Genomic DNA, 53,275 nt, shown 5'->3' with positions numbered 1-53,275 from the left:
GGATGAGCGGACCACCACTCTCGCATGCGGGGGTGGTGGTCCGCTCATCCTGTAAGTCGTGCGGCAGGAGGGCTTCGATAGGCGTCGACGTCGTCGGCGCTGCTCAACCGACGGGAAACCGGCCGAATCGGGCGATCGCCCTGCTCAAGTAGACTTTCCCGCTGTGAACAACCGCACCCTCGTCAAGAACCTCGCCGCCCTGCCCGACGGCCCCGTCACCGTGTCCGGATGGGTCGAGACGGTTCGCGATCAGAAGAAGGTGCAGTTCGTCATCCTGCGCGACGAGACGGGCGCCGTGCAGCTGGTCAACCCCGCCACGCGCGAGCTCGACGAGAGCCAGCAGGGCGACGCCGAGGCATCCGCCCGCCTGGCGACGACCGAGGCGATCTCGGCCCTCGCGCACGGCTCGTTCATCACCGTGACCGGCGAGCTCAAGCACGACGAGCGCGTCAAGCTCGGCGGCATCGAGGTGAAGCTCGCCACGCTCGACGTCGTCGCGGCCGCGAACCCCGAGACGCCCATCGCAGCCGACTCGAGCCTCGACAAGCGCATGGACTGGCGCTTCCTCGACCTGCGCCACCCGAAGCAGAACCTCATCTTCCGCATCCAGACGACGTTCCTGCACGCGCTGCGCGGCGTCTGGGTCGAGAAGGGCCTCATCGAGATCCAGACCCCGAAGCTCATGGCATCGGCCTCCGAGTCGCGCGCCGAGTTGTTCGAGGTCGAGTACTTCGAGGGCAAGGCGTACCTCGCGCAGAGCCCGCAGTTCTTCAAGCAGATGGCGCAGGCCGCCGGCTTCGGCGGCGTGTTCGAGGTCGGCCCCGCGTTCCGTGCCGACCCCTCGTTCACGAGCCGCCACGCGACCGAGTTCACCTCGATCGACACCGAGATCAGCTGGATCGATTCGCACGAAGATGTCATGAACCTCCATGAGGAGCTCATGGTCGCGGGCTTCCAGGCCGTCGTCGACAAGCACGGTGCCGAGATCGAGGAGCTCTTCGACCTCGAGATCCAGGTGCCGTCGCGGCCGTTCCCGCGCATCCCCCTCGCCGAGGCGAAGCAGATCGTCGCCGACCGCGGCTACGTCATCCCCCGCGCCGACGCCGACATGGACCCCGAGGGCGAGCGCCAGATCTCGGCGTACGTCAAGGAGACGTACGGCCACGACTTCGTCTTCCTGACCGACTACGCGGCGAGCATCCGGCCGTTCTACCACATGCGGCACGCGGATGACTCGGAGCTGACGAACTCGTACGACCTCATCTACAACGGCGTCGAGATCTCGACGGGCGCGCAGCGCGAGCACCGCATCGACGTGCTCGTCGAGCAGGCGCGCGACAAGGGCATGGACCCGGAGGAGCTCGAGTTCTACCTCGACTTCTTCCGCTACGGCGTGCCGCCGCACGGCGGCTTCGGCATGGGCCTCGCCCGCGTGTTGATGCTCATGCTCGACGAGCACTCGATCCGCGAGACGACGTACCTGTTCCGCGGTCCGACGCGCCTGCTGCCGTAGTCCCGCGGCGGGCCATCGGCCGGCCGGCGCCGAGGTCGCGCATCCCCGCGAGCCCGTAGGCTCGAGTCATGGTCGACCTCACCCCGCTCATCCGCATCGAGGGCGGCACGTTCCGCATGGGCTCGAACGAGTTCTACGCCGACGAGACGCCCGTGCACGAACGGGAGGTCGACGCGTTCGAGCTCGAGCAGCACCCCGTGACGACCGAGCAGTTCGCGGCCTTCGTCGAGGCGACCGGCTACGTGACCGTCGCCGAGCGACCGCTCGACCCCGCCGACTTCCCGGGTGCCGACCCCGCCGACCTCGTGCCGGGCGGCCTCGTGTTCACGCCCACCTCGGGCCGGGTCGACCTGCGCGACTGGCGCCAGTGGTGGCGGTGGGGCGCGGGCGCGAGCTGGCGGCATCCCTTCGGCGCCGACGGCCCCGACGCGCTCGCCGAACACCCGACGCACCCCGTCGTGCAGGTCAGCTTCGAGGATGCCTCGGCCTACGCCGAGTGGGCCGGCCGACGCCTGCCCACCGAGGCCGAGCTCGAGTACGCCCACCGGGGTGGCCTCGACGGCGCGCGCTTCGCATGGGGCGACGACGAGACACCCGACGGCGAGGTCATGGTGAACCGCTGGCAGGGGCACTTCCCCTACGAGACGAGCGTGGGCTGGGCCGGCACCTCGCCCGTGAAGACGTTCGCGCCGAACGGCTACGGCCTCTTCGACGTGGCCGGCAACGTGTGGGAGTGGACGACCGACTACTACACCCCCCGCCACATCGTGCCGGGCACCGAGGCCGACGCGGTGGACGCTGGGGCCCGGCCGAACCTGCTCGCCGCGGCGTCGGCCGAGCCCGGTTCGCGCATCCCGCGGCGCGTGCTGAAGGGCGGCTCGCACCTCTGCTCGCCCGAGTACTGCCTGCGCTACCGCCCCGCCGCCCGCTCGCCGCAGGCCGACGACACGGCCACGACGCACATCGGCTTCCGCTGCGCCCGCACCGCCGGCTGATTCGATCGACCGCGCCCGGCGGGCGTCGTCAGTTGCCCGAACCCTCCGACGACCTCGCCGAGACCGCTTCGTCGAGCGTCGGGTAGACGCGGCCCGCCGCCTCGAGCCCGGCGAACCAGCGCCCGCGGCGTGCCGCGGCGGCGCCGTCCTCGGGCACGTCCGCGACGCGCAGCTCGACGCCGTCGCCGGCGAGTTCGCGGTCGAGCTCGGCGAGCCCGTCGAGCACGGTCACCGACACGACGTCGAGCCGGGTGAGCTCGAGGGCGACCGCGGTGACGCCGGCGCGCGCCCGCACCGCGTCGAGCACGGCGTTCTCGTAGGCGAGCACGTTCGCGGTGTACATCGGCCCGAGCAGGCGCACCGGCAGCACGCCGTCGCGCGCCTCCCCCACGCGCACCCGCACCCGGTTGAGCTCGCGCAGGATGACGACCATCGTCGCGATGATGCCGACGGCGACCGCGAGCAGCAGGCCCGCGGTGAGGCCGACGACGGCCGTCGACACCGCGATCCAGAAGTCGTTGTGGCTGATCCGCCAGAACCTGGCCAGCGAGCCGAAATCGATCAGGCCGACCACCGCGACGAACACGAGCGAGGCGAGCGTCGCCTGCGGCAGCAGGCTCAGCACCGGGCCGAGGAAGAGCGCGACGAGCACCGCGAGCACGACCGTCACGAGCGTCGACAGCTGGGTTCGCGCGCCCGCCCCCTGGTTCACGGCGCTCTGCGAGAACCCGCCGGCGGACGGCAGCACCTGGAAGAACGATCCCACGGTGTTCGCCGCCGCCGTCGCGAACAGCTCTTGGTTGCTGTCGATCTGCGGCTCGCCCTGTCGGCGGATGCCGCGCGCCACCGCCGCCGACTCGAGGAACGCCATGATCGCGATCGCGCAGGCGCCCGGCAGCATCGGCAGCACGTTCGCGAACGTCGGCAGCTCGAAGGGCGGGAAGCCCTGCGGCACGGGGGCGATGAGCTCCACGCCCTGCTGTTCGATGCCGGTGAACGCGACGAGCAGGATGCCGGCGGCCACCACGATGAGCGGCGCCGGCACCCTCGGCAGGAACGCCTTCATGAGGAACATCGCCGTGATCGAGGCGACCGAGAGCAGCACGGTCGTCACGTGCGCCGAAGGCAGCGCCTCGAGGGCGGCGAGGAACGAACTGAAGAATCCCTCGCCCGACACGTCGGAGGTCTCGCCGAGCAGCTTCGGCAGCTGCCCGACCGCGACCGTCGCCCCGACGCCGATCTGGATGCCGACGATCGTCGCCTGCGAGATGTTCTCGACGAGCGAGCCGAGCTTCGCCGCACGGGCGATCAGCAGGATCAGCCCGACCATCAGCGTCAGCGCGATGAGGTCGGGCACCGGGTCGTCCGAGCCGGCGGCGACCCCCGCCGACACGAGCGTCGTCGCCGTGAGCGTCGCGATCGTCGACGTCGTCGACACGCTCATCGCCCGCGATCCGCCGAGCATCGCGTACACGAACATCGGCACCATGCAGGTGTAGAGGCCGAGCTGCACCGGCAGGTTCGCGATCGTGGCGTAGGCCATCGCCTGCGGCACGACGACGGCGCCCGCCGAGAGCCCGGCGATGAGGTCGGCGCCGAGCCAGCGGCGCTGATACCCGGCGAGCGTCGGGAAGAGCCGGAACCGTCGGGTCGCGTGGGCGGTCGTGCTCACGTGTTCAGCCCTGGGGGAAGATGCGGGTCCAGTCGCGCTTCACGCTGACGACCGCGTACCCGTTGGCGGATGCCTCGGCGAGCACCTTCTCGGCGCCCTTGTCGTACGGGATGTCGCCGCGATCGGTGTCGTCGTCGTGGTGCACGACGAGGGCGAACCCGCCGCCCTTGCGGGTGAAGTCGAGCATCGCCTGGTCGCCGTTCGAGTTGCCTCCGGCGAAGAGCGGGCGGCGGCCGATGCGGCTCCAGATGCGCACCGGCTTCTCGGGGCCGTCGTCGAAGACGTCGAGACCGGCGGCGTAGCGGACCTCGTGCGTCTCGGGGTCGTACGAGAGCCCGAACGCCGAGCCGACGACCCGCTCGGGCGGGATGCCGTAGTTCTGCTGCGTCATCGGGCGCATGAAGTCGCGCTCGCCGCCCGAGACGATGTACACCGAGAACCCGTGCGCCTCGAGGTAGCGCAGCAGCTCGACCATCGGCGCATAGACGGCGTCGGCGTACGGGGTGCCGAGGGTGAGGTGCTTCGCCGTCGCGTAGAACTCGGTGACCGAGGTCGCGTAGTCGTCGACGCTCATGCCGGCGGTCACGCCGACGAGCGCGCCGATGAGGACCTTCAGGTCGCGGTCGTCGCCCGCGTAGTGCTTGTCGATCGCGCCGCCGAGCCACGCGAAGTCACCGGTCACCGCCGCCTTGTACGGCTGCTCGTCGGCGAGCGACGGGTCGGCCGCGGCCTGGGTGCGCCACTGCTCGACGATGTAGTGCAGCTGCGTCGGCATGGGCTTCTCGCTCCACAGCGTGCCGTCGTTGTCGAAGACGGCGACGCGCTCCGACTCGGGCACCGCGTCGGGGCCGGTGGTGACGCGTTCGACGAAGTCCACGATCGCCGCACGGGTCGGAGTGTCGGCCCACGAGGGCAGTTCGTTCGGCATGGGAATCCTCTCGAAACGCGGAACGGGTGCGCGAGGCATCCGCACCCCCGTTCCGCCATTCTGGCAGCGGGCCGCTCAGTCGCTCGCGAGCTTCGCCGCGAATTCCTTCTCGACATCGATGTAGTGATCGTCGGCCACGTCGTACACGACCTCGTGGATCGTGCCGCCCGTGAATTCGAACCGGTTCGGGTACGACGCGGTGACGGTGTCGCCCGAGTCGTAGCCGACGCTCAGGCCCTCGCCGGTCAGTGCGTACCGACCGAGCTGGGTGCGGATCTGTCGTGAGCCGACGGCCTGGTCGTCGACGTAGAGCGTCAGCTCCCCGAGCGCCTCGCCGTGCTCGCCGTTGCCCTGCTTCTCGAACCCGACGCCGACGAGGTGCCGGCCTGCCGCGGGCAGATCGGTCGAGAGGCGCTGCTCGGGCGGAATCCCGAGGAAGTTGTACACGAACGACAGCTTGCCGTCCTGCGCGTAGAGGCTGTACCCGCCGAACCGCGACCCCTGCGCGACGATCACGCCTTCGGTCTCGCCGGTGAGATCGACGTCGGCGATGATCTTGAACGACACCTGCTGGGTGCGGGCGGCGAGCTGCTCCTGCACCTCGGTGGTGCCCGGGTAGTAGGTGTACCGGCCGTCGACCGGCACCGGGCGGTGGTACTCGTGCTCGATCAAGTCGGCGACACCGAGGTCGTTCAGCGGCAGCACGTCGTACTTCTTCGCCTCCGACAGCCAGAGCGCCTTCAGCTCCTCGAGCTTCTCGGGGTACTGCTCGGCGAGGTCGTGCGCCTCGGCACGATCCTCGTCGACGTGGAACAGCTGCCAGCGGTCCTCGTCGAAGTGCCCGAGGCCGATCGGGATGGGACCGTGCTCGGCGACCGCCTTCCACCCCTTGTGCCAGATCCCGCGGGTGCCGAGCATCTCGTAGTACTGCGTCTCCTTCGCGGTCGGCGTGTCGGGGGCATCGAAGGAGTAGTTCATCGCGACGCCGGGCATCGGCGTCTGCTCGACCCCGTCGACGACCGCGGGGGCCTCGACGCCGCATGCCTCGAGGATCGTCGGAACGATGTCGATGCAGTGGTGGTACTGGCTGCGCACCTCGCCTTTGGCGGCGATGCGTGCGGGCCAGCTGATGACCAGGGGGTCGGCGGAGCCGCCCGCGTACGAGTAGCGCTTGAACATGCGGAACGGGGTGGAGAACGCGGCCGCCCAACCGGTCGGATAGTGGTTGTAGGCCTCGGGTCCGCCGAGCTTGTCGATCATGGAGAGGTTCTGCTCGATGTCCTCGGGGTAGCCGTTGAAGAACAGGTTCTCGTTGATCGATCCGTTCGGGCTTCCCTCACCGGAGGCGCCGTTGTCGGCGGCGTAGATGATGAGCGTGTTCTCGAGCTGGCCCGACTGCTCGAGGTGGTCGATGACCCGGCCGATCTGGGCGTCGGTGTACTCGGAGAACCCGGCGTACACCTCGGCAGTGCGCGAGAAGAGCGCCTTCTCGGCGTCGCTGAGCTCGCTCCACGGACGCACGGAATCACCGGGCGAGAAGGTGCCCTCGGTCATCGGGTTGAGCTCGGTGAGCTCGGTGCCCTCGGGCAGGATGCCGCGCTCGACCATGCGCGGCAGCACCCACTCGCGGTACGCCTCGTACCCGTCGTCGAACTTGCCCTTGTACTTGTCGATGTACTCCTGGGGCGCGTGGTGCGGCGCGTGGTTCGCGCCGGGGCAGAACCAAAGGTACCACGGCTTGTCGGGGTCGGACTGCTTCGTGTCGCGGAGCATCCGGATCGCCTGGTCGGCGAGGTCCTTCGAGAGGTGGTAGCCCTCTTCGGGCGGATAGGGCTGGTCGATGTAGTGGTTGTCGACCGCGAGGTCGGGGTACCACTGGTTCGTCTCGCCACCGATGAAGCCGTAGAACCGGTCGAAGCCATGGCCGAGCGGCCACTCGCTGCGGTTCGAGCCGCTCGAGATCGCGTTGACCGGCACGTTGTGGTTCTTGCCGACCCAGAACGTCGACCATCCGGCGTCGCGGAGGATGCGCGCGATCGACGCGTTCGACTTCGGGATGTGGCCGTTGTAGCCGGGGAACCCGACCGCTGATTCGGAGATGGTCGCGAAGGCATTCTGGTGATGGGTCCGCCCGGTGAGGAAGCTCGACCTCGTGGGCGAGCACAGTGCGGTCGTGTGCCACTGCGAGTAGGTCAGCCCGTTCGCCGCCAGCCGGTCGAGCGTCGGCATCTCGATGCGACCGCCGTACGGCGACCACGCCGCGAGGCCGGTGTCGTCGAACAGGATGACGAGGACGTTCGGGGCACCGTCTGGCGCCTTCTGCTCCTCGTACGCCTCCCAGTCGGGTGTCGAGTCCCGGATGTCGAGTTCGATCCTGCCCCTGAATTCTCGTGCCACGACGTGCTCCCCTCCGAACGGTGGGGAGCAGACCCGTGCCCCCCCGCTCGTCACCCTAGCCACGGGCACCACGGTGCGCCACAGAATCGCGGCGGACTCGGAGTGATGAGGCACGCTCAACACGGCGCCCCGCGATCTGGGTGCGCTCAGGCCTTCGCGCAGATCGCCGTCTTCAACCGCACGGGGTCGACGCGCCAGTAGTCGTGCACCTCGCCGTCGATGAGCAGCACCGGGATCTCCTCCGCGTACCGGTTGCGCAGCGCCTCGTCGTCGAGGATCGACTGCTCGTCGAGGGCCACGTTGCGCGAGGCATCCTTCTCGAACTCGGCCATGACCGCCTGCACGACCTCGCGCGCGTCGTCGCAGAGGTGGCAGCCGGGCTTGCCGATGAGGGTGAGCTGGATGTCTCGGGCCATGGCTCGATCGTACGTCGCCGAAGACAGCGAAAAGCGCCGAACCCCGAAGGGCTCGACGCTCAGCTGCAGTCGCGAGCGACTACTTCTTGTTGCGACGCTGGTGGCGCGTCTTGCGAAGAAGCTTGCGGTGCTTCTTCTTCGCCATGCGCTTGCGACGCTTCTTGATGACGGAACCCATCAGAACCTCACAGAGAAAGATCGTGCCGGCCGCGCGTGCCGCAGCCGAAGGCAGAAAGCCTCGGAGTAGTCTAGCCGATTCCCGAAGCGTTCTCGTTCACGCGCTACCGTCGAGTGATGCACAGCCCCGACTTCGTGATCCGTTCGACGACCGCCGACGACTGGCAGGCGGTGCGCGCACTGCGCCTCGAGATGCTGCGCGACTTCCCGATCGCGTACGGCGAGACGCTCGAGCACGCGCTCGACGTCGACGAGGCGGGGTGGCGGCTGCGCGCGGCACGCGGCGAGCACACCGACCAGGCGGTGCGGGTCGCGATCGACGGAGCCAGGTGGGTGGGCACGATGGCCGGCTACATTCCGGATGCCGCGACCGGGCCCATGCTCGTCGGCGTCTACGTCGCTCCCGGGTACCGCGGCGACGCCGCGGGCGTCTCGCGGGCGCTGCTCGAATCGGTCGAGCGGTGGGCGCTCGGCTTCGCCGACACCCTGCGGCTCGAGGTGCACGAGACGAACGCGCGGGCCATCCGCTTCTACGAGAAGCTCGGCTTCACGTTCACCGGCCGCGACCGCCCGTACGAGCTCGCCCCCGGCGGCCTCGAGCTCGAGATGATCAAGCCGCTCCGCTGACGCCGAGCGCGCCCATCCTCAGCCGGCGAGTCGCCGAAAAGTGCTCCTCAGCGCTCGCCGAAGAGCGTCTTTTGGCGACTCGATCGTGTGGGGGGCGTGGGCGGGGCCGGGACGGACCTAGGGGGCGACGAGGGGGACGACGAGGGGAACGACGAGGCCCGCGCACGCGGCGGCGGAGGCGAGCCAGCGCACGTGGTTCCAGGCGAGCCACGCCGCGCGAAACTCGTGCCAGGCCGCGGCGAGAGCTGCGGCATCCGCCCCGGGAACGGCGGCCAGGCGGTTGTTTCGCGGAACGTTCGCGCCCGCGGTGACGCCGACCGCACCGACGACATAGACGATTGCAGCCGCGATCACCCACCACGTCGCGTCGGCGAGCTGGCCGACGAACCCGAGCACGACGAGCACCACGAGCACGAGCCCCGTGCCGAAGAGCGCGAGCATGAGCGGCGGGCGCGGCGCCGTCACGTTGATCTCGCGCATCGCCCGGGCGGCGTCGGCGGGCGGCAGTCGATCGAGCCCCTGCACGACGAATCCCGAGAATGCGAAGAAGACGCCCGAGACGGTTCCGGTGCCGACGATGCCGACGACGATGAGGACGGTGGCGACGATGCTCATCGGGACAGTCTGGCGGAAGTTGCCCGAATCCCGGGCCTTGCGACGCGCGCCGGCGCACGTTGCACGACCGCCGGGGTCGGGAGGCTACTTGCGCTTGACGACGGCGGTGACCTGGTGCGCGGTCTCGGCGAACGCCTTGCCGATCTTCGAGGCGAAGGCGAGCTGATCGTCGTTCAGCGCCACCTCGTGCGAGTCGGCGCCGGCCAGGGTCGCGGCATCGGCCGCGGCATCGGATGCCGTGAACGGAATGAGCCAGTCTTCGATCGTCTCGAGCGGCGCGCGGTCGAGGCGGTAGTACCGGTGCTGGCCCTCTTCGCGCACCGCGACGAGGCCCGACTCGCGCAGCACCTTGAGGTGCTTCGAGACCGTGGGCTGGCTCGTGCCGAGCGCGGCGACGATCTCGGAGACGCTGATCTCCCCGCCGGACTGCGGCACCGTCGTCTCGCGCTCGAGCAGCACGGCGAGGATGTCTCGCCTGGTCGCGTCCGCCACGACGTCGAAGATGTCAGCCATGCCCCAAGGGTAGTCATTCGGGGCGGGGAGTACCATGACACTCGCGCCGGGTAGGGCTGACGAGGGGGGTCGATGCGCGCACAGCGGGTGAGCCGCCTCGGTCGAGTCGACCGGCGTTCGTGGCTCGGGCGTCTTCGCGACGGCGTCGACGCGTTCATGAAGAGCTCGCCGTCGCGCTTCGCGATCGTCGTGTTCGCGGCGCTCATCCTGCTGTTCACGGTGCTCTTCTCACTGCCGATCGCGCGTGCCGGCGAGGCATCCTCGGCGCCGCTCTACGACGCGCTCTTCACGGCCGTCTCGGTCATCTGCGTGACCGGCCTCGCGACGGTCGACATGGCGACCTACTGGTCGCCGTTCGGCCACGCGCTCGTCTACATCGGTGTCAACATCGGCGGTGTCGGCGTGCTGACGCTCGCGACGACGCTCGGCTTCGTGATCTCGCGCCGGCTCGGGCTGCGGGCGAAGCTGATGGCCGCGAGCGACACCAACCCGTCGCGCATCCACGTCGGCCCCGTCGCCGAGCGGCAGGCGGTGCGACTCGGCGAGGTCGGCGGACTGCTCTTCACCGTCGCGGTCAGCGCGTTGGTCATCGAGGGCGTCATCGCCGTCGCGCTGCTGCCGAGCATGCTCGCGGCGGGCTACGACGGCTGGCATTCGATCTGGTACAGCCTCTACTACTCGGCGATGGCGTTCACGAACACGGGCTTCTCGCCGAACCCCGGCGGGCTCGAGCCCTTCGTCGACGACTACTGGATGCAGACGATGCTCATGCTCGGGGTGTTCCTCGGCGCGCTCGGCTTCCCGGTGATCTTCGCGCTCGCCCGCGCCTGGCGCACCCCGCGCAAGTGGAGCGTGCACGTCAAGCTCACCCTCACCACGACGACGATCCTCCTCGTCGCCGGCGCGGCGATGTTCCTGCTGCTCGAGCACGCCAACCCGAAGACGTACGGTCACCTCGACGCGGGGCCGACGATCTTCCAGTCCCTCTTCATGTCGATGATGACGAGGTCGGGCGGCTTCGCGACGATCGACATGCACGACCTGTACGGGTCGAGCCAGCTCGTCAGCAGCATGCTCATGTTCATCGGCGGCGGCTCGGCGTCGACCGCGGGCGGCATCAAGGTGACGACGCTCGCCGTGCTGTTCCTCGCCGCCTTCGCCGAGGCGCGCGGCGCCCCCTCGATGGAGGCGTTCGGCCGGCGCATCCCCCGCGACATGCTGCGCCTGTCGGTGAGCGTCGTGCTGTGGGGCGCCACGATCGTGGCGGTCGCGTCGATCGCGATCCTGCAGATCACGAAGGCGCCGTTCGAGAACGTGCTCTTCGACGTCATCTCCGCGTTCGCGACGTGCGGCCTGTCGACGGGGCTCACCGCCGACCTGCCGCCCGAAGGCGTCTACGTCATGGCCGCGACGATGTTCATGGGCCGTGTCGGCACCGTGACCCTCGCCGCGGCACTCGCCGCGAGCCAGCGCCGCCAACTGTTCAAACGACCGGAAGAGAGGCCCATCGTTGGTTGACAAGATCAGGCACGACGCCCCGGTGCTCGTGATCGGCCTCGGCCGGTTCGGCGCCGCCACCGCCGGCCAGCTCGACCGGCTCGGCCGCGAGGTGCTCGCCGTCGACACCGACGAGAACCTCGTGCAGAAGTGGTCGGAGCGGGTCACCCACGCCGTGGTCGCCGACGCGAAGTCGATCGACGCCCTCAAGCAGATCGGCGCGCAGGACTTCTCGATCGCCGTCTGCGCGGTCGGGTCGTCGATCGAGGCGTCCGTGCTCATCACCGCGAACCTCGTCGACCTCAAGATCCCCCAGATCTGGGCGAAGGCGATCTCGGCGTCGCACGGCAAGATCCTGCAGCGCATCGGCGCGAACCACGTCATCTACCCCGAGCGCGAGGCCGGCGAGCGCACCGCCCACCTCGTGTCGGGCCGCATGCTCGACTTCATCGAGTTCGACGACGACTTCGCGCTCGTGAAGATGTACCCGCCGAAGCCGATCCGCGGCAAGAACCTCACCGAGTCGGGCGTGCGCTCGAAGTACCGCGTGACGGTGGTCGGCGTGAAGAGCCCGGGCAAGCCGTTCACGTACGCGACCGAGAACACGGTCGTGTCGAACCACGACCTGATCATCGTGTCGGGCACCGAGGGCGACATCGAGAAGTTCGCGGCGCTCGAGTAGGCGGGGGGCGGATGCCTGGGACCGCGCGGCGACAGGGCGGTGGTCTCGATACGGCGCTTCGCGCCTCCTCGGCCGACCGGGAACCCTCCCGTTAGTGTTCCGTTAGGGAGATTCACAAATTTGTGAATCAGGCGTAGCATCGCGCTCATGACGACAGTGATCAGCGCCAGCGGCCTCGAGAAGCGATTCGGCCGCACCGTCGCGCTCGACGGGCTCGACCTCGAGGTCGGCGCCGGCGAGGTGCACGGTTTCCTCGGCCCGAACGGCGCAGGCAAGTCCACCACCATCCGCATCGTGCTCGGTCTCGCCCGGGCCTCCGGCGGCTCGGCCGCGCTCTTCGGGCAGGACCCGTGGAAGCACGCGGGCGAGCTGCACCGCCGCGTCGCGTACGTGCCCGGCGACGTCAGCCTCTGGCCGAACCTGACCGGCGGCGAGGCGATCGACCTGCTCGCACGGCTCCGCGGCGGCACCCACGACAAGGCCGGCTACGCCGCCCGCAAGCAGCGCCTGCTCGAGGTCTTCGACTTCGACCCGCGAAAGAAGGGCCGGGCCTACTCGAAGGGCAACCGGCAGAAGGTCGCCCTCATCGCCGCCTTCGCGTCGCCCGCCGAGCTCTACATCCTCGACGAGCCGACGAGCGGTCTCGACCCGCTCATGGAGCAGGTCTTCAACCGCGAGATCGCGCGCGTCTCCCAGGAGGGGGCGACCGTGCTGCTCTCGAGCCACATCCTCTCCGAGGTCGAGGAGCTCTGCGACCGGGTGAGCATCATCCGCGCAGGGAAGACCGTCGAGTCGGGCACGCTCGCCGAGCTGCGCCACCTCACGCGGACCGAGATCGCGTTCGCCGCCGACGGCATCGACCCGACCGTGCTCGCGGCCGAGGTGGACCGCATCCCCGACGCCCACGACCTCCTCATCGACCACGGGCGGGTCAGCTTCACGGTCGACAGCGACCGCGTGGCATCCGTGCTGCCCGATCTCGCCCGCCTCGACGTGCACGGCCTCACCGTCTCGCCGCCCTCGCTCGAGGAGCTGTTCCTGCGTCACTACGGCGACGAGCTCCGCGAGCGCACGGATGTCTCGGAGGAGGCGCTGGCATGAGCACCCTCGGCACGCTGCTCAGGCAGCGGCTGCGCCGCGACCGCCTGCAGCTCGCCCTCTGGATCGTCGGCATCGGCGTGCTCACTTACGGGTCGGTCGCCGCCGTGCTCGACACCTACGGCGACGAGGCGGAGCGCAACCAGATCCTGCAGGTCGCGACCGCGAGCCGCACGATCCTCGTGTTCCGCGGCACGCCGAACGGCGCTGACCTCGGCGCGTTCACGTTCTTCGAGCTGTTCGCGTGGCTCGCCCTCATGGGCGGGCTCATGAGCACGTTCCTCGTCACGCGCCACACCCGCGCGGAAGAGGAGCAGGGCCGCGCCGAGCTCATCGCCGCGACCCCGGCCGGCCGTGTGAAGCCGACCGTCGCGACCCTCGTGCACGGCGTTCTCGCGAACCTCGTGCTCGGCCTCGTCGTCGCGCTCGCGCTCATCGGCACCGGCCTCGACGCCGACGGCTCGTGGGTGACCGGCGCGGCGATGGCCGCGACGGGCATGGCGTTCGTCGCGATCGGGCTGTTCGCCGCCCAGCTGTTCCGCACCTCGCGCGGGGCGAACGGCGCGGGCGTCGCGGTCGTCGTGGGGGCGTACCTGCTGCGCGGCATCGGGGATGCCGCCGGCACGCCGTCCGACGACCTGCTGCACGTCACCCCGGCCTGGCCGAGCTGGCTCTCGCCCATCGGCTGGGGGCAGGCGACGGGCGCGTTCGTCGAGAACGAGCTGTGGCCGCTCCTGCTCGCGCTCGGCGTCTCGGTGGTGCTCGTCGCGATCGTGTTCGCGCTGCAGTCGGTGCGCGACCAGGGCGCGAGCCTGCTGCCCGGCCGCAAGGGGCGCGCGTCGGCGAGCTGGGCCCTGTCGAGCTCGTTCGGGCTCGCCTGGCGGCTCAACGTCTCGACGCTCATCGCGTGGGCCGTCGGCGCGGCCGTCGCCGGGCTCACCGCGAGCTCGCTGTCGGGGCTCATCGACGAAGTCAGCGGCGACGTCCCGCAGGTCGTCGACACCCTGCAGGCCGCCCTCGGCGGCGGGGCGACGCTCGAGCAGGCGTTCATCGCGATGTTCTTCAGCATCATCGGCATCCTCGCCGCGTGCTGCGCCGTGCAGGTCGCGATCCGCGCCCGCCAGGAGGAGGCGCACGGCACCGCCGAACAGGTGCTCGCGACGCCGGTGCCGCGCATGCGATGGCTGCTCGAGTACTGGCTCGTCGGCGTGCTCGTGATCGTGGTCGTGCTCGCCGCGGCCTGGCTCGGCGGGCTCGCCGGTTCCGGTGCGTCGAACACCCCGTCGGACCTGGTGCCGCTCATCTCGCAGGCCGCCCTCGCGCAGCTGCCGGTCTCGCTCGTCTTCCTCGGCCTGACCCTGCTCGTGTTCGCGCTGCTGCCGCGGTGGACGATCGGCCTCGGCTGGTCCATCGTCGGCGTCGCAGCGATCGTCGGCGTCTTCGGTCCGCTGCTCGGCGCGCCCGACTGGATGGTCGACCTCTCGCCGTTCACCCACTCGCCGGTGCCGACCGGCGACGACATCGACTGGTCGGGCGGCTTCTGGATGATCGCGATCGGACTCCTCGCCGCGGCGCTCGCGGTCGTGTCGATGCGGCGGCGCGAGCTCGCCTCGGGCGCCTGACCCGACCTTGGACTGGAAGAATCGAAGGATGGCACGCGACGAGCAGGCACTGAGCACGGCGGTCGAGCAATCGGCCGCCGTGCTCACGGCCGCCGGCTTCCCGAAGATGCCGGCGCGCGTGCTGATGGCGCTCCTCGTCGCCGACGAGGGCGGGCTCACCGCCGCCGAACTCGGCGAGTCGCTCGGCGTGAGCGCCGCCGCGATCTCCGGCGCGGTCAGGTACCTGCGCTCCCTCGGCATCATCCACCGGATGCCGCATCCGGGCAGCCGGCGCGAGCGCTGGGAGATCTTCGACGACGCGTGGTACACGGCGCTCGCCGGCAAGAACTCGGTCTACGGCACCTTCGCCGAGACCGCCGCGCAGGCGATCGACGCGATCGGCGACCCCGAATCCGCCGGTGCCCGGCGCACGGGCGAGATGGTCGCGTTCTTCCGCTTCATCGAGGGCAAGATGCCCGAGCTCCTCACCGAATGGGAGGCGCTGCGCGCCGCCTCCGCTTCGGCCCCGGTCGAGTAAGCAGGGCGTAGGCACCGCGCGGGGCGGGCGTTAGGGGTCCGTGAGGATCGGCCGCGAGGCATCCCGGGCGGTGTTGCATCGGGGGTGCAGCGCAGGGGCGCTGCCCGCCGCCGCGTGAGCGGGGCGGATCCCGAACCCTGGAGTCTCCGTGCTCGACATCGTCTACCTCCTCGGCATCCTGGCCGTGTTCGTGGTCGTCGGCCTCATCGCCAAGGGGGTCGAGAAGCTGTGATCGTGTTCGAGCTCCTCGCCGCCGCGCTGGGCGTCGCCGCCGTCGTCTACCTCGTGGTCGCACTCGTGAAACCCGAGCGCTTCTGATGGCGGCCCTCCTCGCCGTCGCGCAGGCGGCGACCCTCGCACTCGTCCTCGGCCTGCTGTACCGCCCGCTCGGCGACTACATGGCCCGCATCTACACGAGCGACCGCGACCTGAAGGTCGAGCGCGGCCTGTACCGCCTGATCGGGGTCGACCCCCGCGGCGAGCAGTCGTGGCCCGCGTACCTGCGCGGGGTGCTCGCGTTCTCGCTCGTCGGGCTGCTGCTGGTCTACGCGCTGCAGCGCATGCAGGCCGTGCTGCCGTACTCGCTCGGCCTGCCGGCCGTGCCCGAGGGGCTCGCCTTCAACACCGCCGCGTCGTTCGTCGCGAACACGAACTGGCAGTCGTACTCGCCCGAGCTGACGATGGGCTACACCGTGCAGCTCGCGGGCCTCGCGGTGCAGAACTTCGTCTCGGCCGCCGTCGGCATCGCGATCGCCGTCGCCCTCGTGCGCGGCTTCGCGCGACGCGGCTCGGCGACGATCGGCAACTTCTGGGTCGACCTCGTGCGCGGCGCGTTCCGGCTGCTGCTGCCCCTCTCGATCGTGGGCGCGATCGTGCTCGTCGTCGGTGGCGTCGTGCAGAACTTCAACGGGTTCACCGAGGTCTCGACCCTCGCCGGAGGCACCCAGCAGCTGCCCGGCGGCCCCGTCGCGAGCCAGGCGGTCATCAAGCTCCTCGGCACGAACGGCGGCGGCTTCTTCAACGCGAACTCGGCGCACCCGTTCGAGAACCCGACCGCGTGGACCAACCTCTTCGAGGTCGTGCTCATGCTCGCGATCCCGTTCGCGCTCCCCCGCACATTCGGCCGCATGGTCGGCTCGAACCGGCAGGGCTACGCGATCCTCGCGGTCATGGCGACGCTCTACGTGGTCTCGCTCGTGACCCTCAGCGCGCTCGAGGCGGCCGGCAACGGCACGGCGCCGCAGCTCGCCGGTGCCGCGATGGAGGGCAAGGAGGCGCGCTTCGGCATCTTCGGATCGACCCTGTTCGGCACGACCTCGACGCTCACCTCGACCGGCGCCGTCAACTCGATGCACGACTCGTTCACCGCCCTCGGCGGCATGATGCCGATGCTCAACATGATGCTCGGCGAGGTCGCCCCCGGCGGCGTCGGCTCGGGCCTCTACGGCATGCTCGTGCTCGCGGTCATCGCGGTGTTCATCGCCGGCCTGCTCGTCGGCCGCACCCCCGAGTACCTCGGCAAGAAGATCGGCCCGCGCGAGATCAAGCTCGCGAGCCTCTACATCCTCGTGACGCCGACGCTCGTGCTCGCGGGCACCGCGCTGAGCTTCGCGATCCCCGGCGTGCGGGAGGACGTCGAACACGTCTCGATCTGGAACCCCGGCGTGCACGGCATGAGCGAGGTGCTCTACGCCTTCACGAGCGCGTCGAACAACAACGGTTCGGCCTTCGCGGGACTCACCGCGAACACGCCGTGGCTGAACACCGCGCTCGGCGTCGCGATGCTGCTCGGCCGGTTCGTGCCGATTGTGTTCGTGCTCGCGCTCGCCGGCTCGCTCGCCGCGCAGCGGAAGGTGCCCGAGACCGCCGGCACCCTGCCGACCTACAAGCCGCAGTTCGTCGGTCTGCTGGTCGGCGTCACCGTGCTCATCACGGCCCTCACCTACTTCCCCGTGCTCACGCTCGGACCCCTCGCAGAAGGACTCAGCTAGTCATGTCGCTCACCACCGCCTCGCACGGTTCGGATGCCTCGGCCTCCGCCGGCGCGACCGAAGAGCACCACCCGCACCCGCACCCGAGGCCGAAGGCCCCGTTCGGTCTGCGCCAGCTCGTCACCGCCCTGCCGGGCGCGCTGCGCAAGCTCGACCCGCGGCAGATGTGGCGCAACCCCGTCATGTTCCTCGTCGAGGCCGGCGCCGTGCTGACGACGGCGCTCGCGATCGCCGAGCCCTTCCTCGGGGGCCCGGGCACCTCTGGCGGCAGCGCCGTGCCGCCGAGCTTCACCTGGGCGATCGCCGCCTGGCTGTGGCTGACCGTGATCTTCGCGAACGTCGCCGAGGCGGTCGCCGAGGGCCGGGGCAAGGCGCAGGCCGACACCCTGCGCAAGACCCGCATGTCGACGATCGCACACCGCGTCGACGCGTACGACGAGGTGTCCGACGCCCTGGCCGAACGCAGCGCCCCGACCGACGTCTCGTCGGTGGACCTGCGGCTCGGCGACCTCGTCGTCGTCTCGGCCGGCGAGCTCATCCCGGGCGACGGCGACATCGTGCAGGGCATCGCCTCGGTCGACGAGTCGGCCATCACGGGCGAGTCGGCACCGGTCGTGCGCGAGTCGGGCGGCGACCGCTCTGCCGTGACGGGCGGCACCCGGGTGCTGAGCGACCGCATCGTCGTGCGCATCACCTCGAAGCCCGGCGAGACCTTCGTCGACCGCATGATCGCCCTCGTCGAGGGCGCCGCCCGGCAGAAGACGCCGAACGAGATCGCGCTGAACATCCTGCTCGCGAGCCTGTCGATCGTGTTCGTCGTGGTCGTGCTCACGCTCAACCCGATCGCCTCGTACGCGGCGTCGCCGGTCAGCATCACCGTGCTGGTCGCCCTGCTCGTGTGCCTCATCCCGACGACGATCGGCGCCCTGCTCTCGGCGATCGGCATCGCCGGCATGGACCGCCTCGTGCAGCGCAACGTGCTCGCGATGTCTGGCCGCGCGGTCGAGGCCGCGGGCGACGTCACCACGCTGCTGCTCGACAAGACCGGCACCATCACCTACGGCAACCGCCGGGCGAGCGAGTTCGTGCCGATGCCCGGCATCGACGAGGCCGAGCTCGTGCGGGCGGCGGCGCTCGCCTCGCTCGCCGACCCCACCCCCGAGGGGTCGTCGATCGTCGAGCTCGCCGCAAGCCGCGGCTGGGCCCCCGCGCCCCGAGGCTCCGCGCAGCGCGCCAGCGATGCGTGGAGTGGGCGTGGGGACCGGTTCGAAGCGGCGCCCGAGGGCGAGGTCGTGCCGTTCACCGCGCAGACCCGCATGTCGGGGCTCGACCTGGCCGACGGCACGATCCTGCGCAAGGGCGCGGGCTCGGCCGTGACGGCCTGGGTCGAGGCATCCGCCCCGATCGACCGTGCGACGGCCGGCGAACTCGCCCGGCGCGTCGACGCGATCTCGGCCGGCGGCGGCACCCCGCTCGTCGTCGCGGTGCACGAGCCGGGGTCGGCACCGCGTCTGCTCGGCGTCGTGCACCTCAAGGACATCGTGAAGGACGGCCTCGTCGAGCGGTTCGCCGAGCTGCGCGCGATGGGCATCCGCACCGTCATGATCACGGGCGACAACCCGCTGACCGCGAAGGCCATCGCCGCCGAGGCGGGCGTCGACGACTACCTCGCAGAGGCCACCCCCGAGGACAAGCTCGCGCTGATCCGCCGCGAACAGGAGGGCGGCAACCTCGTCGCGATGACCGGCGACGGCACGAACGACGCTCCCGCGCTCGCGCAGGCCGACGTCGGCGTCGCGATGAACACCGGCACGTCGGCCGCGAAGGAGGCCGGCAACATGGTCGACCTCGACAGCGACCCGACGAAGCTCATCGACATCGTGCGCATCGGCAAGCAGCTGCTCATCACGCGCGGTGCGCTCACGACGTTCTCGATCGCGAACGACGTCGCGAAGTACTTCGCGATCATCCCGGCGATGTTCGCGGGCGTGTTCCCGGGACTCGAGGCGCTCAACCTCATGCAACTGCACTCCCCCGCGTCGGCGGTGCTGTCGGCGATCGTGTTCAACGCGATCGTGATCGTCTTCCTCATCCCGCTCGCACTGCGCGGCGTGAAGTACCGGCCCGGCGACGCGAGCTCGATCCTCAGCCGCAACCTGCTCGTCTACGGACTCGGCGGCATCATCGCCCCGTTCATCGGCATCAAGCTCATCGACCTCGTCATCAGCCTCATCCCGGGCTTCTAGGCCGAAAGGAACATTCGCATGGCCTCCACCCGCACCACCCTCCGCACCCACTGGGTCGCGCTCCGCGCGATGCTCGTCTTCACCCTCGTGCTCGGCGTCGCGTACACCGCACTCGTCACCGCGATCGGCCAGCTCGCCCTGCCCGCCCGGGCGAACGGCTCGCTCGTGCACGACGCCGCCGGCGAGGTCGTCGGCTCGTCGCTCATCGGGCAATCGTTCGCGGATGCCTCGGGCGCGCCCCTGCCCGGGTGGTTCCAGCCCCGACCGTCGGCGGCCGGAGACGGCTACGACGGCGGCGCGTCGAGCGGCAGCAACCTCGGCCCCGAGAACCCCGACCTCGTCTCGGCGATCGGCGAGCGCCGTTCGCAGGTCGCCGCGGCCGACGGCGTCTCGCCCGACGCGGTGCCCGCCGACGCCCTCACGGCCTCGGGCTCGGGCCTCGACCCGCACATCAGTCCCGAGTACGCGCGCCGGCAGGTCGCCCGCGTGGCCGAGGTGCGCGGTCTGCCCGAGGCCGAGGTCGCGAAGCTCGTCGACGCCCACGTGCAGGGGCGCGACCTCGGCTACCTCGGCGACGAGACCGTGAACGTGCTCGAGCTCAACCTCGCGCTCGCAGCGCTGGTGGGAGACTGACCACATGAAGCGGGGGCGATTGCGGGTGCTGCTGGGTGCCGCTCCCGGCGTCGGCAAGACCTACACCATGCTCGAGGAGGGCAGGCGACTCGTCGGCGAGGGGCACGACGTCGTCGTCGGCTTCGTCGAGACGCACGGGCGGCGCGCGACCGCCGACATGGCCGAGGGGCTCGAGATCGTGCCCCGACGCGCGATCGAGCACCGGGGCGTGACCCTCGACGAGATGGACCTCGACGCGGTGCTCGCGCGCCGGCCCGAGGTCGCCCTCGTCGACGAGCTCGCCCACACGAACGCCCCCGGCTCGCGCCACGCGAAGCGCTGGCAGGACGTCGAGGAGCTGCTCGACGCCGGCATCGACGTCGTCTCGACCGTGAACACGCAGCACATCGAGTCGCTCGGCGACGTCGTGCTGCAGATCACGGGAGTGCCGCAGCGCGAGACCATCCCCGACCGGGTGCTGCGCGCCGCCGACCAGGTCGAGGTCGTCGACCTGTCGCCGCAGGCCCTGCGCGACCGGCTCTCGGGCGGCCTCGTCTACCCCGCCGAGCGCATCGACGCCGCGCTGTCGAACTACTTCCGGCTCGGCAACCTCACCGCGCTCCGCGAGATCGCGCTGCTGTGGCTCGCCGACGAGGTCGACCAGGCGCTCAAGAAGTACCGGGCCGAGCACGGCATCGACCGCAAGTGGGAGGCGCGCGAGCGCGTCGTCGTCGCGCTCACGGGCGGACCCGAGGGCGAGACCCTGCTGCGCCGCGGCGCCCGCATCGCCGCCCGCGCGTCGGGCGGCGAGCTCATCGCCGTGCACGTGACGAACCCCGACGGCATGCGGGCGAGGCATCCCGGCGCGCTCGACGCCCAGCGCACGCTCGTCGAGCAGCTGGGCGGCACGTTCCACCAGGTGGTCGGCGAGGACGTGCCGCGTGCGCTCGTCGAGTTCGCGCGGTCGATGGACGCGACGCAGCTCGTCATCGGCGTCAGCCGCCGGTCGCGCCTCGCGGCCGCGTTCTCACCGCCGGGCATCGGCGCGACGGTGATCCGCGAGTCCGGCGACATCGACGTGCACATCGTGACCCACGCCGCAGCCGGTGCTGCGGTCTCGCTGCCCCGGCTCGCGCGCGGCGCGCTCGGCCGCACGCGGCTCGTGATGGGATTCGTCGTGGCGCTCGTCGCGGGGCCGCTGCTCAGCTGGGTGCTGACGCGCTTCCACACCGAGTCGTCGATCACGAGCGACGTGCTCGCGTACCAGCTGCTCGTCATCGTCGTCGCACTCATCGGCGGCATCTGGCCGGCCCTGTTCGCGGCCGTGCTCTCGGGCCTCACGCTGAACTTCCTCTTCATCGAACCGCTCTACACGCTCACGATCGCCGAGCCGCGCCAACTGCTGGCCCTCGTCTTCTACGTCGCCAACGCGCTGCTCGTGAGCTACGTCGTCGACCAGGCCGCCCGCCGCACCCGAGAGGCGCGGCGAGCGGCCGCCGAGTCGCAGATGCTCGCGACCATGGCCGGCAGCGTGCTGCGCGGCGAGGACGCCCTGCAGGCGATGGTCACCCGCACGCGCGAGGCGTTCGGTCTGACGGGCGTGCGGCTCCTGGTCGACGGCGAGCCGGTCGTCGCCGACGGCGAGCCCTCGAACGACGACCGCGTCACGCTGCTGCCCATCGCCGACCGCGCCGTGCTCGAGCTGCACGGACACGACCCCGATACCTCGGAGCGGCGCCTGCTGCAGGTCATCGCCACCCAGATGGATGCGGCCCTCGAGCACGGCGCGCTCGCCCGTGCCGCCGAGACCGCCGACGCGCTCGCCGAGACCGACCGGGTGCGCTCGGCGCTGCTCGCCGCGGTCGGGCACGACCTGCGACGACCGCTCACCTCTGCCTCGGCCGCCATCAGCGCGCTGAGGTCGGCCGAGGTACGGCTGCCCGACGACGAGCGGCAGGAGCTGCTCGACACGGCCGCCGAGAGCCTCGACTCGCTCGCCGAGCTCGTCACGAACCTGCTCGACGTGAGCCGCGTGCAGGCCGGGGCGCTCGCGGTGCGGCTCGCACCGGTGGAGGCGGCCGACGTCGTGTTCCCCGCACTCGACGAGCTCGGGCTCGGGCCGGGCGAGGTCGAACTCGATCTCGCCGACGATGCGCCGCAACTGCTCGCCGACGCGGGCCTGCTGCAGCGCGTCGTCGTGAACCTGCTCGCGAACGCGGTGCGGCACTCCCCCGTGGGTGAGCGGGTGCGGCTCGCGGCGTCCGGATTCCGCGGTCACGTGCAGTTGCGCATCGTCGACCGGGGTCCGGGCATCCCGCCCGAGCGCCGCGACGAGGTGTTCACACCGTTCCAGCGGCTCGGCGACACCGACAACGAGACCGGGCTCGGACTCGGACTCGCCCTGTCGAAGGGGTTCGTCGAGGGCATGGACGGCACACTGGAGGTCGAGGACACACCGGGCGGTGGACTCACGATGGTGGTCACCCTGCCGGCCGTGACCGCCGACCGCGACGCCCGCCCACCCGCGACACCCGAGGAGGCGCGATGAGGATCCTCCTCGCCGACGACGACGAGCAGCTGCAGCGCGCCCTGCGCATCACGCTCGCCGCGAGGGGGTACGACGTGCTGCACGCGCGCGACGGCGCCGAGGCCATCGACCAGGCGGCCAACGGGCACCCCGATCTCATCCTGCTCGACCTGGGCATGCCGAAGGTCGACGGCATCGACGTGATCCGTGCCGTTCGGGCGTGGTCGAGCGTGCCGATCCTCGTGCTGTCAGGGCGCACCGACTCGGGCGAGAAGGTCGAGGCGCTCGACGCCGGTGCCGACGACTACGTCACGAAGCCGTTCGCGATGGACGAGCTCCTCGCCCGCATCCGTGCGCGCTCGCGCCGGCCGGCCGACGACGGCGACGGGGCGGCCGTGCATCGGGTCGGCGAGCTGGAGGTCGACCTCGCCGCCCGGGTCGTGCGGCCCGTCGCATCCGAGGGCGGCGGCCGCGAGGCATCCGTTCGCCTGACGCCGACCGAGTGGCGGCTCCTCGAGCTGTTCCTCAAGCACCCCGGGCGGCTGCTCACGCGCGAGATGCTGCTGAGCGAGGTGTGGGGCCCGTATCACGCGAACGACGCCGGATACCTGCGGCTCTACGTCGCGCAGCTGCGGCGCAAGCTCGAGCCGGTGCCGTCGGAGCCCCGCCACTTCCTCAACGAACCGGGCCTCGGGTACCGCTTCGAGCCGTAGGCGACGTCGGGTCGTCGGCAGCGCACGCGCCGGATCGCGCGTTGATCCCCGCCCGACCAGCTGGGATCGTCCCTCCGGTGAACGCGGCCACACGGCCACACGGCCACACGGCCACACGGCCACGACCACACGACCACACGACCAGTGATGCGAACCCGCCGCCGCTCGTCACCCGCGCCCTACCTCCGACGGAGTACGCGCAGTGTCGCCGCCGGGCGGATGTGCGGCCGGCGCGGCTCGCGCAGGATCGAGGCATGACCCACCACTCCTTCCGATTCGGCGCCGTCGTCGGGCGACGCGGCACGGCGGCCGTCTGGGGCGCCACTGCGCGCGAGCTCGAGCAGGCGGGCTTCTCGTCGCTGCTCGTGCCCGACACGCTCGGTACCGCCTCCCCGTTCCTCGCACTCGCGGCCGCCGCGACGACGACCGAGCGGCTGCACCTCGGCACGTGGGTGCTCGCCGCGCCCCTGCGGTCGGCGGCTGCCGTCGCACGCGAGGCGTCGACCCTGCACGAGCTCGCGGGCGGGCGATTCGAGCTCGGCCTCGGCGCGGGGCGCCCCGGCGGCGAGCACGACGCCCTCCGGCTCGGCGTCGACTGGGGTGCGCCCGGCCGGCGCGTCGACGCGGTCGAGCGGGCGCTGATCGCCGTGCACGCCGAGCTGCCGGACCTGCCGGTCGTGATCGCGGGCAACGGCGACCGGATGCTGCGCCTCGCCGGCGCCCATGCGCGCACGCTCGCCCTCGCCGTGCCGCCGACCGCGACGGTCGACGAGGTGGCCGCGCTCGCGACCCGCGCCCGGGATCGGGCGGGCGCCGACCTCGAGATCGCGCTGCAGATCGCCGGCGTGGGCGAGTCCCTGCCCGAGTGGCTGTCGACGCGGCTCGGGCTGACGCCCGAAGGGCTGCGCGAGGCCGACGCGGCGGCCCTCCTCTCGGGCGACGTCGACCGCGACGCCGCCCACCTCGAGCGGCTGCGGGAGGTCGCCGGCGTCTCGTACGTCACGATGTCGCACGAGCACGCCGCCGTGCTCGGCCCGCTCGTCGCGAGGCTCGCCGGCCGCTGACGGCTGCCGACGTCCGCCGCGGCGCTATCCGAACGCGGGCAGTGCGGCGAGCGCGGCGAACCACGCCGCCGCGGTCGCGCCGTCGAACGGCGGTTCGCGGCGCCGCACCGCCCCGAGCACCCCGTCGGCGTCGGCACGCACCCGCGCCACGAGCTCGGAGGGGTAGCCGAAGCGCACCGAATGCTCGGCGAACTCCTCCTCGTCGTCGATGAACGCAGCCTCGCCGTCGCGTTCGACCACGTCGAGGTCGAGGTCGACGTACGCGACCGTGAAGCCCGAGGCATCCGCGCGCCATTCGGGCACCGTGGCGAGGTCGACGTAGGTGCCGAGTCCGCGCGGATGCCCGAGGTTGAAGGCCGGCACCCAGCCCGACGGCGTGACGAGCGTGAGCGACGGCCAGTCGGCCGTGAACTCCGCGCCCGGCCGCGCGAATCGCGTGCCCGGCGGGAAGCCGATCCATTCGCCGTGCTCGTCGGCGCCGAGCCAGACGCCGTCGAACGCCCAGTGCGGCGAGCCGTCCCACTTCGTTGCACGCACGCGCACGGTGTCGCCCGACCGGCGCCCGGTCATCGATGGGACGTCCATCCGACCACCGTAGCGCCGGGGAGAACCCGGGCGCGGGCGCCGCCGACGCCATGTCCGGAACTCGCCGGACACCCGGTGCGCGGCCCGCGAGGCTGGAGTCCCAGACCAGGAAGGCCGCCCATGGGAACCGTGACCTCGCTCGACGCCCACGCGCATGGCACCCGGCATGCGCCGATCTCGCCCGCGATCCTCTACTTCGGCAGCCAGGTGTCGCTGCTCTCGACCGTCGACGAGGAGGGGCATCCGAATCTCGCGCCGAACTCGTCGGTGTGGTGGCTCGGCCAGACCGCGATGCTCGGCGTCGCGGCGCGCAGCCAGACGGGCCGCAATCTCCTGGCGAACGGCGAGGCGGTGATCAACCTGCCCTCGATCGCCGGCGTCGACGCGGTCGACCGGCTCGCCCTCACGACCGGCCGCAATCCGGTCCCCGACCGAAAGGCTGCGGCGGGCTACCGGCACGTGCGCGACAAGTTCGCCGAAGCGGGTGTGCGGCCGATCGCGGCCGAGACGGTCGCGCCCCCGCGCGTGGCCGAGTTCCCCGTGCACCTGGAGGGGCGGGTCGTCACGATCCACCCGATGGGCGGCGCGGCGACCACGGCGGAGGCGAGCCTGCTGGCGGTCGAACTCGGCATCACCCGTGTGCACGTGGTCGAGTCGCTGCGGATGCCCGGCCACGCCAACCGCATCGACCCCGGGCGCTGGCGGCCCCTCATGATGAACTTCCAGCGGTTCTTCGGACTCGGCGACGAGACGATGCCGTCGCGCCTCGCGAGCATCGACGAGGAGTGGTACCGCGGCTGAGCCCGCCGGCGCGCACCGGCGGGCTCATCCGCGAGGCATCCCGTCAGCTCAGCTCGGCGACCGCGCGGCTCGCCTCGTCGACGGCGGCGTGCGTGTAGCCGAACGCCTGGGCGTCGGAGTTCGCGATCGTGATGTTGCCGTGCCGACGACGCGCGGCCTGGAACGGCTGCTGCTCGAGCGGGCCGAAGATCGCGGGGTCGGCGATCGAGTTGTACTCGTAGGCGTAGCCGTGCGACCAGCGGTTCACGGTGATCGCAGCGATGCCGCGCTTCGCCTCGAACCCGAAGCCGCCGAGCGCGCGCTGCATGAGATCGCGGATGTCTCGTTCGAAGTCCGCGAATGTCACCTGCAGCAGCTCGCGGCGACCGGCCTTGTGCTGGTCGCGGGTGATGCGCTCGCCCGGCAGGTTCGGCGTCTTCGACAGCGTGACGACGATCGGCTCCTCGGGGTCGCGCGCCGATCGGTAGCCGCCCTGGTCGGTCGGGGTGGCGAGGCCGAGGCTGTCCCAGAAGTGGTTGTACGGCGTGACCCGCGAGACGCCGGCGTCGGCGAACGCGGTCCAGTTCTTCACCGCGACGCGGGCGTAGACGAGCGGCACCTTCACGCCGTAGCGCATCGCCTCGACCTGCTCGGCGGGCAACCCGTCGACGATGTACGACGAGACCGCGTTCCAGCACGCCATGACGACGTGCTTCGCCTCGACCCGGTACGCCGTGCCGCCGTTGACGTAGTCGACGTCGATCGGCCCGCTCGTCCCGGCGCGGTGGCGCACGGCGGTCGCCATGCTGTTGAGGCGGATGCGGACCGGCGACTTCGGGTGGTCGAGCAGCGCGTAGTTGGCCGAGGCGCCGATGATGCTCTCCTGCGTCTGCACGCCGCCGAACGCCTGCGGGACGAGCCGAGAGACGAGCAGTCGCGACACGGTCGCGCCGCCGTCGGGGAAGTAGTACAGCTCCTCGTCGGTCGTCGTGAGCGACATCGCCGGCGTCCGGCCGATGCCGGGATACGGTTCGGGGCTCAGCCCGAGGCCGCCGAAGCCCGGATAGCCGACGCCCCAGCAGTCGCCGGCGGGCACGGCCTCGATACCGGCGCCCCACAGGCCGTGCGGGCGCTTCTGGTAGTAGACGAGGGCCTCGTCGCCGACGCCGACGAGGTTCTGCAGGTACTCGCGGTAGGTCATGCGGGCGAGCGCCTGCTTCTTCTCGGCATCGCTGAGCCCGGGCAGCACGTCGTCGTCGAACGTCTCGATGCGCATGATGTCGTCGCGGGCCTGCTGCGAGAGCGGCAGGCGTGACACGAGCGACGCGGTGGACTCTCCCGGCGCCCGCCGCAGGAAGGTGTCGGCGCCGAACGACTCCTCGGGGAAGAAGTAGCCGTTCGTGAGCCCCATCGATCCGTAGAGGCCGGTGTCGACGCCCTCCGCGAGCTCCGCGAAGTCGATGCCGAGGTCGTCCATGAGCTCGAGCGACGGCGCGTTCCAGGTGTCGGGGCTGTCGAGGTTCACCATTCCGCCGTTGCTGAGCAGGGTGCGCCCGCGCACCGAGAACTCGTTGCGGTGCTGGTGGCCGCCGAAGTCGGCGAGCGCCTCGACCACGAGGATGCGCGCCTCGGCACCGAACCGCTTGCGGTAGAAGTGGGCGGCCGCGAGCCCGCTCACCCCGCCGCCCACGACGACGAGGTCGTACGCCTCCCCCGTGCGCTTGGGCGTGCCGAAGTCGGCGCCGCCGAACGTCGCGCCGTGCCCGGCCTGTCGAGCCGAGTCGGTCTGCCCCACGAGCCCCGTCTGCCGCGGCCGGCTCGCCGCCGCATGCCCGCCACCCGCCTGGGCGTGCGCCGCCCCGCCGGGCACCGCGGTCAGCGCCGCCGCGCCGGCCGCGACGGCCATGCCGTTGAGCAGGTCGCGCCGGCTGATGCCCGCCGACATCCCGAGTTCTTCATCTCCGTGCTTCGCCATGTCAGACCCCTTCGTCGTCCACTTCGTCTGCGTCGTCCGATGTCCGCGAGCGCGTGGCCCCGCGTGTCCGCAGGCTAACGAGCGGGTTCGACGAGGGTCAAGGATTTCGTTGAACAATCTGCGAAGTCGGTCGAACTCGTCTGTCGCCGACCGACGATCCGACGGAATCCGCAGCGGCGACGCAGCCGCGATGCCGCGCGGATCGTCGTCGCCCGCATGTCCCGTCCGTTCGCTCGACATCCCGGCGCGGGCGGGCCGGATGCGAGGATTGAACCCGTGGACTGTTCGTACTTCGACGCCGGGCGCTGTACCTCGTGCGCGCTCATGGGCCGACGGTACGACCTCCAGCTCGCCGACAAGCAGGCGCACGCCGAAGCGCTGCTCGCGCCGTTCGGCGTCGGCCACTGGGAGCCGCCGGTCGCCAGTCGCGAGGACGCCTACCGCAACAAGGCGAAGATGGTCGTCGGCGGCACGGTCGACGCTCCCACGATCGGCATCCTCGACGCCGACGGCTACGGCATCGACCTGCAGGCGTGCGGCATCTGCTCCGACGGCCACCGGGCGGCGTTCCCCGTGCTCGCCCGCTTCATCACCCTCGCCCGTATCACTCCGTACGACGTACGCCGTCGCTCGGGCGAACTCAAGCACCTCATCGTCACCGAGTCGCCCGACGGCGAGCTCATGGTGCGCTTCGTGCTGCGCTCGACCGAGCCGGTCGCCCGCATCCGCAAGCACCTGCCGACGCTCCTCGCCGAGCTGCCGAACGCGCGCGTCGTGACCGCGAACGTGCTGCCCGAGCACAAGGCGGTGCTCGAGGGCGAGCACGAGATCGTGCTCACCGAGGCCGAGACACTGCCGATGCGGCTCAACGACGTGACGATGCACCTGCGCCCGCAGAGCTTCTTCCAGACCAACACCGCGATCGCGGCCGCGCTCTACGCCGAGGCCCGCACCTGGATCCGCGACCTCGCCCCCGACTCGGCGTGGGACCTCTACTCGGGCGTCGGCGGGTTCGCCCTGCACATCGCCGGCGCAGCCGGCTCGGCGAGCACCGCGGGCTCGGCCGACGGCGCGGGCCCTGCGGTCACGGGCATCGAGACGAGCGTCGAGGCGGTCGCGAGCGCCGAGTTGAGCAGAACGGATGCCGCGCTCTCACGCCTCCGGTTCGCCGCGGGCGACGCGACCGACTTCGCGCTTCGCGCGCGGCCCGCCGACGCCCCCGACCTCGTCATCGTCAATCCGCCCCGGCGCGGCATCGGCCCCGAGCTCGCGCACTGGCTCGAGGCATCCGACGTGTCGCACGTGCTGTACTCGAGCTGCAACGCCGCCTCGCTCGCGAAGGACCTCGCGGCGATGCCGTCGCTGCGGCCGGTGCGGGCGCGCGTGTTCGACATGTTCCCGCAGACGACACACTTCGAGGTGATGGTGCTGCTCGGGCGGCGCTGACCGGATGCCGCCGGTCTCGCGCCGCGACCGCGTCACTTCGAGGTCGAGTGGCCGCCGGGCGGACTCGGCATCGAGGCCCGATCCCTGCCCTCCGCGATCGCGACGATCAGGTTCTGCATGCCGGCGAAGATGATGCCGTGGAACGGGAGGATCGCCCACCAGTAGAGGCGTCCGGTCAGGCCCTTGGGGAAGTACACGGCCCGCTGGGTGTACCGGGAACCGCCGCCGTTGGGTTCGCAACGCAATTCCAGCCACGCGCTGCCCGGCAGCTTCATCTCGGCGCGGAGCCTGAGCAGGCGTTCTTCCTCGCAGGCCTCGACCCGCCAGAAGTCGATCGCGTCGCCGACGGCGACACGCGTTCGGCTGCGACGCCCGCGCGCGAGGCCGACACCGCCGACGAGCCGGTCGGCCCAGCCTCTGAGCGACCAGAGCAGCGGCGTCGAGTACCACCCGTTCTCGCCGCCGATGCCGGCGATCACCGACCACAGCGCCGCGACGCTCGCGGAGGTCTCTCGCGATCGATCGTCGGTGTACACGGTGCGACCCGCCCAGTCGGGGTCGCTGGGCAACGGGTCGCTCGGCGCCTCGGGCACCTTGGCATCGAGCCAACTCGTCTCGACCTCGTCGTTCTCGACGCGGCCGAGCGCCAACGACACCGCCTCCCGATACGGCGTGAGCCCGCCCGGCGGCGGCGGGATGAGCGCATCGATGTCGTGGTTCTGCATGACGCAGTCGTTCTGCAGCGACTCGACCAGCGGTCGTGCCAGCGCACGAGGTATCGGGGTCACGAGGTCGACCCAGTGCGATGCGAGGCTCGGCGTGAGGACCGGGAGTGCGGCGATCCCGCGCTGCGGCAGGCCCGCTTCGATCGCATAGCCGTTCATCATCTGGCCGTACCGCCACACGTCCGGGCCGCCGATGTCGAGCGTCCGGTTCACCACGGCCGGGAGGTGCGCAGCGGCGAGGAGGTAGTAGAGCACGTCGCGTACCGCGATGGGCTGGATGAAGTTCCTGACCCATCGGGGGGCGGGCATGTACGGAAGCACCTCGGTGAGATGGCGGATCATCTCGAAGGATGCCGACCCCGACCCGATCACGACCCCCGCTTGCAGGGCCACGGTCGGCACTCCGGAACCGAGCAGGATCTCTCCGACCTCCACTCGGGAACGCAGGTGGTCGGAGAGCTCCGCGCCCGGCGGGTGCAGACCACCCAGGTACACGATGCGGCGGACGTTCGCCTGACGTGCCGCCCGTGAGGCGACCAGCGCCACCCTGCGATCGAGGTCCGCGAATCGCCGGCCGCTCGTCATCGAGTGGATGAGGTACCACACGACGTCGACGTCCTGCATCGCACGACCGACGACGTCGGCGTCACGGGCGTCACCGACGACCACGTCCACGTCGGAGCCCCACGCGAAAGCCGCCAACCGCTCGGGGCTGCGCACGAGGACCCGCACGCCGTAACCGGCCGCGAGAAGTCGCGGCACGAGCCTCCCGCCGATGTACCCCGTCGAGCCCAGGACCAGCACCCGCTCGGCGGTGCCGTCGCCGCGCAGGCGTGACCGCAGTGCGGGTTCGCGCCCCGTCGGTGCCGTCAGGGCGTCAACGCTCATTCCCCAACACCTCCCGGAGCACGGCCCTCAGCGTCTCGCGAAGCCGTCGACACCCGGCAGACTCCGCGTCCTGCCCGCTCGATGCCCATCATCCACCTTCATCCGGGCGCAGCCAACCGAGCTCGGCGTCTGCGGAAGGATGGCGAAGCGACGTGCACCCGGCGCGCGCCCCGGCGGCGTCGGCCCCGCAATCCATTCCGGCGAATTCACCCCTGTTCAGGTGTTTCATTCCGAATCGGCTATACTGGAAGGTCACGCGAAAGGAGGTGACATGCGAAGGATCGGAATCATCCCCACGACCGTCATCGTCGCGGTATGGGTGTTCTTCATCGGCTTCACGTTCGGCTACCTGAACGAGCTCGAGGCCGGCACGACGACGGCGACGAACGCCGGGCTGCTCTCCGGAGCTGCCGCCCTCGCGCTCGGTGCCGCCACGTACCTCGTGGTCAAGCTCGTGCGCGCCGTGACCCACGCACGCCGCGGGCACGACGCGAAGCACGCGGGCTGAGGCCCGGGCGGTCGACGGCGCTGAGCGCCCGACCGCGCCTCATCGGCCGGGGAGCGATGGTCGCTTCCCGGCCGATCTGCGTCTCGGGGTGCTCAGCGGGTCGCGCCCGCCCGCGCCAGGCAGAACCGCCGCACCGGCTCGGTCGGCACGAGCCCGGCGAGCTCGGCGTACTGCGCCGACGCCTCGGCGCGACGCCCGGTGCGCCAGTCGAGGTCGGCGAGCGCGAGCCTCGCGTCGACCGCCGCATACGGTGCCGAGCCCTCGGCGAGCGCGCGCAACTCGCTCGACACCCTCCGCAGCACGGCCGTGCGCTCCCCCGACGGCGAGGCGAGCAGCGCCCGGTGCAGTTCGGCCGACAGCCGCGCGACCGTCACCGACGGCGCACCCCACACCCGTTCCAGCGCGCGGTAGAAGCCGACGACCCGGTCCCAGTCGGTGGCGGCGAAGTTCGGCGCAGTGCTGTGCAGGCCCGCGATGGCGGCCTCGAGCACGAACCTCCCGTCGCCGCGATCGGCCGCGGCCGCCGCGTCGTCGAGGCCGGCCTCGATGAGCCGGCGGTCCCACAGCCGGCGGTCGACCTCGTCGAGCGGCAGGGCCGCGCCCGCCTCGTCGAGTCGCCCCGGCCGGCGGGCGAGGCCCAGTCGGATCACCGCTCGCAGCCCCCGCACCTCGGCGTCGTCGGGATACTCGGCGACGAGCGCGTCGGCGATCGACAGCGCCTGCCGGCCGAGGTCGTCGAACGGCGTCTGCGGGTCGAGCACGTCGCGGTGCGCGACCGTGAACATGCCCGCGACGCTCGCGAGCACGACGGGCAGCCGCACCCGCCGCTCGGGCGCCTCGGGAACGTGGAACCGCCCGCGCGCCTCGGCGAGCGCGTGCTTCGCGCGCGTCAGCCGGGCGGCCGCGGCGGAGGGCTGCACACCGAGGTGGGCGGCGATGCGCGGCACGTCGAGCCCGCAGACCAGCCGCAGCGCGAGCACGAGCCGCGCCTGCTCGGTGAGTGCGGGATCGCACGCCACGAACAGGAGGGCGAGGCGGTCGTCGAGCGCGCCGCTCGAGAGCGGCCCGTCGATCGAGGATGCCTCCGCCGAGGCATCCTCGTCGGTGGCCGTCGCCTGTTCGGCGGCGACCCGCTCGGCGTGGCGCTGCTCGGTCGCGGCGCGACGGCGATCGTCGATGAAGGCGCGCTTGCCGACCGCGATGCACCACGCGGCGAGCGAGCCGAGCGGCGGACCGTCGCCGGCCCGGGCGACGGCCCTCGCGACGGCCTCGGCGGCGTACTCCTGCGCGTCGTCCACGCTGCCCGTGTAGGCGGCGAGGGCGCGCACGATCCGCGGCCAGGCGTCGACGAAGTCCTCGCCGAGGCCGGCGACCGACTCGCTCACGAGACGGGGAACACCTTGCGCCACTCGATGTGCCCGCCGGTGGGCACGAGGGCGGCGATCTGCCGGGCGAGCTGCTCGTCGTCGGTCTCGACGAGGTAGTAGCCCGAAACCACCTCGGTCGTGTCGGGGTAGGGCCCGTCGGAGTAGACCGCGTCGTCGAGCACCCGGTCGCCGTCGCCGGGGGTGACCCGCCCGCCGTGCCGCGCGTTCTGCAGGGCGGCACCGCCGACGAGGCGGGCGCCGAGCTTCACGACGGCCTCCTGGAAGGCCTTGTGCGCGGGGAAGTTGTTCTCGGGGTCGCCGCCGGGCACGCCGCCGCCCCCGTTCAGGAACGCGTCCGAGTCCCAGTCGGGCTCGTGGATGAGGTACATGTACGTGTCGGTCATGGCGTCTCCTTCGTCGGCCCTTTCGGGCACGTGACGACGTTCGTCACACCATGGTGACGAACTCGGCCGCTCGAAATCGACACCCGGCCGTGAAACTCAGAGGTTCGCCGTGAGGCGCGCGAGCTCGGCGAGCCGGTCGGCCCGGTCGCGCGGCGCACCCGGCACCCCCGGCCGCTGCTGGTCGGGCCGCGGCCCCGAGGGCGGCCGGTAGGCGACACCCCGCGCATCGAGCCAGGCGAGATACCCGGGCAGCCGCGCGGCGAAGTCGTCGGGGTCGACGGGCCCGCCGTTCCAGGCGACCTCGGCGAACGCCCCGAGCCGCGGGAACACCGCGTAGTCGAGCCGATCGCGACCGTCGAGATGCTCGCACCAGACGTTCGCCTGCACGCCCGCCACGCGGTCGGCGAACCAGGCCGGCGACTCGGCGGGCACGGGGTCGAAGGTGCCGACGTCCTCGACCGACAGCACGGTGCCGACCGGGATCGGCTCCTCGGGCAGGTCGGACTGCCGGTAGTCGAGGTAGGTCCACAGGTCGGGGCACAGCACGACGTCGTGCCCGAGCCGCGCGCCCAGCTCGGCGCCGACCGGCCCGCGCCACGACGCCACGATCGCGTCGGGTGCGGGGTCGCGGCCCTCGAGCATCTCGTCCCAGCCGACGACCCGGCGGCCGCGGCCGCGTACGCGGTCGGCGATGCGCGCGAGGAACCACGACTGCAGCTCCTCCTCGGTCGTGAGCCCGCGCTCGGCCATGAGCTCCTGCGTGCGCGGGTCGGCCCGCCAGCGATCCTTGCGCACCTCGTCGCCGCCGATGCCGATGAACTCGGAGTCGAACACCTCGCACAGCTCGTCGAACACGGTGCCGACGAACTCGAGCGTCGCGTCGTCGACGTTCAGCACCTCGTCGCTGATGCCGAACCGCGGCCACGGCTCGGCGACGCGCTCGCTCACGGCCTCGGCGCCGCCGACCCCGAACTCGGGATACGCGGCGAGGATCGCCTGCGCGTGCCCCGGCACGTCGATCTCGGGCACGATGCGGATGCCTCGCGCCGCCGCGAATCGCACGAGCCCGCGCAGTTCGCCATGGGTGTACCAGCCCTCGTGCGGAACCCCGTCGAGCGTCGAGTGCGGCCCGTGGCCGAGCTGGGTCTGCGAACGCCGTCCGCCGACCTCGGTGAGGCGCGGGTAGGCGCGGACCTCGAACCGCCAGCCCTGGTCGTCGGTGAGGTGCAGCTGGAGCACGTTGATGCGGTGCGCGGCGAGCAGGTCGATGAACCGCTCGAGATCGGCCACCGGCCGGAAGCGCCGGGCGACGTCGAGCATGACGCCGCGCCACGCGAAGCGCGGCTCACCCTCGAGGCGGAGGCCGGCGGCGGTCGAGTCGGCGCGCAGCGCCGTCTCGAGACCCTCCCCGACGTGGTCTCGAAACGCTCCTCCGTCGCTCCTCGACCGACGCCCCACGGTCACGCGCCGGCCGCCAGCTCGCGGGCACGTGCGAGCGCGGCGTCGGTCGCGCGGTCGAACGTCTGCTTGAGCGACGCCTCCTCGAGCACGGCGACCGCGCGCTCGGTGGTGCCCTTCGGGCTGGTCACCCGGCGACGCAGCTCGGCCGGCTCCTCGCCCGCGTCGGCGAGCAGCTCGCTCGCACCGCGGAACGTGCCCTGCACCATGGTCGCGGCCTGCTCGGGCGTGAAGCCCTTGTCGATCGCCGTCGCCGTGAGCTGCTCGATGAGGTAGAAGACGTACGCCGGCCCCGAGCCCGAGATCGTCGACAGCGCGTCGAGCTGCGACTCGGGCACGACGAGCACGTCGCCGACGGTCTCGAAGAGCGCGACCGCGAGGGCGAGGTCGTCGTCGCTCGAGCGGGTGCCGGGCGAGACGCCGGTCACGGCGCGCCCGACGACGGCCGGGGTGTTCGGCATCGTGCGGATGACGCTGACCGTGTCGGGCAGCAGCGACTCGTACGTCGCGACCGTGACGCCCGCGGCGACCGACACGACGACCGTCCCGGGCTCGAGCGCGTCGGCGATCTCGCGGAGCAGGCCGGGTACCATCGCCGGCTTCACCCCGACGACCACGACCTTCGCGCCGGCGACCGCGCGGCGGTTCGCCGAGGCATCCTCGTCGGTGGAAGAGCTCGTGACGCCGGGCAGCGCGGCGAGCGCGGCGGCCTTCGCCGCCGACCGGTTCGTCGCGCGGATGCCCTCGGCCTCCACACCCGGCCGGAGGAGCCCCGAGAGGATCGCCCCCGACATCGAACCGGCCCCGAGGAAGGCGATGACGGGCAGCTTCACGACGGCGTCGGCACTCATGCGACCATCCTAGGTTTCGTGAACGCGGGCGATCGCGGGCCTCCGTAGGATTGACGCCATGAGTGCATCGGGCGGTACCAAAGCCATCATCGCGGCGTTCCTCGCGAACCTCGGCATCGCGATCACGAAGCTCATCGCATGGGCGGTCTCGGGTTCGGCCTCGATGCTCGCCGAGGCGGTGCACTCGCTCGCCGACTCGGGCAACCAGGTGCTGCTCATCTTCGGCGGCCGCAAGGCGCGCAAGGTCGCCGACAAGGAGCACCCGTTCGGCTACGGCCGCGAGCGCTACGTCTACGCGTTCATCGTGTCGATCATCCTGTTCTCGGTCGGCGGCGTGTTCTCGATCTACGAGGGCGTCGACAAGCTGCAGCACCCGCACGAGCTGACGAACATCTGGGTGCCGATCGCCGTGCTCGTGATCGCGATCGTGCTCGAGTCGTTCTCGCTGCGCACCGCGGTGAAGGAGTCGAACCAGGTGCGCGGCCGGCAGAGCTGGGTGCAGTTCGTGCGACGCGCGAAGGCGCCCGAGCTGCCCGTGGTGCTGCTCGAGGACGTCGCGGCGCTCATCGGTCTGGTCTTCGCCCTCCTCGGCGTCGGCCTCACCGCGATCACGCACAACCCCGTGTTCGACGCGGTCGGCACGCTCATGATCGGCACGCTGCTCGTCGTCGTCGCGATCGTGCTCGGCATCGAGACGAAGTCGCTGCTCGTCGGCGAGGGCGCCGGCGAGGACGACGTGCAGAAGATCGAGCAGGCGATCCTCGCCGGTCCCGAGGCCGAGCGCATCATCCACATGAAGACCCTCTACCTCGGGCCCGACGAGCTGCTCGTGGCCGCGAAGCTCGGCTTCGCCTCCGACCAGCGCCTGCTCGAGGTGGCCGCCGCGACGAACGTCATCGAGCAGCGCATCCGGCATGCGGTGCCCGCGGCCCGGGTCATCTACATCGAGCCCGACGTCTACGTCGACCCGAACCAGACGGCGCCGCCGACCGACGCGATCGTCATCAAGGGCCTCGAGTGACGGCTGGTCCGCGGGCCGGTTCCGCGGCGCCGGCGATCGCGCGCACCGCGCTCGTGCTGCGGCACGACTCGGCGATCGGCCTCGGCAACCTCGGCCCGGTGCTCGAGGCGAACGGCTACGAGATCGTGACGGTCGACACCCCGACCGCGGACGTCTCGGGGCTCGACCCGCTCGGCGCCGACCTCGTCGTCGTGCTCGGCGGTGACGAGGCGGTCTACGAGACCGACCGCTACCCGTACCTCGCCGACGAGGTCGAGCTGCTGCGCGAACGCATCGCGGCCGAGGCCCCCGTCTTCGGGGTGTGCCTCGGTGCGCAGCTGCTCGCCGCATCGCTCGGCGGGCGGGCGTACCGGGGCGAGCGCAAGGAGGTCGGCTGGCTCGAGGTCGAGCCGACCGAGGCGGGCGCGGCGTCGCCGCTGCGTCACTTCGCCGGGGTGCCGACGGTGCAGTGGCACGGCGACACCTTCGAGCTGCCGGCCGATTCCGGGGTCGTGCGACTCGCCTCGTCGCCGCAGTACGAGAACCAGGCGTTCGCGAAGGGCCACTGGCTGCTCGCCGTGCAGTTCCACCCCGAGGTCGACGACGTCATCCACGACGAGTGGCTCGACGCGTGGGGCGACGAGCTGCCCGAGCACGGCACGAGTCGCGACGAACTGCGCGCCGGGCACGCCGAGCACGGCCGGCGCGCGCAGGAGGCATCCGCGCTGCTGTTCGGCGAGTACCTCGCGGGGCTCGACGCCCGCGCCACGACAGCGGCGGCCGAGTAGGCGCGACCGCCCGCCCGGCCACCGCGCCGGGTCAGGAGTGCGCGCCGCCGTCGATGCGCGACGCCTCCCGAGGAGTGGGAGGACCGGCGAGATCGCGCACGAGCGCGAGCACGTCGTCGACCGACTGGGCCGGGTCGGTCACGGGTGCCTGGATGTGCCGCACGACGCCCTCGGGGTCGACGAGCAGGGTGACGCGCTTCAGCCGATCGGCACCGCCGGCGCGGAACACGGGGAGCCGCAGCGCTGACGCTGCGAGGCCGTCCTGGTCGGAGGCGAGCAGGTAGGGCAGGTCGGCGTGCGCCGCGAAGGCTGCGAGCTGCTCGGGATGCTGCGTGCTCACGCCGAGCACCCGTGCGCCGGCCTCGGCGAGCGCCGCGTGGCGCCGGCCGTACGTGACGCACTCGAGCGTGCAGCCGGTCGTGCCGGGCACCTCGCCCCAGTGCGGCGGGTAGCCGTGCGTGCCGGGCGCGTAGGCGCCGGGGAAGAAGAACAGCGCCGTCCACCGGTCGGGGTCGACGAGACGGGCGGCGGACCCGTCGTGCGCCGCGAGCTCGACGTCGGGTACGTGCGCTCCCTCGAGGGCGCGGACCCGCGCGAGGTCGCCGTCGCCGAGCGCGCCGCTCAGCGTGCCGTCGCCCATGACGAACCGCGAGCCCCACTCCTGCAGCGCGAGCAGCACCGGCAGCAACCCCTCGCCGCTCGCCGTCAGGCGGTAGTCGTGCCGCGGCGGCCGTTCCGAGTACGGCACCTTCTCGAGCACCCCGTGCTCGACGAGCGCGCCGAGTCGCTCGGCGAGCGCGCGACGCGAGAGGCCGAGCTCGCGGGCGAACCCGTCGAACCGGGTGACCCCCGCGGCGGCCTCGCGCACGATCAGCAGGCTCTGCCAGTCGCCGACGATCGCGAGCGACTGCGCGATGCCGCACGAGCTGTCGGTGAGGTCCTCGCGGCGCATGCCGTCCATTCTCTCCTGCCCGCCGCTGATGCGCCGGGGTTCGTCCATACTGTAAGTTCCAATATGGAACTTACCTGATCCCGTCCCGATCGAGGAGGTCGCCGGTGGCCACGAGTGCACGGCCGTTCTGGATCTACTGGACCGCGAGCACGACGAGCGGCGTCGGCACCGCGGTCACCGCCGTCGCGCTGCCGCTGACGGCCGTCACCGTGCTCCATGCCGGTCCGGTCGAGACGGGCCTGCTCGCCGCGTCGTCGTACCTCGCCTGGGTGGTGCTCGGCCTGCCGGCGGGAGCGATCGTGCATCGGCTGCCGCTGCGCGCGACGCAGGTCGTCGCCGACCTGGTGCGCGCCGCGGCGATCGTCATGGTGCCGCTCGTCTGGTGGCTGGGCGAGCTCTCGCTCGTGCACCTCGTCCTCACGGCGCTCGCGGTGAACGTGGCCGAGGTGTTCTACTTCACGGCCAACACGACGTTCCTGCCGTCCGTCGTACCGAAGCACGAGCTGACGAGCCGGAACAGCCTCGTCTCCGGCACCCAGGCCGCGACCCAGCTCGGCGGGCCCTCGCTCGCCGGCCTGCTCGTGCAGGCGGTCGGCGCGGTGCCCGCGCTGCTCGTCGACGTCGCCTCCTACGTCACGTCGGCGCTGCTCCTGCGCCGGCTGCCCGAGCGGCGCGAACCCGCCCCGGCCGACGGCGCCGCCCGCGCCGGGATGGGGGCGATGATCGCCGAGGGGTGGCGGTTCGTGGTGCGGCACCCGGTGATGGCGCCCGCCACCTGGTGGGCGTGCGTCGTCAACCTCGTCTGCGGCGTGCAGGCCGGACTGTTCGCGGTGTACCTGGTGCGCGACCTCGAGGCGCCGCCCGCCATGGTGGGAGTGCTGCTCGCCGCCGACGGCGTCGGTTCACTGCTCGCCGCGGCGGCCACACCCTGGCTCGTCCGCCGCTTCGGGTCGGCACGGGTACTGCTCGTCGACGGGCTGGTCGGGTTCGCCGGGGCCGCGCTCATTCCCCTCGGCGCCGGGGCGGCCGGCTGGCTGTGCTTCGCGATCGGCACCCTCGTGTTCGGCGCCGCGGTCGTGCCCGGCAGCGTCGTGACGCGCACGTACCGGCAGGTGGCCAGCCCGCCCGAGCTGCTCTCGCGCGTCATGGCGACGGTGCGCTTCGTCTCGTGGAGCATGATTCCGGTCGGCGCCGTCGTCGCGGGCCTGCTCGCCGCGCAGGTGGGCAGCCAGTCGGTGCTGCTCGGGTCCGCGTTCATCCTGCTGCTCGGCCCGTTCATCGTGTGGTTCAGCCCGGTGCGCAGGCTCCGCAACCTCGAGGACTACGACGAGGGGCGGCGCAGCGGGTCCTCGAAGAACTCGAGCAGCAGCGCCGCGGATGCCTCGGCCTCGACGCCCGCATAGACCTCGACCCGATGGTTGAGCCGGCGGTCGCGCAGCACGTCGTAGAGCGACCCGGCGGCGCCGGCCTTCTCGTCCCATGCGCCGAACACCACGGTCGGCACCCGCGCGGCGAGGATCGCGCCCGCGCACATCACGCACGGCTCGAGCGTGACGACGAGCGTGCAGCCCTCGAGCCGCCAGTCGCCGGTCGCCTCGGCGGCGCGGCGCAGCGCGATCACCTCGGCGTGCGCCGTGGGGTCGCCGTGCAGCTCGCGCTCGTTGCGGCTCGAGGCGACGACGCGGCCCTCGCGGTCGATCACGACGGCGCCGACCGGCACGTCGCGGGTCGCGGGCGCCCGGGCGGCCTCGGCGAGCGCCAGGCGCATCCACTCGCGGTGGATCGCCGGCCCCGAAGCATCCATGCCGTTCACCCCTTCGCCGAACTCCCCTGACGGAAGAAGACCCCCGCAACCTAGAATCGAGCCTATGCGAGTCCACGTTGCCGACCACCCGCTCATCACCCACAAACTGACGGTGCTCCGCGACGAGAACACGCCGTCGCCGGTGTTCCGCTCGCTCGTCGAAGAGCTCATGACCCTGCTCGCGTACGAGGGCACCCGCGGCGTCCGGGTCGAGCCGGTCGACATCGTGACCCCGGTCGCCCCGACCACGGGCGTGCGCATCGCCGACCCGAAGCCGCTCATCGTGCCGATCCTGCGCGCGGGTCTCGGCATGCTCGAGGGCATGGTGAAGCTCCTGCCGAGCGCCGAGGTCGGCTTCCTCGGCATGGCCCGCGACGAAGAGACCCTGCAGCCGACGACGTACGCCGAGCGGCTGCCCGACGACCTCTCCGACCGCCAGTGCTTCGTGCTCGACCCGATGCTCGCGACGGGCGGCTCGCTCAGCGCCGCGATCGAGTTCCTGCTCGCGCGCGGCGCGACCGACGTGACCGCGATCTGCATCCTCGCGACGCCCGAGGGGCTCGCTGCGGTCGAGAAGGCGCTGCACGGGCGCGAGGTCTCGCTCGTGCTCGGCGCGATCGACGAGCGCCTCAACGAGCACGGCTTCATCGTGCCCGGCCTCGGCGACGCGGGCGACCGCCTCTACGGCACGGTATAAGCGCACCGCCGATTCCACCGGTTCGAAGGATCTGCGAGGTCCGCCGCGCCGTGGCGCAGCTCCCTTGACGAAGATTTTACAGATTCACTATTCGTCGCAGATTCTTTCATGCGAGGCATCCGGCCGTCTGAATCCTCCGGATGCCTCGCGCTGACGCGCACCCGCTGCGACGTCACACCCCGTCATCCGGGGGTCACGAATTGACACACGCTCGACTCTCGGATTTACTCGCACCCATGACTGACAACGCACGCACCCTGACCACCCGCGAGGTGAACAGGACGACCGGCATCATGATGTCGGCGCGTGCGCCCATGTGTTGTCGAATGTGCCGCTGACCGCGACTCGACCGCCGAGTTCCGCAGCCGACCCGCATCCAGGTCGGCACGGACTCCACTGAACCCACCGGCTCTCGGGGGTTCGCCGGCCGTATCGGCCTCTCGTTTCCGACCCCGCAGATCGGGGTCGTCTGCAGCACCCTTCGACTCACAAGGATTCCCGTCATGTCTCTCGCACTCGCCACCGCTCCCGTCGCCCCGGCCGTCCGCCCGGTGCAGGCCCGCACGGCCCCGTCGCTCTCCGCCGCCCCGTCGGCGGCGCCGCTCCGCTCGCTCTCCTCGGCCGTCGCCGCCGAGGCCGCCGCCGTCGCCCGGCCCGCCGCCGCGACGCCCGCCGCACCCCGGGTCCGCGCCGTGCCCGAAGGCACCGAGGCCCGCGGCTTCGTGCTCTACGTCGGCATCGACGAGGCAAAGGCCGCCGAAGACGGCACCACGCTCCACCGCATCGTCGAGGCGCTCCGCGCCCTGACCGCCGAGGTCGCCCCGTCGTCGGAGACCTACGCCGCCGTGGCCCTCGCCCCCGAGGGCGCCGGCGGCCGCGACGTCGACGTCGTGCGCCTCGCCCTGCAGGACCCGGCCGCCCTCGCGAAGCAGCGCGAGGGCAAGGGCACCCGCAACGACGCCGACCGTCACCCGAACGGCGTCATCATCGACATCTCGCGCAAGCGCGTGCTGCTCGACGGCGAGGCCGCCGGCCTCACCTACAAGGAGTTCGAGCTGCTGCAGTACCTCGTGCTGCGCGAGGGCCGCACGATCGACCGCCACGAGCTCATCGAGAACCTGTGGGACGCCGACGACGAGGCGCCGAGCGAGCGCACGATCGACGTGCACGTGCGGCGCCTGCGCTCGAAGCTCGCCCACTACCAGGACATCGTGCGCACCGTGCGCGGCGTCGGCTACCGCTTCGACCGTCACGCGGACGTCTCCATCCGCCAGGCTTCGACGCCGTCGCCCGACCTCTACTGAGCGCCCTGCGGTGCCGAGGCGAGCTCGCGCACCGCATGCGCAGGATCAGGCGTCGAGCGGGCTCGAATACTGCGGTACCGGCCGGCTCATCCTGCAAGTCGCAGCCGGATGCCGCACGGCAGGCACTCCGCCAGCCGTGTCTCGCACGCGATTGCAGGACATTCCATCCGGCAAGCCCGGATAGGGCGGCGCCGGCCGGCTCATCCTGCAAGTTGCGCGCGAGTGCCCCTCCGGTGGCCGATCACCCGTCTCGAGACGCATGATCCTTCGTCGCGCGCTACTCGGCCACCGGGTGCGCCCGCGCGACGTGGCTGCGGGCGTGCGCGACCGCGAGGCCGAGGTCGTCGAACAGGTGGTTCTGGTGACGCAGCGACGACACGACGCCGACCCGCGTCGCGACGCCGAGGTGATCGGCGCGGATGCCCTTCACGAGCACCGTGACCCCACGGCGCTCGAGCGCCGTGATGAGCTCGGTGATGACCTGGGCGCCCGTCGCGTCGAGCAGCTGCAGCTGCGACATGCGGATGATCACGACCTCGATGCCGCGGATGTCGCCGACGCGTTCGAGCATGCGCTCGGCCGCGCCGAAGAAGAGGGCGCCCTCGAGCCGGAACAGGGCGATGCGCTCGTCGCCGGGCTCGGCCGGCGGCGGCAGCTCCTCGCGGTGCACGCCGCTCGAGCGCGACAGTGCGCGCAGCGCGAAGAACGCCGCGACGGCGATGCCGATGAGCACGGCGTAGATGAGGTCGAAGCTCACCGTGATGACGGCCGTGACGACGAACACGACCGCATCCGACCGGGTCGAGCCGAGCACGGTGCGCACCGTCGCGAACGAGATCATGCGGGTCGCCGTGACCATCAGCACCCCGGCGAGCGCCGCGAGCGGGATGACGGCGACGACCGCGCCCCCGACGAGCACGATCGCGAGCAGCAGCAGCGCGTGCACCACAGCGGCGAGCCGTGTGCGTCCGCCCGAGCGCACGTTGACGGCCGTGCGTGCGATCGCCCCGGTGGCCGGCATGCCGCCGAAGAGCCCGGCCGCGACCGAGGCGAGCCCCTGCCCGACGAGCTCGCGGTCGGCGTCGTACGGGCCGGTGTCGGAGATCGACGCCGCGACGCGCGCCGAGAGCAGCGACTCGATGGCCGCGAGGGCGGCCACCGTGAGCGCCGCACCTGCGAGCCCGCTCATGGCCGCCCAGTCGGTCGTCGGCAGCGCCGGCGCCGGCAGCCCTGCGGGCAGTTCGCCGATCGTGGCGACGGGGGCCTGCACGAGCACGGCGACGGCGCTCACGACGATGATCGCGATGATCGAGCCGGGCAGCTTCGGATGCAGCCGCGGTGCGACGAGCATGATCGCGGCGACGACCGCGACGATGCCGATCGACCACGCGGCATCCGGCCATTCGACCGCCGCGAGCGACTGCACGGCCGCGACCGCGGCGTTCGTGCTCTCGCCGGGCGCCGAGCCGACCGCGGCCGGCACCTGCTGCAGGAAGATGATGATCGCGATCCCGAGCGTGAACCCCTCGATGACCGGCCACGGGATGTAGCTCACCGCACGGCCGAGCCGCAGCACGCCGGCCACGACGACGATCACTCCGGCGAGCACGCCCACGAGCGCGAGCACGCCGGCGCCGTGCGACGCGACGATGGGGGCGAGCACGACGACCATCGCACCGGTCGGCCCCGACACCTGCACGTTCGAGCCGCCGAACACCGCCGCCACGATGCCCGCGACGATCGCGGTGACGAGGCCCGCCTCGGCCCCGGCGCCCGAGCTGACGCCGAACGCGAGCGCGAGCGGCAGCGCGACGATCCCGACCGTGATGCCAGCGATCACGTCGCCCCGCCAGGTGCGGCGGAGGTCGCGGTAGTCGGCCGGGCTCGGCAGCAGCGCGAGCGCCGCACGCCCGAGGCGGGCGAGGGCGCCGGTGCGTGCCGTGCGCTCGGCGGCCGCCGGCGTCGACCCGGTCACGAGCCCACGACCGCGGCTGGCGGGATTTCGGGCAGCCCGGTGCGCTCGATGAGCTGCCGCTCGGTCGTCTGCAGGATCTCGCCGAGCAGCGCCCGGGCGACGCGCAGCAGGTCGGCGACCTGCGGGTAGGCGAGCCGGTAGAACACCTGGTTGCCGCGGCGCTCGGCGACCACGAGCAGGTTGCGCTTGAGCACGGCGAGGTGCTGCGAGAGGTGCGAGGCCTCGAGGCCGGTGGCGTCGAGCAGCTCCGAGACGGATGCCTCGGGGCTGGCCGAGAGCACCTCGAGCACTCGCACCCGCAGGGGATGCGCGAGCCCCTTGAAGAGGTTCGCCTTCACCTCGTAGAGCGGCCGGTGGGCGTCGGGGTGCGGCACGAGACATCCTTCGTTTGATGGATTGATGAATCCATCATCCCGCTGGAATCGGCTCTCGGAAGAATCACAGAACGATAACTAGCGCCTGTTACCGATCCGTTATATATTCGGAAGTGCGCCGGCTGTTTGCTGTGGCGGACGGCGCGGAATGTGATTGCAGGACACTCTTGGTGCAAGGGCGAGGGCCGGTCGTCAGCCTCTACGACCGGCCCTCAACCGTTCCCTCCTGCGCCGCCTCTCGCGGTTCCCTATTGTTGGATGCGTCCGATCGACGAAGGGGGCCGGCATGGCCGATCGCGCGACCACCGTCGCGGCGTGGGAGTCGCTCTTCCGTGCACAGGTGACCATCATGCGAGCGCTCGCGGCCGAGTTCCCGAGCGACGTGATCTCGCTCAACGAGTACGACGTGCTGTTCAACATCTCGCGCGCACCCGGTCGGCGACTGCGCCTGAAAGACCTCAACCGCAGCGTCCTCATCACGCAGCCGAGCGTGAGCCGACTCGTCGACCGTCTGGCCGCGCGCGGCTGCGTCACGAAGGCACCCGACCCCGCCGACGGGCGCGGCACGATCGTCGGCATCACCGAAGAGGGGTTCGCCCTGTTCCGCCGCGTCGCGATCTCGCACATGGACGCCATCAACCGGCAGTTCGGCGACGCGCTCTCCGACGACGAGCTGCACACCCTCACCGAGCTCTGCAACCGGCTGCGGGCCGACCCGCAGTAGCGCCCCCCGAACGGGACTAGACGCAGGGCGCCTTCGAGCAATACTCTCAGCCTCAAGAAGAAGTCCAGGGGTCGGGGCTTGGGGAGGCCGCCATGGAGATCGCGCTCGTCGTTCTGCAAGCCTGCGTCGTCATCGGGGCCATCGTGCTCGGCGTCCGGACCGGGGGCCTCGGCCTCGGGCTCTGGGGCGTCGTCGGCACGGTCATCCTGGTGTTCGTCTTCCAACTGCCGCCGGGCTCGATCCCGGTCGACGCCTTCTTCATCATCATCGCGGTGATCACTGCGTCGTCGGCGATGCAGGCGGCGGGCGGCATCGACTACCTCGTCGCGATCGCGTCGAAGATCATCCAGGCGAACCCGAAGCGGCTCACCTACGTCGCGCCGCTCGTCGCGTTCGTGTTCACGGTGCTCTCGGGCACGTCGAACATCTTCTTCGCCCTGATCCCGGTGATCTACGAGACGGCGTACCGCAACGGGCAGCGACCCGAGCGGGCGCTCGCGTCGTCGACGGTCACCTCGGGACTCGGCATCACCGCGAGCCCGGTGTCGGCGGCCATGGCCGCCTACCTCGTGCTCATGGACGGCACGGGCTACGGCCTGCCGCAGATCCTGCTCATCACGGTCCCGGCCGCGATCGTCGCGTGCATCGTGACGTCGATCGTGCAGCAGCGGGTCGGCAAGGACCTGCTCGACGACCCGGTGTTCCTCAAGCGCGTCGAGGCGGGCACCGTCGAGGTCCCCGAGGCGCTGAAGGCCCGCTACGCGGCGAAGGCCGGCTCCGGCACGACGGCCACGGCCGTGAAGACCGGCGGGTCGGATGCCTCGGCCGCGGCACCCGGTGACGCGAAGCCCGTGCGCATCGAGCACCCCGTGCCCCCGGGCGGCGCGATCTCGGCGTGGATCTTCGTCGCCGGCACGATGCTCATCGTGCTGCTCGGGCTGTTCCCGGGGCTCCGCCCCGCGTTCCCCGACGAGGAGGGGAACCTCGAGCCCATCGGCATGTCGACCGTCATCGAGATGATCATGTTCACGGTCGCCCTGGTCATCATCCTCGTGCGCAAGGTCAAGCCGTCGGCGGTCGTCGAACAGCCGCTGCTCAAGGCCGGCTTCGTCGCGGCCGTCGCGCTCTTCGGCATCGCGTGGATGGCCGACACGTTCATCTCGGCGAACGAGGAGACGATCATCGAGCCGCTCGGCGCGATGATCGAGGCCAACCCGCTGCTGCTCGCGGTCGCCCTCTTCATCGTCTGCGGCCTGACGACGAGCCAGTCGGCGACGACGAACACGATGATCCCGATCGCGCTGGCCGCCGGGCTGGCCCCGGGCATCATCACGGCGATGTGGCCGTCGCTCATCGGCGTCTGGCTCTTCCCGGCCAACGGCTCGCAGATCGCCGCGGTCGAGACCGACCTCACCGGGTCGACGAAGCTCACCCAGGTGCCGGTCTGGCACTCGTTCACGATCCCGATGCTGGTGTCGTGGGTCGCCGTCGTGCTCGCCGGCCTGCTGATCCAGCTCGTCGTCCCGGCCTGACCCGACGTCGCGCACCGCGAGCTGCCCCGCTCCGTTCGGCACACCTCGGACTTCCGTCAGAAGCGTCCATCGAAGGAGAGACCATGCCAGACACCGACGACCTGAAGCGTGCCGCCGCCGACCTCATGCCCGAGGTGATCGAACGGCTCGAGGCCCTCGTGCGCATCCCGTCCGTGGCCTTCCCGGGATTCGACCCCGAACCCGTGCACCGCATGGGCGAGGCCGTGGTCGAGCTGTTCGAGGCGGTCGGCGCCGAGGGCGTGCGCCTCCTCGACGTGCCCGGCGGCTACCCGTGCGTCTACGCCGACCTGCCCGGGCCGGAGGGCTCGCCGACCGTGCTGCTCTACGCGCACTACGACGTGCAGCCGGCGCCCGAGAGCCAGGGCTGGTCGAGCACGCCGTTCGAGCCCGTGACGAAGGCCGACGGCCGCATCTACGGTCGCGGCGCGGCCGACGACAAGTCGGGCCTCGTCATCCACTACGGCACGCTGAAGCTCATCGGGCCCGACCGGCCGTGCCGCATCAAGATCCTCGTCGAGGGCGAGGAGGAGACCATCTCGCATCTCGAGGGCTTCGTCGAGGCGAACCCCGAGCTGTTCGCGGCCGACGCCTACGTCATCGGCGACATCGGCCCGCAGAAGGTGGGCCGCCCCGGGCTCACGACCGCGCTCCGCGGCGATGTCGCGTGCACCGTGACGGTGCGCACGCTCGCGAACCCGGTGCACTCCGGCATGTTCGGCGGTGCGGCGCCCGACGCGATGACGGCGATGATCCGCATCCTCGACACCCTGCACGACGAGCACGGCGACACGGTCGTCCCCGGCGTCGACAGCTCGGCGTGGAGCGGCGCCGACATGGACGAGGACGTCTACCGCGAGGGCTCGGCGATCCTGCCCGGCGTCGACTTCCTCGGCACGGGTTCGCTCTCCGACCGCATCTGGGCGAAGCCGTCGGTGACGGTGCTCGGCATGGACCTGCCGAACACGGCGGAGGCGTCGAACGTGCTGCTGCCCTCGGTCACCGCGAAGCTCTCGATGCGCATCGTGCCGGGCTCCGACGGCGACGCGCAGCTCGAGGCGCTCATGTCGCACCTGCGATCGCAGCGGCCGTGGAACTGCGAGGTCGAGGTCGAGAAGGTGAAGGTGGGTCACGCGTTCGCGGTGGATGCCTCGCATCCGGCGATCGTCGCCGCCGAGAGCGCCCTCGCCGACGCCTACGGCGCGCCCGTCGAGAACATCGGCAGCGGGGCGTCGATCCCGCTCGTCGCCTCCCTGCAGAAGGTCTCGCCCGGATCGGCGATCATCCTCTGGGGCGCTGAGGACACCGCGCAGTCCCGCATCCACGCGTCCGACGAGTCGGTCGACCCCGGAGAGATCGAGCGCATGATCGCGGCGCAGACGCTCTTCATCCGGGGTGTCGCGGCGTCGGCGCGGTCCTGAGCACCGGCGGGTCCGAGAAGGGGTGGGGGTCTCATGACCGCGGACGAGCCGACGCCGGACCAGCCGCCGGCGAACGTGCCGGAGAAGCGCATGACGGTGCTGCAGGCGACCTTCATCGGCGTCGGCTCGATGGTCGGCGCGGGCATCTTCGCGCTGCTCGGCGCCGCCGGCGCCGTCGCGGGCTCGGCCGTGTGGGTGTCGTTCCTCGTCGCCGGCATCATCGCCGCCCTGCAGGGCTACTCGTTCGCGAAGCTCGGTGCGAAGTACCCGTCGGGCGGCGGCATCCTCACCTACCTGTCGAAGGGGCTCGGCGAGGGCCATCTCACGGGCATCGGCTCGTGGCTCTTCTTCACGGCCGGGTCGATCGTCGTCGCGATGATCGCCTCGTCGTTCGGCGGCTACGCGAGCTCGGTGGTCGCGGGCGGCGACCCGGGGTGGGCGAAGGCGCTCGGGGTACTGCTCATCGTGGTCATGTCGTGCTTGAACGCGGTCGGCTCACAGGTCGTCGCGCGGGTGCAGTCGGTCATCGTCGTCGTCGTGCTCGCCATCCTCGTCGTCTTCGCCGCCGTGACGATCGCGAACTGGGATCCGGCGCTGCTCGACCCGGCCGGCTACCCGGGCCTGCAGCAGATCATCGCGAGCGTCGCGCTCACCTTCTTCGCATTCCTCGGCTTCGGTGTCATCACCTTCACCGCGAAGGACCTGCCGAACCCGTCGCGCCAGTTGCCGAAGGCGATCTACTTCGCACTCGCGATCGCGACGACGATCTACGTCGCCGTCTCGCTCGGCGTCTTCGGCACGCTGACGGCCGAGCAGGTCGTCGAGTACGGCACGACGGCGCTCGCGGAGGCGGCGAAACCCACGCTCGGGCAGGCGGGCTACGTGCTGATGGTCGTCACGGCGCTGTTCTCGACGACGGGCGCGGTGAACGCCGGCCTGTACCCCTCGATCGGCATGACCCAGCACCTCGCCTCGGTCGGGCAGTTCCCGCCGGTGTTCGGCCGGTCGTTCGCCCGGTTCCCGTTCGGCCTCATCGTGATGGCGGTGCTCGCCATCGTGCTCGTCGTCGGGTTCGACCTGAACAAGATCGCCTCGATCGGCAGCGCGGTCGCGCTGCTCGTCTTCTCGGCGGTGACGGTCGCGCACTTCCGCATCTACCGCGAGACGGGTGCGAACATCGTGGTGCTCGTCATCGCGCTCGTCGCGACGCTCGGCACCTTCATCGTCTTCTGCACGACGACGCTCGTGAACGAGCCGGCGACCGCGATCGCCCTGGTCGCGATCATCGTGCTCGCCACGGTCGTGGACTTCGCCTGGAAGGCCGCGGCGGAACGCCGCACGACCGCCGCGCGCTGAGTCGCGACCGCGCACGACGATGGGGTGGGAACCCTACCTCCCACCCCATCGCGGTCTCGCATGGAGACCGTCCCGCCGAGCGACCCGAACTGAGCTCGGCGAGCTTGACCCGAGCGGTCGAGAGGGACATTCCGATCGCTCGGCACGTCGAGGTGCAACGGGCCGGTCCGGTCGGGTACGGACTCGGGTTGTGCTCGAATCGTAACCGCCAGCCCGAGTACGCCGCATCGCCCCGAACGGGGGGATTCCGACGGTCAGGCGGGCGACGGCCGGTTCGCGGGCTCAGGGCCAGTCGACGGATGCCTCGTAGCCGGGGTGCTCGCGCAGGTACGCCGCGATGAACGGGCACTCGGGCACGATGCGGTCGCCACGGGAGACCGCGTCGTCGAGCACGTACTTCGCGAGGCGACTGCCGAGGCCGCGGCCCCCGAACTCGGGCTTGATCACGGTGTGGGTGAACACGATCGCCCCCGGCTCGAGCCGGAACTGCGCGAACCCGGCCCGCTCGCCGTCGACGACCAGCTGGTACCGCTGCCGGTCGTCGAGGCGAGTGATCTCCACGAGGGCGGCGGGCTCGGCCGCGCGGGCGTCGCTCACTGCTCGACCGGCTCGACGCGGTCGTCGCCGGCCGCCTGGTCGACGGCCGTGATCGAGGCATCCCCCTGCTCGACCGCGATCTTGCGCGGCTTCGCCTTCTCACTGACGGGGATCGTGACGCTCAGCACGCCGTTCGTGTAGCTCGCGGAGATGCGGTCGGTGTCGACGCCCTGGCCGAGGTTGAGCTGCCGCAGGAACGAGGCGGCCTCGCGCTCGCGCGTGATCCACTTCACGCCGTCGCCGGTCGTCAGGGTGCGCTCGGCTCGGATGGTGAGCAGCTGGCCGTCGACGTCGATGTCGACCGAGCCGGGGTCGATCCCCGGCAGGTCGGCGGTCAGCACGTAGTGGTCGCCGTCGCGGTAGAGATCCATCGGCATGCGGCGCGGGCCGCGCCGGGTGTCGAAGAGGGCGGACGCGACCCGGTCGAGGTCGCGGAACGGGTCGTAGGCGGTGGCCATGATTCCTCCTGGTCGATGATGTTGAGTCGATCTGACTCAACTCTCTATCGAACATAACGCCGGCCCGCGCGGAGGATTCCGGGTCGGCGTGCGCCGACAGCGAACGGCCACGGGCGACATGGTGGATGCCTCGGCTCGAGCCCGCGGCATCCGTCTGCTGCTCGTGGTGACGGTGACCGGAGGTGGTCGCGACGAGGGCGATCAACCATGCGAAGACGAGCGTGAACGCGACGATCTCGAACACCGTCAGGTTGAACCACCCCAGCAGGTCGTAGCCCGCCATCGCCGCAACCTCGACGACGAGCGCGACGTACGAGAAGCAGACGAACCCGCGCGGCATGCGCTCCGCGTACCAGCGGGTGCCGAGGCAGAGCGACGCGAACGCCGCCGCGGCGAGGAGGGCGAACGCGTTGTGCAGCACGGGCACCCGGTCGATCGGCACGGCGCCGACGCCCATGAGCCCGAAGCCGACGAGGCCGATGTGCACCCGCATCGTGGTGCGGGCGCCACGACGGATGCCGAACCGTCCGACCGCGAGTGCGCGGGTCAGCGCTCCGGAGAGGCCCGCCATGCCGGCGCCCGACACGACGACCGCGACGTTGAAGCACAGCGCGGCGAGGTCGTTCGACGTGCCCAGGGTCGAGAAGTTGCGGGTCCACCAGTCGCCCGTGGGCGTGATGCTCATGCTCGCGAGGCTGCCCGCGGCGAGCAGCATGGCGACGAGGTTGAAGGTGCGATATGCCTCGTGGTCGAGCGCGTGCCGGTGCAGTCGGTAGGTGCCGATGCCGAAGACGCCACCGAGCAGCAGCCCGTACAGTCCGTGCCCGCCCGGCAGGGGGTCGAACGCGGCCGCCGTGAAGTGCACGGCGAGCAGGGCGAGCGACGCCCAGGCGAGTCCGTTCGCGATCGCCCGCGGACGCGCGCCGAGGCCCGGCAGCCGCAGGTGTGCGATCGCCGCCAGGCTCGTGCGCGACGCCGAGGCGACGAGCAGCGCAGCGCACACGGCGGCGCCGCCCGCGATCGCGGGCACGAGACCCGCCGGGTCGAGCGATCGATGGCCGAGGACCCCGCCGTCGAACGTCGCGTCGTGCACGAATGCGCGATACAGCACGATCGAGACGGCAGCCGCGATGAGCAGTGCGTAGACGCGTCGCACGATCGACGCGAAGCGGGCCTGAGGCACCGCGAAGGCCGCGGCGGTGTCGCCGGCGGCGGGCAGCGCGACCGGCCGGCCGTGCTGATCACGGTCGGCATCGCCCGGGTCGCTCGCTCCGAGAGAAGTCGCGAGCGCCCGGCCGTATGAGGCGGAGATCGTCCCCGCGCGTTCACCCCACATCGGTCGATGTCCTTCACCGGAATCAGACGTCACACGAGCCTAACCGCGAGATTCCGGCGCTGCCATCGTACGGATCGAATGGAATCGGCCGACCGAGGCGCCGACGAGGGCCTCGACGGCCGCGTCGAGCCGGTCTCATCCCGTGTTCGATACACTACGGGGGTATCCCATCTTTCCGGAGGTGACCGCCCGATGCTCGACCGGATCCGTCGTGCGGCACTGCCGGCCTCGCGCACCGCGCGGGCGACGCTCCTGAGCGTGGTCGCGATGGCGGCCCTCATCGTCGGCCTGCTCGCGATGCATGCGACGGGATCGAGCCCGGAGCACTCGACGCACGTCGCGCCGACCTCCGCCGCACACCATGCGAACCCGGCGACGGACGCCCGCCACGCGGCCCGCGCCGAGCCCGAGGCATCCATCGCGGGTGCCGGTCACGCACCGGCCGACCTGGGCGACTGCGCGCTCATGATGCTCGGGTGCGTCATGCTCGTCGCCGCGGTCGCCGTGCTCATCGTCGCCGCCCCCGGAGCGGCCCGGGCCGTCGCACGCGCCGTCGACGACACGCGTGCGCTGCTGCGGAGCAGCGCACCGCCGCGACCACCGAGCCTCATCGCACTCTCCATCAGTCGGACCTGAGTCGACCTCGACCCGCGACCGCGGAAGCGGCCTCCCGTGCACCTCGTGCATGCCGAGCGACCGCACCGCGTGCCGCTGCGGCGCCCCCTCGGGAGCCGCATCGCATCGAATCCACGACTCACGACTCCGACGGAAGAAGCAAACCATGAACACGACCCAGACCCTGCGCGCCGCCGCCGCGGCCGCCATCGCCGTGACCGCAGCGCTCGCCTTCGCGGCCTGCTCCGCCGCAGGCGGCGGCACCGGCACGAGCGCCGGCACCGACCCCGGCTCCGAGAACGACGCCGACGTGATGTTCGCCCAGATGATGATCCCGCACCACGAACAGGCGGTCGAGATGAGCGACGACCTGCTCGCGAAGGACGGCATCGACCCGGCCGTGCGCGACCTCGCGACGCAGATCAAGGACGCCCAGCAACCCGAGATCGACCAGCTGAACACCTGGCTCGAGGAGTGGGGCGCCGTCGACGACGCGATGCCGGGCATGGACCACGGCGACGGCGGCGGCATGGATCACGGATCGTCAGGCGACGGCATGATGTCGGACGACGACATGGCGGCCCTCGCCGAGGCCACCGGCGACGAGGCATCCCGCCTGTTCCTCGAGCAGATGATCGTGCACCACGAGGGCGCGATCGAGATGGCCGAGGCCGAGCTCGCCGACGGGGCGCACCCCGGCGCCCTCGAGATGGCGCAGGCGATCGCCGACACCCAGGCCGACGAGATCGCGACGATGCAGGAGCTGCTCGGCGAGGGCTGACCCGCGCGCGAGCCCCGGCGTTCGCCCATCGCTCGAACGTCGAAGCGGGCCCCCCCCACCCCGGGGGGGCGCGTGCCGTGTTGGGGGGGGGCCCCCCCCGCGGGGGGCGCGGGAGGGGGGGGGGTGGGCCCCCG

At 71.5% G+C, this 53,275-nt stretch carries 50 protein-coding genes; 30 read left to right on the top strand and 20 right to left on the bottom strand.

All coding sequences use genetic code 11. The annotated features are described in order from the left end of the window. Nucleotides 1–163 precede the first annotated feature (163 nt). Nucleotides 164–1,513, top strand: coding sequence for an aspartate--tRNA(Asn) ligase (gene aspS, locus ACWGPE_RS14415; protein WP_452048950.1), 1,350 nt, complete (start codon nt 164–166; stop codon nt 1,511–1,513). Between the two features lie 68 nt (nt 1,514–1,581). Next, nucleotides 1,582–2,508 carry a formylglycine-generating enzyme family protein gene (locus ACWGPE_RS14410; protein ID WP_231428842.1) on the top strand — a complete coding sequence of 309 codons (927 nt, stop codon included), beginning with the start codon at nt 1,582–1,584 and terminating at the stop codon, nt 2,506–2,508. Nucleotides 2,509–2,536: 28 nt separating this feature from the next. Here ACWGPE_RS14410 and ACWGPE_RS14405 read toward each other — a convergent pair whose 3' ends face one another. From ACWGPE_RS14405 to ACWGPE_RS14385, 5 genes are all read right to left on the bottom strand, one after another. Beyond that, on the bottom strand, nt 2,537–4,180 hold the full coding sequence (locus ACWGPE_RS14405) for a SulP family inorganic anion transporter (protein WP_275506121.1): 1,644 nt from the start codon (nt 4,178–4,180) through the stop codon (nt 2,537–2,539). Between the two features lie 4 nt (nt 4,181–4,184). Continuing rightward, the gene (locus ACWGPE_RS14400) at nt 4,185–5,108 is read right to left on the bottom strand and encodes an HAD family hydrolase (RefSeq protein WP_231428844.1); all 924 of its coding nucleotides are present in this window, start codon (nt 5,106–5,108) and stop codon (nt 4,185–4,187) included. 75 nt (nt 5,109–5,183) lie between these two features. Then, nucleotides 5,184–7,505 (bottom strand): sulfatase-like hydrolase/transferase, encoded by a 2,322-nt coding sequence (locus tag ACWGPE_RS14395; RefSeq protein WP_452048949.1) that lies wholly within the window; start codon nt 7,503–7,505, stop codon nt 5,184–5,186. A gap of 146 nt (nt 7,506–7,651) precedes the next feature. Continuing rightward, nucleotides 7,652–7,921, bottom strand: a complete 270-nt coding sequence (locus tag ACWGPE_RS14390; protein ID WP_231428846.1) for a glutaredoxin family protein — start codon at nt 7,919–7,921, stop codon at nt 7,652–7,654. Nucleotides 7,922–8,000: 79 nt separating this feature from the next. Next, entirely contained in the window at nt 8,001–8,099 is a 99-nt protein-coding gene (locus ACWGPE_RS14385; protein WP_003792170.1) for a 30S ribosomal protein bS22, read from the bottom strand. A gap of 116 nt (nt 8,100–8,215) precedes the next feature. Between ACWGPE_RS14385 and ACWGPE_RS14380 the strand changes: the two genes are divergently transcribed. Next, the gene (locus tag ACWGPE_RS14380) at nt 8,216–8,725 is read left to right on the top strand and encodes a GNAT family N-acetyltransferase (protein ID WP_231428847.1); all 510 of its coding nucleotides are present in this window, start codon (nt 8,216–8,218) and stop codon (nt 8,723–8,725) included. Between the two features lie 117 nt (nt 8,726–8,842). On the opposite strand, the gene ACWGPE_RS14375 is transcribed toward ACWGPE_RS14380, so the two are convergent. Continuing rightward, nucleotides 8,843–9,340: an anthrone oxygenase family protein gene (locus tag ACWGPE_RS14375; protein ID WP_452048948.1), complete on the bottom strand. Its 498-nt coding sequence runs from the start codon at nt 9,338–9,340 to the stop codon at nt 8,843–8,845. A gap of 84 nt (nt 9,341–9,424) precedes the next feature. Beyond that, nucleotides 9,425–9,853, bottom strand: a complete 429-nt coding sequence (locus tag ACWGPE_RS14370; protein WP_231428849.1) for an ArsR/SmtB family transcription factor — start codon at nt 9,851–9,853, stop codon at nt 9,425–9,427. Nucleotides 9,854–9,925: 72 nt separating this feature from the next. Here ACWGPE_RS14370 and ACWGPE_RS14365 point away from each other — a divergent pair, with 72 nt between their 5' ends. From ACWGPE_RS14365 to ACWGPE_RS14310, 12 genes are all read left to right on the top strand, one after another. After that, nucleotides 9,926–11,371 (top strand): TrkH family potassium uptake protein, encoded by a 1,446-nt coding sequence (locus ACWGPE_RS14365; RefSeq protein ID WP_374201060.1) that lies wholly within the window; start codon nt 9,926–9,928, stop codon nt 11,369–11,371. Further along, nucleotides 11,364–12,032 (top strand): potassium channel family protein, encoded by a 669-nt coding sequence (locus tag ACWGPE_RS14360; RefSeq protein ID WP_231428850.1) that lies wholly within the window; start codon nt 11,364–11,366, stop codon nt 12,030–12,032. Before ACWGPE_RS14365 ends, ACWGPE_RS14360 begins: the two co-directional genes overlap by 8 nt. A gap of 147 nt (nt 12,033–12,179) precedes the next feature. Then, the gene (locus ACWGPE_RS14355) at nt 12,180–13,133 is read left to right on the top strand and encodes an ATP-binding cassette domain-containing protein (RefSeq protein ID WP_452048947.1); all 954 of its coding nucleotides are present in this window, start codon (nt 12,180–12,182) and stop codon (nt 13,131–13,133) included. After that, nucleotides 13,130–14,752 (top strand): ABC transporter permease, encoded by a 1,623-nt coding sequence (locus tag ACWGPE_RS14350; protein ID WP_452048946.1) that lies wholly within the window; start codon nt 13,130–13,132, stop codon nt 14,750–14,752. The genes ACWGPE_RS14355 and ACWGPE_RS14350 overlap by 4 nt, the downstream gene beginning before the upstream one ends. 28 nt (nt 14,753–14,780) lie before the next feature. Further along, a complete protein-coding gene (locus ACWGPE_RS14345) occupies nt 14,781–15,269 on the top strand; it encodes a GbsR/MarR family transcriptional regulator (RefSeq protein WP_231428853.1) in 489 nt (162 codons plus the stop codon). Nucleotides 15,270–15,497: 228 nt separating this feature from the next. After that, on the top strand, nt 15,498–15,587 hold the full coding sequence (locus tag ACWGPE_RS14340) for a potassium-transporting ATPase subunit F (protein WP_122936024.1): 90 nt from the start codon (nt 15,498–15,500) through the stop codon (nt 15,585–15,587). Then, nucleotides 15,587–17,260 carry a potassium-transporting ATPase subunit KdpA gene (kdpA, locus tag ACWGPE_RS14335; protein ID WP_452048945.1) on the top strand — a complete coding sequence of 558 codons (1,674 nt, stop codon included), beginning with the start codon at nt 15,587–15,589 and terminating at the stop codon, nt 17,258–17,260. Before ACWGPE_RS14340 ends, kdpA begins: the two co-directional genes overlap by 1 nt. 2 nt (nt 17,261–17,262) lie before the next feature. Continuing rightward, nucleotides 17,263–19,506: a potassium-transporting ATPase subunit KdpB gene (gene kdpB / locus ACWGPE_RS14330; protein ID WP_452048944.1), complete on the top strand. Its 2,244-nt coding sequence runs from the start codon at nt 17,263–17,265 to the stop codon at nt 19,504–19,506. 18 nt (nt 19,507–19,524) lie between these two features. After that, on the top strand, nt 19,525–20,139 hold the full coding sequence (gene kdpC / locus ACWGPE_RS14325; RefSeq protein WP_452048943.1) for a potassium-transporting ATPase subunit KdpC: 615 nt from the start codon (nt 19,525–19,527) through the stop codon (nt 20,137–20,139). A gap of 4 nt (nt 20,140–20,143) precedes the next feature. After that, nucleotides 20,144–22,666, top strand: a complete 2,523-nt coding sequence (locus tag ACWGPE_RS14320) for an ATP-binding protein (protein WP_231428857.1) — start codon at nt 20,144–20,146, stop codon at nt 22,664–22,666. Then, nucleotides 22,663–23,358 (top strand): response regulator transcription factor, encoded by a 696-nt coding sequence (locus ACWGPE_RS14315; protein WP_275506114.1) that lies wholly within the window; start codon nt 22,663–22,665, stop codon nt 23,356–23,358. The genes ACWGPE_RS14320 and ACWGPE_RS14315 overlap by 4 nt, the downstream gene beginning before the upstream one ends. Before the next feature lie 254 nt (nt 23,359–23,612). Further along, nucleotides 23,613–24,422, top strand: coding sequence for an LLM class flavin-dependent oxidoreductase (locus tag ACWGPE_RS14310; RefSeq protein WP_376930776.1), 810 nt, complete (start codon nt 23,613–23,615; stop codon nt 24,420–24,422). Nucleotides 24,423–24,446: 24 nt separating this feature from the next. Here the strand turns inward: ACWGPE_RS14310 and ACWGPE_RS14305 are convergent, their stop codons facing one another. Continuing rightward, on the bottom strand, nt 24,447–25,007 hold the full coding sequence (locus ACWGPE_RS14305) for a DUF402 domain-containing protein (protein WP_452048942.1): 561 nt from the start codon (nt 25,005–25,007) through the stop codon (nt 24,447–24,449). Between the two features lie 120 nt (nt 25,008–25,127). Between ACWGPE_RS14305 and ACWGPE_RS14300 the strand changes: the two genes are divergently transcribed. Next, nucleotides 25,128–25,808: a flavin reductase family protein gene (locus ACWGPE_RS14300; protein WP_452048941.1), complete on the top strand. Its 681-nt coding sequence runs from the start codon at nt 25,128–25,130 to the stop codon at nt 25,806–25,808. Nucleotides 25,809–25,851: 43 nt separating this feature from the next. On the opposite strand, the gene ACWGPE_RS14295 is transcribed toward ACWGPE_RS14300, so the two are convergent. Beyond that, nucleotides 25,852–27,762 carry an NAD(P)-binding protein gene (locus ACWGPE_RS14295; RefSeq protein WP_452048940.1) on the bottom strand — a complete coding sequence of 637 codons (1,911 nt, stop codon included), beginning with the start codon at nt 27,760–27,762 and terminating at the stop codon, nt 25,852–25,854. Nucleotides 27,763–28,038: 276 nt separating this feature from the next. Here ACWGPE_RS14295 and rlmC point away from each other — a divergent pair, with 276 nt between their 5' ends. Next, nucleotides 28,039–29,208 carry a 23S rRNA (uracil(747)-C(5))-methyltransferase RlmC gene (gene rlmC / locus ACWGPE_RS14290; RefSeq protein ID WP_231428863.1) on the top strand — a complete coding sequence of 390 codons (1,170 nt, stop codon included), beginning with the start codon at nt 28,039–28,041 and terminating at the stop codon, nt 29,206–29,208. Nucleotides 29,209–29,240: 32 nt separating this feature from the next. On the opposite strand, the gene ACWGPE_RS14285 is transcribed toward rlmC, so the two are convergent. Further along, complete coding sequence (locus ACWGPE_RS14285; protein ID WP_452048939.1) at nt 29,241–30,821, bottom strand: SDR family oxidoreductase; 1,581 nt, start codon at nt 30,819–30,821, stop codon at nt 29,241–29,243. A 271-nt stretch (nt 30,822–31,092) separates the two neighbouring features. On the opposite strand from ACWGPE_RS14285, the gene ACWGPE_RS14280 reads away from it, so the two are divergent. Further along, nucleotides 31,093–31,329, top strand: coding sequence for a hypothetical protein (locus ACWGPE_RS14280; RefSeq protein WP_231428865.1), 237 nt, complete (start codon nt 31,093–31,095; stop codon nt 31,327–31,329). Between the two features lie 92 nt (nt 31,330–31,421). Here the strand turns inward: ACWGPE_RS14280 and ACWGPE_RS14275 are convergent, their stop codons facing one another. The 4 genes from ACWGPE_RS14275 to proC form a co-directional block, all read right to left on the bottom strand. Further along, the gene (locus ACWGPE_RS14275; protein ID WP_452048938.1) at nt 31,422–32,714 is read right to left on the bottom strand and encodes a DUF6596 domain-containing protein; all 1,293 of its coding nucleotides are present in this window, start codon (nt 32,712–32,714) and stop codon (nt 31,422–31,424) included. Then, entirely contained in the window at nt 32,711–33,100 is a 390-nt protein-coding gene (locus tag ACWGPE_RS14270) for a YciI family protein (RefSeq protein ID WP_231428867.1), read from the bottom strand. The genes ACWGPE_RS14275 and ACWGPE_RS14270 overlap by 4 nt, the downstream gene beginning before the upstream one ends. 96 nt (nt 33,101–33,196) lie before the next feature. Beyond that, nucleotides 33,197–34,564, bottom strand: a complete 1,368-nt coding sequence (locus tag ACWGPE_RS14265; protein ID WP_452048937.1) for a beta-N-acetylhexosaminidase — start codon at nt 34,562–34,564, stop codon at nt 33,197–33,199. Continuing rightward, nucleotides 34,561–35,409 (bottom strand): pyrroline-5-carboxylate reductase, encoded by an 849-nt coding sequence (gene proC / locus ACWGPE_RS14260; protein WP_376930771.1) that lies wholly within the window; start codon nt 35,407–35,409, stop codon nt 34,561–34,563. The genes ACWGPE_RS14265 and proC overlap by 4 nt, the downstream gene beginning before the upstream one ends. 58 nt (nt 35,410–35,467) lie before the next feature. Between proC and ACWGPE_RS14255 the strand changes: the two genes are divergently transcribed. Then, nucleotides 35,468–36,430: a cation diffusion facilitator family transporter gene (locus ACWGPE_RS14255; protein WP_231428870.1), complete on the top strand. Its 963-nt coding sequence runs from the start codon at nt 35,468–35,470 to the stop codon at nt 36,428–36,430. Beyond that, nucleotides 36,427–37,197 (top strand): glutamine amidotransferase-related protein, encoded by a 771-nt coding sequence (locus tag ACWGPE_RS14250; RefSeq protein WP_275506106.1) that lies wholly within the window; start codon nt 36,427–36,429, stop codon nt 37,195–37,197. The genes ACWGPE_RS14255 and ACWGPE_RS14250 overlap by 4 nt, the downstream gene beginning before the upstream one ends. A gap of 31 nt (nt 37,198–37,228) precedes the next feature. Here ACWGPE_RS14250 and ACWGPE_RS14245 read toward each other — a convergent pair whose 3' ends face one another. Beyond that, on the bottom strand, nt 37,229–38,149 hold the full coding sequence (locus tag ACWGPE_RS14245; RefSeq protein WP_231428872.1) for a winged helix-turn-helix transcriptional regulator: 921 nt from the start codon (nt 38,147–38,149) through the stop codon (nt 37,229–37,231). Nucleotides 38,150–38,253: 104 nt separating this feature from the next. Here ACWGPE_RS14245 and ACWGPE_RS14240 point away from each other — a divergent pair, with 104 nt between their 5' ends. After that, nucleotides 38,254–39,552: an MFS transporter gene (locus ACWGPE_RS14240; RefSeq protein WP_452048936.1), complete on the top strand. Its 1,299-nt coding sequence runs from the start codon at nt 38,254–38,256 to the stop codon at nt 39,550–39,552. Here the strand turns inward: ACWGPE_RS14240 and tadA are convergent. Beyond that, a complete protein-coding gene (tadA, locus tag ACWGPE_RS14235) occupies nt 39,471–39,953 on the bottom strand; it encodes a tRNA adenosine(34) deaminase TadA (protein WP_231428874.1) in 483 nt (160 codons plus the stop codon). The two genes, ACWGPE_RS14240 and tadA, sit on opposite strands and share 82 nt — an antisense overlap. A 64-nt stretch (nt 39,954–40,017) precedes the next feature. Here tadA and upp point away from each other — a divergent pair, with 64 nt between their 5' ends. Both upp and ACWGPE_RS14225 read left to right on the top strand, forming a co-directional pair. Beyond that, complete coding sequence (gene upp, locus ACWGPE_RS14230) at nt 40,018–40,650, top strand: uracil phosphoribosyltransferase (RefSeq protein WP_231428875.1); 633 nt, start codon at nt 40,018–40,020, stop codon at nt 40,648–40,650. Between the two features lie 503 nt (nt 40,651–41,153). Next, on the top strand, nt 41,154–41,954 hold the full coding sequence (locus ACWGPE_RS14225; protein WP_231428876.1) for a winged helix-turn-helix domain-containing protein: 801 nt from the start codon (nt 41,154–41,156) through the stop codon (nt 41,952–41,954). 277 nt (nt 41,955–42,231) lie between these two features. Here ACWGPE_RS14225 and ACWGPE_RS14220 read toward each other — a convergent pair whose 3' ends face one another. Together ACWGPE_RS14220 and ACWGPE_RS14215 are read right to left on the bottom strand one after the other, a co-directional pair. Next, a complete protein-coding gene (locus tag ACWGPE_RS14220) occupies nt 42,232–43,848 on the bottom strand; it encodes a SulP family inorganic anion transporter (protein ID WP_452048951.1) in 1,617 nt (538 codons plus the stop codon). Nucleotides 43,849–43,925: 77 nt separating this feature from the next. Beyond that, on the bottom strand, nt 43,926–44,303 hold the full coding sequence (locus ACWGPE_RS14215) for an ArsR/SmtB family transcription factor (protein ID WP_231428877.1): 378 nt from the start codon (nt 44,301–44,303) through the stop codon (nt 43,926–43,928). A 286-nt stretch (nt 44,304–44,589) separates the two neighbouring features. On the opposite strand from ACWGPE_RS14215, the gene ACWGPE_RS14210 reads away from it, so the two are divergent. The 4 genes from ACWGPE_RS14210 to ACWGPE_RS14195 all read left to right on the top strand — a co-directional run bounded on the left by ACWGPE_RS14210 (nt 44,590) and on the right by ACWGPE_RS14195 (nt 49,354). Then, on the top strand, nt 44,590–45,027 hold the full coding sequence (locus tag ACWGPE_RS14210) for a MarR family winged helix-turn-helix transcriptional regulator (protein ID WP_231428878.1): 438 nt from the start codon (nt 44,590–44,592) through the stop codon (nt 45,025–45,027). Between the two features lie 92 nt (nt 45,028–45,119). After that, complete coding sequence (locus tag ACWGPE_RS14205; RefSeq protein WP_231428879.1) at nt 45,120–46,559, top strand: SLC13 family permease; 1,440 nt, start codon at nt 45,120–45,122, stop codon at nt 46,557–46,559. Nucleotides 46,560–46,642: 83 nt separating this feature from the next. Continuing rightward, on the top strand, nt 46,643–47,998 hold the full coding sequence (locus tag ACWGPE_RS14200; RefSeq protein ID WP_231428880.1) for a M20/M25/M40 family metallo-hydrolase: 1,356 nt from the start codon (nt 46,643–46,645) through the stop codon (nt 47,996–47,998). A 33-nt stretch (nt 47,999–48,031) separates the two neighbouring features. Beyond that, the gene (locus tag ACWGPE_RS14195; RefSeq protein ID WP_452048935.1) at nt 48,032–49,354 is read left to right on the top strand and encodes an APC family permease; all 1,323 of its coding nucleotides are present in this window, start codon (nt 48,032–48,034) and stop codon (nt 49,352–49,354) included. 282 nt (nt 49,355–49,636) lie between these two features. On the opposite strand, the gene ACWGPE_RS14190 is transcribed toward ACWGPE_RS14195, so the two are convergent. Both ACWGPE_RS14190 and ACWGPE_RS14185 read right to left on the bottom strand, forming a co-directional pair. Then, nucleotides 49,637–49,951: a GNAT family N-acetyltransferase gene (locus tag ACWGPE_RS14190; protein ID WP_231428882.1), complete on the bottom strand. Its 315-nt coding sequence runs from the start codon at nt 49,949–49,951 to the stop codon at nt 49,637–49,639. Further along, nucleotides 49,948–50,409 (bottom strand): Hsp20/alpha crystallin family protein, encoded by a 462-nt coding sequence (locus ACWGPE_RS14185; RefSeq protein ID WP_452048934.1) that lies wholly within the window; start codon nt 50,407–50,409, stop codon nt 49,948–49,950. Before ACWGPE_RS14185 ends, ACWGPE_RS14190 begins: the two co-directional genes overlap by 4 nt. Before the next feature lie 88 nt (nt 50,410–50,497). Between ACWGPE_RS14185 and ACWGPE_RS14180 the strand changes: the two genes are divergently transcribed. The 3 genes from ACWGPE_RS14180 (at nt 50,498) to ACWGPE_RS14170 (ending at nt 53,141) form a co-directional block, all read left to right on the top strand. Further along, nucleotides 50,498–51,712: a hypothetical protein gene (locus ACWGPE_RS14180; RefSeq protein WP_452048933.1), complete on the top strand. Its 1,215-nt coding sequence runs from the start codon at nt 50,498–50,500 to the stop codon at nt 51,710–51,712. Nucleotides 51,713–51,937: 225 nt separating this feature from the next. Next, entirely contained in the window at nt 51,938–52,381 is a 444-nt protein-coding gene (locus ACWGPE_RS14175; protein ID WP_452048932.1) for a DUF6153 family protein, read from the top strand. Nucleotides 52,382–52,526: 145 nt separating this feature from the next. Next, complete coding sequence (locus tag ACWGPE_RS14170) at nt 52,527–53,141, top strand: DUF305 domain-containing protein (RefSeq protein ID WP_452048931.1); 615 nt, start codon at nt 52,527–52,529, stop codon at nt 53,139–53,141. Nucleotides 53,142–53,275: the final 134 nt, after the last annotated feature.

The sequence above is a fragment of the Agromyces sp. NPDC055658 genome (assembly GCF_053618155.1).
This window is presented reverse-complemented; position numbering and strand designations above follow the sequence as displayed.

What these genes read in the sequence shown, in the direction of transcription:
- ACWGPE_RS14345 (WP_231428853.1), top strand. Translation starts at nt 14,781, where the DNA reads ATGGCACGCGACGAGCAGGCACTGAGCACGGCGGTCGAGCAATCGGCC.
- ACWGPE_RS14385 (WP_003792170.1), bottom strand. Translation starts at nt 8,099, where the DNA reads ATGGGTTCCGTCATCAAGAAGCGTCGCAAGCGCATGGCGAAGAAGAAG.
- ACWGPE_RS14285 (WP_452048939.1), bottom strand. Translation starts at nt 30,821, where the DNA reads ATGAGCGTTGACGCCCTGACGGCACCGACGGGGCGCGAACCCGCACTG.
- ACWGPE_RS14310 (WP_376930776.1), top strand. Translation starts at nt 23,613, where the DNA reads ATGACCCACCACTCCTTCCGATTCGGCGCCGTCGTCGGGCGACGCGGC.
- proC (WP_376930771.1), bottom strand. Translation starts at nt 35,409, where the DNA reads ATGAGTGCCGACGCCGTCGTGAAGCTGCCCGTCATCGCCTTCCTCGGG.
- ACWGPE_RS14400 (WP_231428844.1), bottom strand. Translation starts at nt 5,108, where the DNA reads ATGCCGAACGAACTGCCCTCGTGGGCCGACACTCCGACCCGTGCGGCG.
- upp (WP_231428875.1), top strand. Translation starts at nt 40,018, where the DNA reads ATGCGAGTCCACGTTGCCGACCACCCGCTCATCACCCACAAACTGACG.
- ACWGPE_RS14365 (WP_374201060.1), top strand. Translation starts at nt 9,926, where the DNA reads ATGCGCGCACAGCGGGTGAGCCGCCTCGGTCGAGTCGACCGGCGTTCG.
- kdpA (WP_452048945.1), top strand. Translation starts at nt 15,587, where the DNA reads ATGGCGGCCCTCCTCGCCGTCGCGCAGGCGGCGACCCTCGCACTCGTC.
- ACWGPE_RS14390 (WP_231428846.1), bottom strand. Translation starts at nt 7,921, where the DNA reads ATGGCCCGAGACATCCAGCTCACCCTCATCGGCAAGCCCGGCTGCCAC.
- tadA (WP_231428874.1), bottom strand. Translation starts at nt 39,953, where the DNA reads ATGGATGCTTCGGGGCCGGCGATCCACCGCGAGTGGATGCGCCTGGCG.
- ACWGPE_RS14295 (WP_452048940.1), bottom strand. Translation starts at nt 27,762, where the DNA reads ATGGCGAAGCACGGAGATGAAGAACTCGGGATGTCGGCGGGCATCAGC.
- ACWGPE_RS14200 (WP_231428880.1), top strand. Translation starts at nt 46,643, where the DNA reads ATGCCAGACACCGACGACCTGAAGCGTGCCGCCGCCGACCTCATGCCC.
- ACWGPE_RS14350 (WP_452048946.1), top strand. Translation starts at nt 13,130, where the DNA reads ATGAGCACCCTCGGCACGCTGCTCAGGCAGCGGCTGCGCCGCGACCGC.
- ACWGPE_RS14195 (WP_452048935.1), top strand. Translation starts at nt 48,032, where the DNA reads ATGACCGCGGACGAGCCGACGCCGGACCAGCCGCCGGCGAACGTGCCG.
- kdpB (WP_452048944.1), top strand. Translation starts at nt 17,263, where the DNA reads ATGTCGCTCACCACCGCCTCGCACGGTTCGGATGCCTCGGCCTCCGCC.
- ACWGPE_RS14355 (WP_452048947.1), top strand. Translation starts at nt 12,180, where the DNA reads ATGACGACAGTGATCAGCGCCAGCGGCCTCGAGAAGCGATTCGGCCGC.
- kdpC (WP_452048943.1), top strand. Translation starts at nt 19,525, where the DNA reads ATGGCCTCCACCCGCACCACCCTCCGCACCCACTGGGTCGCGCTCCGC.
- ACWGPE_RS14245 (WP_231428872.1), bottom strand. Translation starts at nt 38,149, where the DNA reads ATGCGCCGCGAGGACCTCACCGACAGCTCGTGCGGCATCGCGCAGTCG.
- ACWGPE_RS14370 (WP_231428849.1), bottom strand. Translation starts at nt 9,853, where the DNA reads ATGGCTGACATCTTCGACGTCGTGGCGGACGCGACCAGGCGAGACATC.
- ACWGPE_RS14375 (WP_452048948.1), bottom strand. Translation starts at nt 9,340, where the DNA reads ATGAGCATCGTCGCCACCGTCCTCATCGTCGTCGGCATCGTCGGCACC.
- ACWGPE_RS14300 (WP_452048941.1), top strand. Translation starts at nt 25,128, where the DNA reads ATGGGAACCGTGACCTCGCTCGACGCCCACGCGCATGGCACCCGGCAT.
- ACWGPE_RS14175 (WP_452048932.1), top strand. Translation starts at nt 51,938, where the DNA reads ATGCTCGACCGGATCCGTCGTGCGGCACTGCCGGCCTCGCGCACCGCG.
- ACWGPE_RS14410 (WP_231428842.1), top strand. Translation starts at nt 1,582, where the DNA reads ATGGTCGACCTCACCCCGCTCATCCGCATCGAGGGCGGCACGTTCCGC.
- ACWGPE_RS14305 (WP_452048942.1), bottom strand. Translation starts at nt 25,007, where the DNA reads ATGGACGTCCCATCGATGACCGGGCGCCGGTCGGGCGACACCGTGCGC.
- ACWGPE_RS14185 (WP_452048934.1), bottom strand. Translation starts at nt 50,409, where the DNA reads ATGGCCACCGCCTACGACCCGTTCCGCGACCTCGACCGGGTCGCGTCC.
- ACWGPE_RS14270 (WP_231428867.1), bottom strand. Translation starts at nt 33,100, where the DNA reads ATGACCGACACGTACATGTACCTCATCCACGAGCCCGACTGGGACTCG.
- ACWGPE_RS14170 (WP_452048931.1), top strand. Translation starts at nt 52,527, where the DNA reads ATGAACACGACCCAGACCCTGCGCGCCGCCGCCGCGGCCGCCATCGCC.
- ACWGPE_RS14315 (WP_275506114.1), top strand. Translation starts at nt 22,663, where the DNA reads ATGAGGATCCTCCTCGCCGACGACGACGAGCAGCTGCAGCGCGCCCTG.
- ACWGPE_RS14225 (WP_231428876.1), top strand. Translation starts at nt 41,154, where the DNA reads ATGTCTCTCGCACTCGCCACCGCTCCCGTCGCCCCGGCCGTCCGCCCG.
- ACWGPE_RS14210 (WP_231428878.1), top strand. Translation starts at nt 44,590, where the DNA reads ATGGCCGATCGCGCGACCACCGTCGCGGCGTGGGAGTCGCTCTTCCGT.
- ACWGPE_RS14255 (WP_231428870.1), top strand. Translation starts at nt 35,468, where the DNA reads ATGAGTGCATCGGGCGGTACCAAAGCCATCATCGCGGCGTTCCTCGCG.
- ACWGPE_RS14205 (WP_231428879.1), top strand. Translation starts at nt 45,120, where the DNA reads ATGGAGATCGCGCTCGTCGTTCTGCAAGCCTGCGTCGTCATCGGGGCC.
- ACWGPE_RS14280 (WP_231428865.1), top strand. Translation starts at nt 31,093, where the DNA reads ATGCGAAGGATCGGAATCATCCCCACGACCGTCATCGTCGCGGTATGG.
- ACWGPE_RS14380 (WP_231428847.1), top strand. Translation starts at nt 8,216, where the DNA reads ATGCACAGCCCCGACTTCGTGATCCGTTCGACGACCGCCGACGACTGG.
- ACWGPE_RS14320 (WP_231428857.1), top strand. Translation starts at nt 20,144, where the DNA reads ATGAAGCGGGGGCGATTGCGGGTGCTGCTGGGTGCCGCTCCCGGCGTC.